Annotated in this window: 42 protein-coding genes and 2 pseudogenes (2 of these 44 cut by a window edge); 25 read left to right on the top strand and 19 right to left on the bottom strand. The window is 69.0% G+C overall.

What is annotated here, in order from left to right:
• Together ABZ904_RS21515 and ABZ904_RS21510 are read left to right on the top strand one after the other, a co-directional pair.
• Positions 1-734: the 3' portion of a carbohydrate ABC transporter permease gene (locus tag ABZ904_RS21515; RefSeq protein ID WP_359393642.1), read on the top strand. Its footprint begins 139 nt before the window's first position; the window shows 734 of its 873 coding nt (coding positions 140-873); the start codon falls outside the window, past its left edge; its stop codon occupies positions 732-734.
• The gene (locus ABZ904_RS21510) at positions 735-3,005 is read left to right on the top strand and encodes a glycosyl hydrolase family 65 protein (protein WP_361825072.1); all 2,271 of its coding nucleotides are present in this window, start codon (positions 735-737) and stop codon (positions 3,003-3,005) included.
• 27 nt (positions 3,006-3,032) lie between these two features.
• Here ABZ904_RS21510 and ABZ904_RS21505 read toward each other — a convergent pair whose 3' ends face one another.
• The 3 genes from ABZ904_RS21505 to ABZ904_RS21495 all read right to left on the bottom strand — a co-directional run bounded on the left by ABZ904_RS21505 (position 3,033) and on the right by ABZ904_RS21495 (position 5,640).
• Positions 3,033-4,193: a LacI family DNA-binding transcriptional regulator gene (locus ABZ904_RS21505; RefSeq protein WP_359393637.1), complete on the bottom strand. Its 1,161-nt coding sequence runs from the start codon at positions 4,191-4,193 to the stop codon at positions 3,033-3,035.
• A gap of 344 nt (positions 4,194-4,537) precedes the next feature.
• Positions 4,538-4,918, bottom strand: a complete 381-nt coding sequence (locus ABZ904_RS21500; RefSeq protein ID WP_361825070.1) for a hypothetical protein — start codon at positions 4,916-4,918, stop codon at positions 4,538-4,540.
• Positions 4,919-5,091: 173 nt separating this feature from the next.
• Positions 5,092-5,640 carry a carboxymuconolactone decarboxylase family protein gene (locus tag ABZ904_RS21495; protein ID WP_359393633.1) on the bottom strand — a complete coding sequence of 183 codons (549 nt, stop codon included), beginning with the start codon at positions 5,638-5,640 and terminating at the stop codon, positions 5,092-5,094.
• Between the two features lie 140 nt (positions 5,641-5,780).
• On the opposite strand from ABZ904_RS21495, the gene ABZ904_RS21490 reads away from it, so the two are divergent.
• Positions 5,781-6,410 (top strand): ABATE domain-containing protein, encoded by a 630-nt coding sequence (locus ABZ904_RS21490; protein ID WP_359393631.1) that lies wholly within the window; start codon positions 5,781-5,783, stop codon positions 6,408-6,410.
• A gap of 72 nt (positions 6,411-6,482) precedes the next feature.
• Here ABZ904_RS21490 and ABZ904_RS21485 read toward each other — a convergent pair whose 3' ends face one another.
• From ABZ904_RS21485 to ABZ904_RS21475, 3 genes and pseudogenes are all read right to left on the bottom strand, one after another.
• Positions 6,483-7,127, bottom strand: a complete 645-nt coding sequence (locus ABZ904_RS21485; protein WP_359393680.1) for a nitronate monooxygenase — start codon at positions 7,125-7,127, stop codon at positions 6,483-6,485.
• A 124-nt stretch (positions 7,128-7,251) separates the two neighbouring features.
• Positions 7,252-7,485, bottom strand: a pseudogene (locus ABZ904_RS21480) (nitronate monooxygenase); the annotation flags it as partial.
• Positions 7,486-7,808: 323 nt separating this feature from the next.
• Complete coding sequence (locus tag ABZ904_RS21475) at positions 7,809-8,798, bottom strand: DMT family transporter (protein ID WP_361825068.1); 990 nt, start codon at positions 8,796-8,798, stop codon at positions 7,809-7,811.
• A gap of 294 nt (positions 8,799-9,092) precedes the next feature.
• Between ABZ904_RS21475 and ABZ904_RS21470 the strand changes: the two genes are divergently transcribed.
• Positions 9,093-9,326, top strand: coding sequence for a hypothetical protein (locus ABZ904_RS21470; RefSeq protein WP_361825066.1), 234 nt, complete (start codon positions 9,093-9,095; stop codon positions 9,324-9,326).
• 172 nt (positions 9,327-9,498) lie between these two features.
• Here ABZ904_RS21470 and ABZ904_RS21465 read toward each other — a convergent pair whose 3' ends face one another.
• The 5 genes from ABZ904_RS21465 to ABZ904_RS21445 all read right to left on the bottom strand — a co-directional run bounded on the left by ABZ904_RS21465 (position 9,499) and on the right by ABZ904_RS21445 (position 14,886).
• Positions 9,499-10,467 carry a glycosyltransferase family A protein gene (locus tag ABZ904_RS21465; protein WP_359393623.1) on the bottom strand — a complete coding sequence of 323 codons (969 nt, stop codon included), beginning with the start codon at positions 10,465-10,467 and terminating at the stop codon, positions 9,499-9,501.
• Between the two features lie 160 nt (positions 10,468-10,627).
• Complete coding sequence (locus tag ABZ904_RS21460; RefSeq protein ID WP_359393620.1) at positions 10,628-10,951, bottom strand: hypothetical protein; 324 nt, start codon at positions 10,949-10,951, stop codon at positions 10,628-10,630.
• 504 nt (positions 10,952-11,455) lie between these two features.
• Positions 11,456-13,855 (bottom strand): glycosyltransferase, encoded by a 2,400-nt coding sequence (locus tag ABZ904_RS21455; RefSeq protein WP_361825064.1) that lies wholly within the window; start codon positions 13,853-13,855, stop codon positions 11,456-11,458.
• Positions 13,856-14,060: 205 nt separating this feature from the next.
• Positions 14,061-14,471, bottom strand: coding sequence for an HAD family hydrolase (locus tag ABZ904_RS21450; RefSeq protein WP_359393614.1), 411 nt, complete (start codon positions 14,469-14,471; stop codon positions 14,061-14,063).
• A 199-nt stretch (positions 14,472-14,670) separates the two neighbouring features.
• Complete coding sequence (locus ABZ904_RS21445; RefSeq protein WP_359393611.1) at positions 14,671-14,886, bottom strand: DUF4177 domain-containing protein; 216 nt, start codon at positions 14,884-14,886, stop codon at positions 14,671-14,673.
• 811 nt (positions 14,887-15,697) lie between these two features.
• Here ABZ904_RS21445 and ABZ904_RS21440 point away from each other — a divergent pair.
• A complete protein-coding gene (locus tag ABZ904_RS21440; RefSeq protein ID WP_359393608.1) occupies positions 15,698-16,717 on the top strand; it encodes a GlxA family transcriptional regulator in 1,020 nt (339 codons plus the stop codon).
• A gap of 233 nt (positions 16,718-16,950) precedes the next feature.
• Here ABZ904_RS21440 and ABZ904_RS21435 read toward each other — a convergent pair whose 3' ends face one another.
• Positions 16,951-19,656, bottom strand: a complete 2,706-nt coding sequence (locus ABZ904_RS21435) for a multifunctional oxoglutarate decarboxylase/oxoglutarate dehydrogenase thiamine pyrophosphate-binding subunit/dihydrolipoyllysine-residue succinyltransferase subunit (RefSeq protein ID WP_361825086.1) — start codon at positions 19,654-19,656, stop codon at positions 16,951-16,953.
• A 405-nt stretch (positions 19,657-20,061) separates the two neighbouring features.
• On the opposite strand from ABZ904_RS21435, the gene ABZ904_RS21430 reads away from it, so the two are divergent.
• The 4 genes from ABZ904_RS21430 (at position 20,062) to ABZ904_RS21415 (ending at position 24,750) form a co-directional block, all read left to right on the top strand.
• Positions 20,062-20,343 carry a hypothetical protein gene (locus ABZ904_RS21430; protein ID WP_359393605.1) on the top strand — a complete coding sequence of 94 codons (282 nt, stop codon included), beginning with the start codon at positions 20,062-20,064 and terminating at the stop codon, positions 20,341-20,343.
• 331 nt (positions 20,344-20,674) lie between these two features.
• Positions 20,675-21,478 carry a patatin-like phospholipase family protein gene (locus tag ABZ904_RS21425; protein WP_360998447.1) on the top strand — a complete coding sequence of 268 codons (804 nt, stop codon included), beginning with the start codon at positions 20,675-20,677 and terminating at the stop codon, positions 21,476-21,478.
• Positions 21,479-22,271: 793 nt separating this feature from the next.
• On the top strand, positions 22,272-23,627 hold the full coding sequence (locus ABZ904_RS21420; protein WP_361825060.1) for an ABC transporter permease: 1,356 nt from the start codon (positions 22,272-22,274) through the stop codon (positions 23,625-23,627).
• Positions 23,628-24,051: 424 nt separating this feature from the next.
• Positions 24,052-24,750: a sigma-70 family RNA polymerase sigma factor gene (locus ABZ904_RS21415; RefSeq protein ID WP_361825058.1), complete on the top strand. Its 699-nt coding sequence runs from the start codon at positions 24,052-24,054 to the stop codon at positions 24,748-24,750.
• 526 nt (positions 24,751-25,276) lie between these two features.
• Here the strand turns inward: ABZ904_RS21415 and ABZ904_RS21410 are convergent.
• On the bottom strand, positions 25,277-25,885 hold the full coding sequence (locus ABZ904_RS21410; RefSeq protein WP_360998450.1) for a TetR/AcrR family transcriptional regulator: 609 nt from the start codon (positions 25,883-25,885) through the stop codon (positions 25,277-25,279).
• A gap of 490 nt (positions 25,886-26,375) precedes the next feature.
• Between ABZ904_RS21410 and ABZ904_RS21405 the strand changes: the two genes are divergently transcribed.
• The gene (locus ABZ904_RS21405) at positions 26,376-27,074 is read left to right on the top strand and encodes a nitroreductase (protein ID WP_359393594.1); all 699 of its coding nucleotides are present in this window, start codon (positions 26,376-26,378) and stop codon (positions 27,072-27,074) included.
• Positions 27,075-27,435: 361 nt separating this feature from the next.
• Here ABZ904_RS21405 and ABZ904_RS21400 read toward each other — a convergent pair whose 3' ends face one another.
• Positions 27,436-28,830 carry a carboxypeptidase regulatory-like domain-containing protein gene (locus tag ABZ904_RS21400; protein WP_360998451.1) on the bottom strand — a complete coding sequence of 465 codons (1,395 nt, stop codon included), beginning with the start codon at positions 28,828-28,830 and terminating at the stop codon, positions 27,436-27,438.
• Between the two features lie 332 nt (positions 28,831-29,162).
• On the opposite strand from ABZ904_RS21400, the gene ABZ904_RS21395 reads away from it, so the two are divergent.
• From ABZ904_RS21395 to ABZ904_RS21375, 5 genes and pseudogenes are all read left to right on the top strand, one after another.
• A complete protein-coding gene (locus ABZ904_RS21395) occupies positions 29,163-29,972 on the top strand; it encodes a DUF427 domain-containing protein (protein ID WP_360998452.1) in 810 nt (269 codons plus the stop codon).
• Positions 29,973-30,008: 36 nt separating this feature from the next.
• Positions 30,009-30,518 (top strand): molybdenum cofactor biosysynthesis protein, encoded by a 510-nt coding sequence (locus ABZ904_RS21390; RefSeq protein ID WP_359393588.1) that lies wholly within the window; start codon positions 30,009-30,011, stop codon positions 30,516-30,518.
• Between the two features lie 584 nt (positions 30,519-31,102).
• On the top strand, positions 31,103-31,447 hold the full coding sequence (locus tag ABZ904_RS21385) for a PadR family transcriptional regulator (RefSeq protein ID WP_361825055.1): 345 nt from the start codon (positions 31,103-31,105) through the stop codon (positions 31,445-31,447).
• A 30-nt stretch (positions 31,448-31,477) separates the two neighbouring features.
• Positions 31,478-32,044 carry a hypothetical protein gene (locus ABZ904_RS21380; protein ID WP_360998453.1) on the top strand — a complete coding sequence of 189 codons (567 nt, stop codon included), beginning with the start codon at positions 31,478-31,480 and terminating at the stop codon, positions 32,042-32,044.
• A gap of 153 nt (positions 32,045-32,197) precedes the next feature.
• Positions 32,198-33,102: pseudogene (locus ABZ904_RS21375) on the top strand (amidase).
• 116 nt (positions 33,103-33,218) lie between these two features.
• Here the strand turns inward: ABZ904_RS21375 and ABZ904_RS21370 are convergent.
• Both ABZ904_RS21370 and ABZ904_RS21365 read right to left on the bottom strand, forming a co-directional pair.
• A complete protein-coding gene (locus ABZ904_RS21370; protein ID WP_359393582.1) occupies positions 33,219-34,016 on the bottom strand; it encodes a hypothetical protein in 798 nt (265 codons plus the stop codon).
• A 202-nt stretch (positions 34,017-34,218) separates the two neighbouring features.
• The gene (locus ABZ904_RS21365; RefSeq protein ID WP_361825052.1) at positions 34,219-37,959 is read right to left on the bottom strand and encodes a S8 family serine peptidase; all 3,741 of its coding nucleotides are present in this window, start codon (positions 37,957-37,959) and stop codon (positions 34,219-34,221) included.
• A gap of 411 nt (positions 37,960-38,370) precedes the next feature.
• Between ABZ904_RS21365 and ABZ904_RS21360 the strand changes: the two genes are divergently transcribed.
• Positions 38,371-39,372 carry a LuxR family transcriptional regulator gene (locus ABZ904_RS21360; RefSeq protein WP_359393578.1) on the top strand — a complete coding sequence of 334 codons (1,002 nt, stop codon included), beginning with the start codon at positions 38,371-38,373 and terminating at the stop codon, positions 39,370-39,372.
• 195 nt (positions 39,373-39,567) lie between these two features.
• Here the strand turns inward: ABZ904_RS21360 and ABZ904_RS21355 are convergent, their stop codons facing one another.
• Both ABZ904_RS21355 and ABZ904_RS21350 read right to left on the bottom strand, forming a co-directional pair.
• Positions 39,568-40,275, bottom strand: coding sequence for a DUF4232 domain-containing protein (locus ABZ904_RS21355; RefSeq protein ID WP_361825050.1), 708 nt, complete (start codon positions 40,273-40,275; stop codon positions 39,568-39,570).
• Between the two features lie 456 nt (positions 40,276-40,731).
• Positions 40,732-41,187, bottom strand: coding sequence for a DUF1003 domain-containing protein (locus tag ABZ904_RS21350; protein WP_359393572.1), 456 nt, complete (start codon positions 41,185-41,187; stop codon positions 40,732-40,734).
• Positions 41,188-41,841: 654 nt separating this feature from the next.
• Between ABZ904_RS21350 and ABZ904_RS21345 the strand changes: the two genes are divergently transcribed.
• The gene (locus ABZ904_RS21345; protein WP_361825048.1) at positions 41,842-42,456 is read left to right on the top strand and encodes a hypothetical protein; all 615 of its coding nucleotides are present in this window, start codon (positions 41,842-41,844) and stop codon (positions 42,454-42,456) included.
• A 109-nt stretch (positions 42,457-42,565) separates the two neighbouring features.
• Here ABZ904_RS21345 and ABZ904_RS21340 read toward each other — a convergent pair whose 3' ends face one another.
• Positions 42,566-46,414, bottom strand: a complete 3,849-nt coding sequence (locus tag ABZ904_RS21340; protein WP_361825046.1) for a S8 family peptidase — start codon at positions 46,412-46,414, stop codon at positions 42,566-42,568.
• A gap of 1,174 nt (positions 46,415-47,588) precedes the next feature.
• Between ABZ904_RS21340 and ABZ904_RS21335 the strand changes: the two genes are divergently transcribed.
• From ABZ904_RS21335 to dgoD, 8 genes are all read left to right on the top strand, one after another.
• On the top strand, positions 47,589-49,700 hold the full coding sequence (locus ABZ904_RS21335; protein ID WP_361825044.1) for a glycoside hydrolase family 27 protein: 2,112 nt from the start codon (positions 47,589-47,591) through the stop codon (positions 49,698-49,700).
• A 260-nt stretch (positions 49,701-49,960) separates the two neighbouring features.
• Entirely contained in the window at positions 49,961-51,253 is a 1,293-nt protein-coding gene (locus tag ABZ904_RS21330; RefSeq protein WP_359393562.1) for an extracellular solute-binding protein, read from the top strand.
• A 2-nt stretch (positions 51,254-51,255) separates the two neighbouring features.
• Entirely contained in the window at positions 51,256-52,152 is an 897-nt protein-coding gene (locus ABZ904_RS21325) for a sugar ABC transporter permease (RefSeq protein WP_359393678.1), read from the top strand.
• Positions 52,152-53,066, top strand: coding sequence for a carbohydrate ABC transporter permease (locus tag ABZ904_RS21320; protein ID WP_360998462.1), 915 nt, complete (start codon positions 52,152-52,154; stop codon positions 53,064-53,066). Before ABZ904_RS21325 ends, ABZ904_RS21320 begins: the two co-directional genes overlap by 1 nt.
• Positions 53,063-55,174 carry an alpha-galactosidase gene (locus ABZ904_RS21315; protein WP_361825042.1) on the top strand — a complete coding sequence of 704 codons (2,112 nt, stop codon included), beginning with the start codon at positions 53,063-53,065 and terminating at the stop codon, positions 55,172-55,174. The genes ABZ904_RS21320 and ABZ904_RS21315 overlap by 4 nt, the downstream gene beginning before the upstream one ends.
• 56 nt (positions 55,175-55,230) lie before the next feature.
• Positions 55,231-55,989 (top strand): SDR family oxidoreductase, encoded by a 759-nt coding sequence (locus ABZ904_RS21310; protein ID WP_361825040.1) that lies wholly within the window; start codon positions 55,231-55,233, stop codon positions 55,987-55,989.
• 49 nt (positions 55,990-56,038) lie between these two features.
• A complete protein-coding gene (locus tag ABZ904_RS21305; protein WP_361825038.1) occupies positions 56,039-56,800 on the top strand; it encodes a FadR/GntR family transcriptional regulator in 762 nt (253 codons plus the stop codon).
• Between the two features lie 316 nt (positions 56,801-57,116).
• Positions 57,117-57,671 carry the start of a galactonate dehydratase gene (gene dgoD / locus ABZ904_RS21300; RefSeq protein ID WP_361825036.1) on the top strand. It continues 591 nt past the right edge of the window, so only the first 555 of its 1,146 coding nucleotides appear in the window; it begins with the start codon at positions 57,117-57,119; its stop codon lies beyond the right edge, outside the window.

Genomic DNA, 57,671 nt, shown 5'->3' with positions numbered 1-57,671 from the left:
GCCTGCGCAGGCCGGCCGACCAGTTCTCGAACGCGCCCCTGCCCGCCCCGGCCTCCTTCGACAACTACACGGCGGCTTTCGATCCGCACAACGGGTTCGGCCGAGCCCTCGTCAACAGCCTCGTCGTCGCCGGAATCACCACCGCCGTCACTCTGGTCGTCGGCATCTTCGCCGGATACGCCCTGGCCCGACTGCAATTCCGCGGCAAGACCCTGATCCTGACACTGATCATCGCGGCGTCGATGTTCCCGCCGATCATCCTGGTGGTCCCGTTGCTCCGGCTCTTCACGGACGTCGGCTGGATCAACACCTACCAGGCGATGATCGTCCCGAGTATGAGCTTCGCCCTGCCGCTGGCCGTGTGGAACCTCACCGCGTTCTTCCGTCAGATGCCGGCCGAGCTGGAGAAGGCCGCGCAGGTCGACGGATGCACACCGGCGCAGGCATTTCGCAAGGTCGTGCTTCCGCTCGCCGCGCCGGGCGTGTTCACCACGGCCATCCTCGTCTTCATCAGCGCCTGGAACGAATTCCTCATCGCCGTCAGCGTGGTGAACGACCGTCACATGATGACGGCCAACGTGATCCTTTCCCTCTTCACCGGGCAGTACAAGTACGACCAGCCGTTCGGCACGCAGATGGCCGCCGGGGTCGTGGTGACCTTGCCGCTCGTCGTGGCCGTGCTGTTCTTCCAGCGGCGGATCGTCGACGGCCTCACCGCGGGAGGGCTGAAGTAATTGACCGCCCCGACCCGCGACCGTCCCGCCCCGGCTGCCGACGCATGGGTGCTGGCCACGGACGATGCTCACCGGGGCTCCGGCCCCGGGGACCCTCACGTGGCCGCGCTCGTCGACTATCACCCCACCTTCACCGGCAACGGCCGTTTCGCCGCACGCGTCCCGGCGGCCGGCAACGGCTTCGCAGAGGCTCCCGTCCGCACCCAGTTCCACGTCGCAGGCTTCTACACCGGCCGGGACGGCACATGGTCCCGAAAGGCGTCCCTGCCCGCGTGGTCCACGCTCGATGTGAGCGACGGCAGCGGTTCGTTCAACTCCGCATTCACCTGCCCACCCGGCGCGCGCGAGAGCGTACCCGCCGAGGGCGAGTGGCCGGCCGGCGACGACTGGGCCCCGGTGAGCAGCCCGCGCGCCGGGGCGGCGCGCGGCATCGAGCGGTATCGGCAGTGCCTCGACCTGCGTACCGGGGCCATCACCACGGACGCCCGCTGGACCTCACCGGCGGGCCGGATCACCGACGTGCGCTACGAGGTGTTCACCGATCGGTCCCGGCCGTACGTGGCCGTCGTGAGCGTGACGGTCACGCCGCACTGGGAGGGCGAGCTCGTCGTCACCGACGCGCTGGACGAGCGTGCCGCGCTGCGCGCCCGGACCGCGGGGCGGGGCGGGGGCCACGGGCAGATCTGGACGCTTGTGGAGGCCGAGGGCAGCGGCGTCACGGCCGCGCTCGTCTCCGTCCTGCACGGACCCGGCCACGTCGAGCCCGTTCCGGAGCCGGACGGCACCGCGGCGCAGACGATCCGCGTCCGCACCTCCCCGGGACGCCCTCTGACGTTCACCAAGTACGTGTCCGTGGTCACCTCCCACTCCACGGACGAGCCGCTGGGCACAGCCCGGGTCCACGCCGAGCAGGCCGCCCGCGAGGGACACACACGACTTGCGGACGACAACCGGCGCGTCTGGCAACGCGAATGGGAGAGCGACATCGTTATCCGCGGCGATGCCCTGCTGCAACGCCGCGTACGGGCCGCGAAGTTCTATCTCCTCACGAGCGTGCACGAGGACTCGCCGTGGTCACCGTCGCCCTCCGGGCTGTCCAGTGACGGCTACAACGGCCACGTGTTCTGGGACACCGAGACCTGGATCTGGCCCGGCTTGCTCGCCCAGCATCCGCAGATCGCGCGAAGCGTTCTCGACTACCGTGTGGCCCGGCTCGACGCGGCCCGTGCCGGCGCGGCCGCCGGAGGACACCGGGGCGCTCGCTTCCCCTGGGAGAGCGGACTCACCGGTGACGAGGACACCCCTGCGTGGGCGCCCTTCGGCCGCCTCGAACAGCACATCAGCGCCGATGTGGCCCTGGCCTTCTGGCAGTACTGGCTCGCGACCGGCGACAAGCAGTGGCTGCGCTCCGCGGGACTGCCCGTGCTGAGCGCCGTCGCGGACTTCTGGGCGAGCCGCGTCACCACCGACGCCGAGGGGCGTTGCCACATCAACGGCGTGATCCCGCCGGACGAGTACGCCATGGGACCGCACGACGACTCCGTCTACACCAACGTCGCCGCCCGGGAATCCCTGCGTTTCGCTGCCGGCGCGGCTGAGGCCCTCGGCGAGAGCCCCGACCCGCGATGGGCCGAGGTCGCGGAACGCATCGTCGTCCCGTTCGACGAAGTACGGCAAATCCACCCGGAGTTCGCCGGGTACCAGGGCCAAGTGATCAAGCAGGCCGACGTGGTGATGCTCACCTACCCGTGGGAGAACCCGCAGCCCCCCGAGGTCACGCGTGCCGACCTGGAGTACTACGCATCCCGTACCCACGAAGACGGGCCGTCGATGACGGACTCGGTCCACTCCATCGTCCATGCCGAACTAGGCGACGCCAAGGCGGCATTCGAGTACACCCGGCGCAGTGTCGAACCGTTCGTAAGACCGCCCTTCGAGCAGTTTGCCGAGGCCCGCACCGGGGGCGCCTTCACGTTCCTGACCGGGCACGGCGGCTTCCTGCAGGAGTTCCTGTACGGCTACTCGGGGCTGCGCTGGCGCGCCGACCGGGTCGTCGTCGCCCCGATTCTGCCCGGCTCGCTGGAAGGTGTCACCCTGCAGCGGCTCCGCTGGCGGGGCCGTGTCTTCGACGTGGACATCCGACAGGACGGTACGACCGTGCGGCTCCACACGGGTGAGCCGCTCCCGGTGGAGACGGCGGGCACTGTGCGGCACGTACCGGCCGGGGGAGAGGTCACCGTCGCCACGCGGACGCCTGCGCCGCTCGGTTGAGGGCGTGCCGCCGCACACATCGGGCCGCTACAGACGAAGCGGCTGGGCCGAATCGATGGGTGCCGGCGGGGCCTGTACCGGCGCCGAACTCGCGCGGACGACCAACTCGGGTGCCAGGAGCCGGTGCAGCGGCTTCGCGGGCGGTTCGACGTCCGGACCGGGACTCCGGCCGGTCAGCCGCAGCACCTCCGCCATGACCAGCCGGCCCACCTCCTCGATCGGCTGACGAACGCTCGACAGCTCGAGCGCCGTAGCCGCAGGAGAATCGTCGAAGCCCACCACAGCGATGTCCCGACCGGGATACAGGCCGTGGTCGCGCACCGCGTGGAGCGCCCCCACCGCGAGCGTGTCGGTCGCCGCGACGACGGCGGTCGGTGGGCCAGGCTTGTCCAGGAGTTTCGTCATCAGCCTGGTACCACTCGAGGTCGTGTCGTCGCCCCGTACGTCGAGTCGGTGGCTCCCGGCCAGCAGACCGTGCCGGTCCATGGCCATCAACCAGCCGTGTGCGCGCGCATCGCCGACGCTGGACCCCTCGGGCCACCCCAGGAAGCCGATGCGTCGGTGACCGGCGGCGACCAGGTGGTCGACGGCCGAGGCCGTCCCCGCCGCGTTGTCGACGTCGGCCCAGCTGTAGTGCTCCGTGTCGGCCGCCGTACGCCCGAAGGCCGTGAACGGCACGCCGGCAGCCCTGAGCCGTCCCGGCCGGGGATCGTCCGGCGTCATGTCGTAGAGCACCACACCGCTCACGGCGCCTGCGCGCCAAAGGGCTGTGCACCGCTCTGTCTCCGCGGCGGCGTCCGCAGCCGTGAAGAGCAGCACATGGTGGTCGCACTCCTGCCCCGACTCGGCGAGCGCGTGCAGGAAGCGGTCCTGGATGGCGGCCACCGTCTCCGCGTGCACCGGCAGGATGCGGCAACCGATCATGCGGGGTGAACTCGCTCGCAGGGAGCGCGCCATATGGTTGGGGTGGTAGCCGAGGTCGGCGATGGCCTGGGTGACCCGCTCCCGTGTCTCGGCGCGGACGCGGTCCGGTGCGTTGAGCACGTTGGAGACCGTCTGCCGAGAGACGCCTGCCGCCTCCGCGACGTCCGAAATGGTCACGGACTGCGCAAGCGACCGTACATCGCGGAAACCGGCTGTCACGTTCTCTCCCTCGCCCACGCTGGAGTCCTCATTTTTATCGTTCATATGGGGACTGTCGAGGCCGTACGGGAAGCCTGTGGCTCTGCGCCTGAGCGGCGCCCAGCGGAGGTGTGCGCTTGATCACTTGTGGCTGCCCGCGCCGGACGAGTCGGAGGCTATGGCGTCGCCACCTTGACTGGCTGTGAGGGCGCGCTCGGTGTCGCTGACTTTCTCGACATTGCTATGCACCGCGGAGGCTCCCGGCCCTCACCTGGCCGCCATCCAGCCACTCTGGGCCGAGCGTTGCCAAAGGACCATCGGGCGTCGTCGAGCGACCGCTGTCCCATGGGCGTAGGAGCGACTTGATGGTTCTCCACCGGTTGGGAGCGTCTCCACCCGGTAGGTCAGACCTACGTGCCGCCCGCGGCCGGGGCTGGTTGCGGGGACGGTTTCTCCGGAGGGGGCATGGGCTGGTACCGGTCCTGAGTGGCTACGGCGTTGGCGCTGCCCGAAGGCGTGATGATCAGGTCGCGCTGGTCTGGTGCCGAGTTCGAGGGCTTCGGTGGGGTGAGTACCTCGCGGAGGAGTCCGATGGCCTGGCTGACCTGTGCGCCCGCGGCGTTGGCGGTGAACATGGTGAGCGTCTGCTTGTGGCCGAAGGGGGCGGTGCGCCGCTCGGTGAGCCACAGTGTGTAGTTCTTGCCGGGTTTGAGGCCGGTGGCCGCGACTTGCAGGAGGTCCAAGGCACCGAGCGCGTTGACCGAGACCGTGGCGTGGAGAAGGGTTGTCACTTTCAGGCCTGCAGGGGGGTGACGGCGCTGCGTGGCTGTCGCCTTCTCGATCTGAGGCTTGGGCGAGCGCGGCCTGGGCCACCGATTTCCGGGGACTGCGGAGCCAGGGCCGCGAGGTGGGGCGTGCGGGGCGTCCATGGGCAGGACAGGGGCCGCCCCGCACGGCTGGGGCGTCAGGCGTGCTGGTGCGGCGTGACGAGGGGGTATTCGTTGTCGGTGCCGGCAATGATGTTGAAGTAGTTCGTCAGGATGTTCAGGGCGAGGTTGCCGACGACCTCGGCGATCTCGGCGTCCGTGACACCGGCGGCGCGGGCGGTCTTGAGCGTGGCCTCATCAATGGTGCCGCGGCCTCGGGCGATGGCGTCGGAGAGGGCGAGCACGGCGGCAGCGTGCGGGTCGGTGGACTCTGCGTGGCGGGCACGTTCGATTTCGTCACCTTCGAGCTTGGTGAGGTTCTTGGCCCGGAGGGTGTGGGCGGACAGGCAGTAGGTGCAGCGGTTGTACTCGGCGGTCGCCAGTGCGATGCGTTCGCGGACGGCGGGGTCCAGCACTCCGCCGGCGAGCGCGCCGGACAGTCCCATCCACCCCTTGAGCAGGGCAGGGCTGTTTGCCATCGCCTTGGCCATGTTCGGGACGGAGCCGATGCTCTTCTTGAGATCGGAGAGCAGGGTGGCGGCCTCGCCGGTGGCCTCCGCGGGGTTGATCTGGGGCAGCGTCGACATTACGGGCTCCTTCTGGTGGCATGGACCCAACCTCTAATGGTTGAGTCATCTGTTTGACATTAGGAGCGTGACGCGCAATTCCCTGACTGTCAAATGCATGGCCTGCTGTCCATCCATTAGCCAGTGGTATCGTGGGTGGCATGATGACCGAGCAAGTGCCCACAAGCGCGCCGCTCCTGGGGGAACCGCTGCCGGTCGAGCTGATGAACACCGTCATGGTCGACCGTGGCCGCACTCACGACACCCTCGACAGCGAGGCCGGCGCCGCGGCCTGGCTGCGCGCGGTGGCCGGCCGGCTGGGGGCCGAGGCCGAGATCAGTGCGGACGAGCTCGATGAGAACGTGGTGCGCCCGATGGCCGGAACGCTGCGCACGCTGCGTGACGCGCTGCGACGGCTGGCAGCGGAGGCGACCGAGGATCCGCGCCCTCCGGCTACGGCGCCGGAACTGACGCGGCCGGAGGCGATCACCACGCTCAACACTCTCACTCGAGCGTGGCCCGAGCTCGTCTGGCCGGCTGACGGACAACCGTCACGTGCCTACAGGGGCTCCGGGACGCCCGCGGATCTCGCCGTTCAGCTCATCGCGCACCAGGCCGTCGAACTCTTCACCGGACCGGACCGGAATCGCCTGCGCCCCTGCCTGGCACCGAACTGCGTGCTCTTCTTCATCAAGAACCACGCGCGGCGGGAATGGTGCTCCCCAGCGTGCGGCAACCGCGTGCGCGTCGCCCGCCACTACCGGCGCCACCACCCAGCCGCAGAGAGCTGAGAGATACGCCCTGCGGCAGTGACCGGGCGCGATCTCGGCTGCCGGGATCTCGCAGGGCTCTCGGGTGTGTTGTCAGTGGGGATTCCGGCCGGCGGACGCCTCGCGCAGGTGTGTGGTCGCGTCGGTGGTGAGCCGGCGCATGACCTCTGCGGCGGGTTCGATCCTGGTGATGGCGCCGGCTGCCTGCCCTGCGTAGTGCGGCATTGCGTCCACGTGCCCGGTGGTCGTCCGCGTCGGGCAGACAGGACTGGATGCGGGGACGGGTACGAGGGCGCCGGCCAGCACCGCCTCGCCCGCGATGTCGGTGTCGAGGGCGCGCGCCCGCTCGACCGAGCCCGACAGAACCCGGTGCGGTGCGTCAGGCCACATGACCGAGAACTGGGTGGTCAGTACGGTGTCGGCGGAGGTGGCCCGAATCAGGGCTTGCTGATACTCCGGGTGCGCGTCGGCTTCGGTCGTGGCGACGAACCGTGTCCCGATACGGGCGCCGTCGGCGCCGGCGGCGGGAACGGTGGCGACGGATCTGCCGGTGGCGATGCCACCGGCCGCGACGACAGGGATGTCGACGTGCTCAGTCACTTCGCTGCCCAGTGGCAGCAGGGCCTGGGATCCGCGGACGTGCCCGCCCGCCTCCGCTCCCTGGACGACGACGAAGTCGCACCCCGCGTATGCCGCCTCCCGTGCCTCCTCGACCGAGCCGACCTGCCACGCGGTCAGCGCCCCGCCCGCCTGGACCGACCCGGGCGACCAGACGGGGGGACGGGGGCGCCCAGAAGAATTCGACGACGGACATCCGCTGCGCGGCGATGTCGATGCACGCGTCGTCCTGGAGCAGCGGAAGGATGAAATTGATCCCCACCGGGCGGGTGGTCCGTTGCCGCACCTCCTCCAGCAGCCCGGTGAGGACCTCGGGTGTCGCCGTGGGGAAGGCGACCATGCCGAGTCCGCCGGCCTCGGAGACCGCGGCGGCGAGGTCGACGCCACTGACCCGGCCCATGCCGGCCAGTTGGACGGGCACCGTGCAGCCGACGAGTTCAGTGAAGCGGGTGCGCAGGGCCGGTGGTGCGGTTTCCATGTCTCGATGGAACAGGCCCGGCGCCGGTTGGGGGCGGCTGCGACGCGGTTGTTAGGCCCTACGCCAGGCGCAAGGCGTAGCAGGCCGCAACGGCGCGAGCAGGGACCACGATTCATCTGATCCCGACCGCCCGCGTCGGCAGCGAGCTGTCTGCTCGCCCTGACAGCGCCCGGGCCCTCCTCGACCGGCCCCTGCGGGACACCGACGGAGTTCGGTGATCTACGGAGATGCAGCTTGCTTCGTGTGGATTCCCCGTGTTGTGACGTGACGCTGCCTGGCGAACTCCCTGGACCTGTCTGGCTAGGGCAGGCTCGACACCGTGTTCACCGCGCCCGCCTCGGCTTCCGCCTGCCACCCTGTCCGTCGGCCGACGTGACGCCCCGGGCCGTGGTGACGTACGCGCTGACCAGGATCAGCACGCAGCCCACCAGTTGCAGGGGACTGGGGCGCTCGCCCAGTACGACCGCGCCCAGAGTTACCGCACCGACCGGGGTGAGCAGCAGCAGAACCGCACCGACATGGCTGGCCAGCTTGGGTGAAGCGGCCGCGACCAGCAGCCACCCCACGACCTGGCTGCACGCGGCCACCGCCAGCAGCCAGCCGAGGACCCGCCACCCCGGGGCCGGGTCGAACCCGTACCACAGCAGACCCGCGGCCAGCGAAACCACAGCCGCCGAGGCGACGACCGCTGTGTACACCTGCCGTACCGACCCTTCATGGCCCCCGCGGCGCAGCAGATACAGGAACCCCGAATAGCACACCGCCGCCAGCACCGCGTGGACGGTACCCCGGAGCGGATCGGAACCGACCGTCCCACCCTGCTCGAGCAATCCGCCGGTGAGCCCCACTCCCACCAGCAGCACCGGCAGCCACCAGAGGAAGCGGCGGGGCACCGGTTCCCGGTCGACCGCCCAGGCCAGCAACGGCACCAACACAACCTGCACATTCACCAGCACCGTGGACAGACCCGCCCCGACCTCGCCGATGGCCTGCGTCCACAGCAGCATGTCACCGGCGAACAGCGCCCCCGCGAACAGCGCAAGTCCGTACCGGTGCCGGGGGACAGCGCCTGTACGACGGCGTTCCGCGGCCGCGAGCACGAGCAGCGCCGGCAGGGCCAGGGCACACCGGTAGGATGACGCCGTGCCCGGCGAAGTGTGTGCCAGATCGAGCAGGACGGCCGAGCCCGACACGGACAGCGCCCCGATCGCCATGCTCCACGCCGGATGCCGCGTCACCCGCGGCCCTCGGGCGCGTTCGTCCTTCCGTGCCGCAGTGGCGGGCACCTGCCGACCGCCGGCCGGACGGGACACGATGGATCACTCCTCGGACGCCCGTGGCGTCCCGCGGACTCCTGTGCTGGACGGCACGAGTACCCAGCGAGAGCGGTGGGGAACACCACGGAGTGGCTCCGGACGGTACCGTCCGGCCATACCAGGGGTTCGTGGGTGCCGAGGCCTCGGCCAGGCTCAAGCTGACCAAAGAGGAGGCCACGTTGCAGACACTTTCTCTCAAAGCGGATGGGTCGACCACCGACTCGAGATCGGGACGACCGCGCCGCACCGCCGCCCGGGGGTCAATTGGGCTAGCGGACGGACGCACACCTGTTGGCCTTGTTGTGGGCTGATGGTGGCGATTGCCCCGGCCGCCGTGTCGCGTACTGCCTGGCTGCGATTGCGCTGGTCGTTTCGATCGTCAAGCGCGGCGACGACCAGAAGGGGTACGTGGTGCTGCCCAGGAGGTGGATCATCGAGCGTCTCTTTGCCCACCTGATGCATGCTCGCCGCCTGGTCCGTGGCTTCGAGCTGCGTGGTATCCGCCGCACGTCGCCGTCCTCGTAAGGCCGGCCAGGAGCGTCGGCCTGTCCTCCAGCGTGCGCTGCGAGGCATCCGACAGTCCCGGCGTCCGGCTGGTCTGCGATCGGTGGATGGGTCCCCAGGGCGCGGCGTGCCAGGACGCCTCCGGTACAGGGACGGCGACGTTGACGACGATTCAGGGGAGAGGGGTACCGCGTCACACGGCGGAAGCCGTCGGCGCGGGTTCGGCCTCCTGGGTGGGCGGTTCGGCGGTTCCGTTCTGGTCGGCCAGCGCCTTTTCCAGCCGCCGGATGTGGTAGTACTGCACCCGCGTGGTTCGCTGCAGGGCCATGACCGCGGCAAGGAACTGGTCCATCTCGGTGGCCCGGGTGAGGATGTCGTCGGGCACGTGTTCGTCCCGCAGGCAGGCTTCCGCGTCCTGGCCGAGTACGGCGTGTGCCCAGCCACGAGTGATCGGCTTGAACAGGCCCGGGTGGTTGGCCACGATCCGCGCCCGGATGGCCAGGTCGTTCTCGGCGGCTTCCAGGTGCAGTCCGGTGTCCTTGTTGCGCGCCCCGAAGAGCGGCTCATGGATGTGGTAGGCGTCGAAGCCGTGCTCGGCGCAGCCGATCCAGAAGTCCCAGTCTTCTCCAGCCCGCATGCTCTCGTCGTACCCGCCCACGGTCTGCCACGCTTCACGGCGGTACAGCGAGCAGTAGAACATGATCAGTCGCTGGAGCAGCAACTCTCTGCTGTAGGCGGGCAGGGGCATCACCTGCGGGGGCAGATCGTCGTCGGTGAAGGTGAACACATCGGTCGATGCGATGGTGATGCCGGGATCGCCGTCCAGTACCGCGACGGTCCTCCCCAGCATCGTGGCCGCGATCACGTCGTCGGCGTCCAGGGGAAGGATGTAGCGGCCGGCACTGGCCTCGATTCCGGCATTGCGCGCGGCGGAGACCCCGGCGTTGGCCTGTTGGAGCAGTCTGATGCTCCGGTCGGGGTGGCGGGCGATCAGGCCCTGGGTCACCTCGGCGGTGTCGTCGGTACTGCCGTCGTCGACGATGACGAGTTCCCAGTCGCGGAACGTCTGGGCGAGGACGCTGGACACTGCCTGGGGCAGATAGCGGGCGTAGTTGTGGCACGGGATGACCACCGAAACCACGGGGTCGGATCTGTGAGGCATGCGCCGTCTTTCGTTTCGGAAGGGAACGGGACGGGAGGAGGATCCAGCGGGCACGGGTCGCAGGATGGTGCGTTGTCATGCGTCTGCGACCCCCGGGGAACCCCTGTTCGGGGGCCATGTCCCGGGAGACCCGCCGGATCACCTACCGGGTGGGGCGCTGTCAGTCCCAGTCGTCGTAGTCGTAGTCGTGGTGGTGTGAATGATGATGGCCGTAGTGGCAGAAGGTCACATTGCTCATGTGCGAGCAGCAATGGTGGCCGTAGTGCGAGATGGTGACGTTGCCCATGGGGGTGCAGGGGTGCGCGGAGCTTGAGATGAGGGCGACGTCGCCGCTTGTCGGCTGCTGTTGGTACCCGGACGGTGCGGACGCCGCGAGAGGGTCCGCATTGAGGGCGGCGGCATAGGCCGCCTCCGCGGTGTTGAGGAGTCCGGCGGTTGCCAGTGCAGCAGGGAGGGCCAGGGAGGATATGACACGAGCTTTCACGGTGGGCCTTCTTTCGAGGTAGGGGGCTGCCCTCATGCCGCGGTGAACTGCTCCGCAGGGGCAGTGGCGTCACCGTAAAATTGGCTACCCAGCGTGTCAAAGCGGTTACTCCTGTTAGCGGTCACGCCGTGATTCCCCACGATTCGCCTGATCGGCATCACCCAATTCCCGATCTGGGCCGAGGTCGTGACGGGCCGCCCGATGCCCGGGTGTCCGGCTCTTGCGGTCGGTCACGAGCTCCCTCGGCGGGCTCCGGGCGGACCTGACGGCTGCTCTGGGCCGGGCTGACGAGCTCGAGGACAGTCCGGCCACCGGCGGCCCAGGAACGCTCGGTGCCGTGGGGACGTCGACGTACGGTCACCGTTTTGCTCTCCACGGTGGTCTCGGCGCCGCTGTCCTCTGGCCCATGGCGTGACGTTCGGGATGGCTCACTTGAGGGAGTGTCGACAAGCCCCGTGTTGTGGGGCGACGGACCGGCGCTTGGGTATCGATCCCCCCGGAGGATCAGGACGGTGACACGGCCTCGATGTCCGCTGGATCGGGGACATGGTGCGGATGCAGCACTTCCAGGTCGGGCAGCGCCCAGCAGGCGGTCCCCATGTCCCGGGCCATCGCGGCGAGACCCTCGGTCTCGATGAGGCGCCGGTACGGGAAGGAGGGGAAGTTCAGGCCGTCACGGTGGAGGTCCGCGCGTACCAGCAATGCGGTGCCGCCGACCGAGTCCACGCGGAGGAGCCCTTGCCCGCGCAACTCGTCGAGGTACGTTCGGCCGAATCCTCTGGGGGGCTGCAGAATGCCGTCGCGCAGCCACTGGGACCAGTTGAGCGTGCCGGCTCTGGGGTGAAGGACGAAGGTGTTGAGGTCGTACGTGGGTCCACCGGTCGTGGTGACACAGTGCGGGGCGACGATGTCCTTGCGCGCCCCGAGCAGGTGCTGGAGGAGGTCCGCCGGGTAGCCGGTGACATCGGCATCGAGCCACAGCACCCACTCCTCGTCGGCGAGGGCCCGGGAGAGCAGATGGTTGCGCACCCTGGCCAGCACCGACCGACGCCGGAGCTGGACGCAGGGCTCCCAACGGGGGCCCGCCAACTGGAGGCCGAAGTCACGCTGTACGAGGGTGACCCTCCGGTACTCCGCCTGGAGGCTCGGCACCACCTGTTGGAGCAGTTCGGGCGTCGTGTCCTTGCTGTCGCCCTCCAGCAGGCCCAGTGAGATCGCCTCGCGCGGGTAGTCAAGGGCGCGGAGGTTGTCCAGGTAGCCGGGCAGGAACGCGGTCGCGTCCTTGAGGGGGGTGAGGACCAGCACCAGGGGCCGCTCACTCGCCGGGCCAGGGGCGGACTCGGCCGTCGTCTGCGCTCTGCGCGCGGAGGCTCGGGCGGCGCGATCGGTCTCAGCCTGGGCGATCTCCTGGGGCTCGATCGGCAGGCGGGTCGCCATGGCCAGCAACCGCTCGATGTAAGCGCCGCGTTCGACCCAGATCTCGGTCGCCACTTCGAAGTGCTCTTCGAAATGTGACTCGTTGAACGTATTACCACCGTGACACACATACGTGTACAGCTCGGGTGCGTCGACCGATACGACCCGACAGGTGCTCACCACCTCTTCGGCTACTGGGGTGTCCTCGCCCCTGCGTTGCGCCGGGTAGCGCGGGAGCCGTTCCTTGGCGCACACCATCGACCCTTCCCAGACGCGCGCGCAGGAGATGGCCAGCTTGTGGCGAGCGGGCCACCACAGCCGCTCACGGGCGAGGAAGCAGGCCTCGGCGCCGAGTGCGAGAATCGCCGCCATCTGTGTCTCGACCCGCTCCGGGTCGTACAGGTCGTCGTCGTCCCACTGGCAAACGTAGGCTCCGGTGGCCCGGTCCACCGCCTCATTGCGCAGCTCGCCCAACGGACGCCCTTCCGGGGGAAGCCGGTGATGGCGGATCCGCGAGTCGCTCAGCTCGCGGATGTGCTGCTCAAGGGTGTCGTCCGTGCCGTCCTCCACGACGACCAGTTCCAGGTTCGAATAGGTCTGCGCACGGAAGCAGCTGATCGCGCGGCGGGCCGTCGACGAGCGGTCCTTGGTCACCATCAGGCATGACACGGTCGGTGCGGGCGCGCCCGAGGCCCAGCGGCGGCGCTGTGCGTCAAGGCTGAGCAGACCGTCGGCGAGCGGTTGCAGCTCCTGGCTCGCCCAGAACGGGACCCTTTTGCCGGTTGAAGTCCGCGGCGCTGCGGGGACGTCGCGCACCCAGCTGCCAGACCAGTGGTGCACGGCGTACGCACGCTCGTAGTCGGCCTTCTGAGGGCCGAACAGTTCTGTTGTGTACGGGCTCACCTTGGGGTACAGGACCTCCGGGCCGAGGACCGTGATCGAGTCAGCCTCCGGGGTGCTGTCGATCGCGCGGGTGAGGAAGAAGGGGCCTGTGACGTCGAGAGGGTCGGGCAGCTTGTGGGCACCGACCAACTGCCGGTGGACATGGGCCCAGAAAGGGTGGCCCGGCCGTGATGCGATGAACGCGTTGCCGACGATGCGGCCGAATCCGCGCCGGCGCGCCAGCAAGAGCCGTGTGTGTACCTCCGGCTCGCAGCCGAGGACGAGCTCCTGCCCGTCAAGGATTCCGTCGACCGGGCTCAGGCACTCGAAGTCCAGATCCACGTAGAGCCCGCCGAAGTGGTCGAGCAGGAAATAGCGGATTGCGTCGGCCCGCATGATTGCTTCTGGATAGCCGTCGTAGACCGGCAGGAACCATGGGTAGTGCTCCTGGAGGAACGCCCGATTGTCGGCGTCGGTCCACAGGCGGTATCCCCAGTCAGGGTGGTGCAGACGCCAAGAGTCAGCCCACTTCCTCCATTTCGGGGGTACATCGGTGTCTTTCCAGGTTTGATGGATCAAGGTGGGAATCTGCTTCTGCAACCGCATTCACACAGTCTGCCGAGCTGCTTGGCCGAGACGATTTCCGGTCGGGCCAGTCGGCAGGACATTCACCCGGGCGGCCCTTCCTGGGGCAGACATGCGCCAACGGGAGACGTTCTACGGCCTGGGCATGGTTCGAAACGGCTCAGGCGGCGCTGGGAGCTGTGGCGCCGAGGACGTGGTCTGACGTACTGACTCGGCGGCGCGTGTCCTATGGTCGGAACCGCTTGATCAGCTGGTCGGCGATGGCATCGAGGTCCTGCCCGACGTAGTCCGGCTGGGGGCCGACGTCGAGTGGCGCGTTGCCCTCGCGCAGGATGAGCGCGGCCTGCCAGCCGACGGCGACAGCGCCGATGGTGTCCCAGACATGGCAGGCGATCAGACAGATGTCGCCGGGGTCGACGTCGAGCGCGGCGGCCATCGATCGGTAACCCTCAGGCGCTGGTCTGTCGCGTCGCACGGTTTCGCCGACGCTGAAGCGGCGCTCGAACAGGTCGATGATGCCTGCCCTCTCCAACTGCCGCCCTGAGATCCCCAGCGTGTTGTCGGTGAATGTGAACAGCCGGAAGCCCTGATCGCGGAGCCGACGCAGTGCCGCGGGGACTTCGGGGTGGGGCGGCATAGTGGCGAACCGGTCGGTCAGCGTGCCCCAGTCCGCCGACGATTGGTCGTGCGGATCACGTGCCGTCGCCGACCCGTGCAGTCAGGCCTGCCCCGTCCGACCGGTGCCCGTCACAGGCCGCGACACCAGGCGCATCCGTGCGATCAAGCCTGCGCCGGCGTGGCAGCCGTGCTCCAGGACGGACGGGGCCTCGCAACCGCTACTGGCGCGGCCGTTCGAAGGTGAGGAGCAGGCCCTCGACCGCGCCCGGCCCGATGCGGCCCTTGACGTCGGCGGAGGTTATCGCCTTCAGCCCCCAGCCGTCCTCGGCGTGCTTGTTGAGAACTTTCTCCAGCTTGTCGCTGTCCAGGGCGTCGCCGATGAGCGACTCGCGGAAGGTGACGACCTTGTACTCGTATGTGTAGGCGACGCTCATGGCTGCGGGTTCTCCCGGGGGTTGGCGCTGCGTTTTCCGGAGCCAGTCAATCATCGTTCGACGCTGAACGGGCCGGGAGGTGCCGACCGGCCAGAGGCGCGAGCTGCGTTGTTCCCCCGGTTCCTGGACGGATGTCAGGTCTGACACATCACCAGGTACTCCCGGCCTGCGCCGGCACTGGCCCGCTCGCTCAGGTCGGCAGGCTTCTCTCGTCGAGCGACCGTCTACTGATAGCCGACCGTCGTTTGCACAGGGAGGCGATAGCGCCGCTGGCGCTCGCGGCGCAGCCGATAACACGCTTCTTCGGGGTGCCATGTACGGAGGAGCAGCTGCATGCCACTCCTGAAGAGCGGACTGGAAGGTTTTGCCTACCAGCAGGGAGTGCGCCGGTCGTGGCACGGGTCCTGGTGACAGGCACATGATAGGCACCGGGAACTCCGGTGAACGGGCTCCGGGCGTCAGCTGTGATCGGCTGTCTGACCCGCGCTGGGGCTCTCGCACCCCGGCCCCTCAAGGAGCTGGACACGGCCCTTGGGCGCGGATCGTGCAGCCCGCGGCATATGTGGTGGGGCGGCACGTCTGCCGGGGCAGGCGCCCGGTAGGGGAGGCCGGCTCGACGGGTCGGCACCTTGTGGGGGGCCCACCCCACATCCGTCGTTGCGTAGGAGCTTGCTATGAACGGGGCGCTCTTCATCACCGGCGCCGGCAGACCGGGCCGCGACCCAAGCGCCGGCCCTCTCGAGGCACTGATCGGCGGCGGCACGCTGAGGAACCTGCCGTGTCCACACCCCGCACGGCCCGGAGGTCTCCGATGAACCGCAACCGACCCGGAACGGGCACACTCACCGTGACCGTGTTCGTCTTCCCGGGGGTGCGGCTGCTCGATGTGACCGGCCCCATCGAGGTGTTCGACTCGGCGAACGAGTTCGGCGGGCGCTATCGGGTGCAGATCGCGTCCGAGGACGGGGCGGAAGTGGTCACCTCTGCCGGGACCCGCATCAGCGCCGACCTTGCTGCCGATGAGGTACGTGAGCCGTGCGACGTTTTGCTGATCCCGGGCGGTCCCGAATGGGAAACGCTGATCAAGGACGACGCGCTCCTGGACGTGGTCCGGCGACTGCATGAGAAGGCCCACTGCACGGCATCGGTATGCACGGGAGCGTTTCTGCTGGCGGCGGCCGGACTTCTCGATGGGCGTCGCGCCGCGACGCACTGGCGGCACACACGCCAACTGGGCCTTCGCTTTCCGTCCGTGCGGGTCCAACCGGACGCCCTCTTCGTGCGGGACGGGCAGATGATGACCTCGGCAGGTGTCAGCGCCGGTATCGACCTGTCCTTGGCACTCGTCGAAGATCATTACGGTGCGCAGGTCGCTCGAGCGGTCGCCAAGGACATGGTCGTCTTCATGCAGCGACCGGGGGGCCAGTCCCAGTTCAGCGTCCGCTCCCGGGCGCCGCACCCCCGCCAGGAGGTGCTGCGTCGAGTCCTGGACGCGGTCGCGGAGGACCCCGGTGGCAACCACACACTGTCGGCGATGGCACGCAGGGCGGGCGTGAGCGTCCGTCACGTGACCCGCCTCTTCTACGAAGAGGTAGGGACGACTCCGGCCCGGTATGTGGAGCAGGTCAGGCTGGAAGCCGCCCAGGTGCTGCTGGAGACGGGTGATGACTCCATGCGGGTGGTAGCGCGGCGCACGGGGTTCGGCTCGCCTGAGTCGCTGCGCAGAGCGTTCGTACGGCACCTGGGGGTGACGCCTGGCGCGTTCCGGGCCAGTTTCCGGACGACTGGCGTGGGCACGAAGGATTCGGTGTCCGACCCGGTCTGCCCGTAGCCGAGGCGCCACGGGCCATTGATGGTGAGGGCGCTGGTGTTTTCCCATGGTGCGGCTCCCCTCAGCCGGCAGCGCCCCCGTCCCGGCGCCATGCCGGCACGGGGAAGCTGACAGTCCAGGCCCCGGGCCCCATGCGAGCGGACACCCTGGGATCCGGTCCGAGGAGGGGTGTCCCCAGCAGCAGGGTGCGCGCCATACAAGAGGCGTCGTCCGGGCCGTGGCGGGCGGCAGGGTCAGCGGAAGGCGGATGCCACGAGATCCTTCTGCTCGCCGGCATGCCGCCGGGCGGAGCCCACGGCGGGGGCCGGTGCCTGCGGTCGGCTGATGCATCCGATCGGACGGTTCGCCGGCCGGTGCAGGTGCGGCCTCACGAAGGACCAGGCTCCTTGGTTCTCCGGCTCCTCCTGCACCCAGCGCACCTCGGCGTCGGAGGGGAAGCGGGAGAGCTCCGCGCTGAACTCGTGCTCGGGGAACGGGTAGAGGCGCTCCAGGCGGACGATCGCGGTGTCCGACAGGTCGCAGCTTCGCCGGTAGGCGTCCAGGTCGTAGAAGACCTTGCCCGAGCACACCAGCACGCGCCGGATCCGGGCGGCATCGGTCGTCTCATCCGGTATGACGGGGCGGAACGTGCCCGTGGTGAGCTCCGGCAGCGCGGAGGTGGCCGCCTTCAACCGCAGCATCGACTTCGGAGTGAAGACGACCAGTGGCCTGCTGCGTTCGCTGAGCGCTTGCTGCCGGAGCAGATGGAAGTAGTTGCCCGGAACGGTGGGCATGGCGACGGTCATGTTCCCCTGCGCGCACAGTTGGAGGAGTCGCTCGATCCTGCCGGAGGAGTGGTCAGGTCCCTGCCCCTCCAAGCCGTGCGGGAGCAGCAGTGTGACCCCGGAGCGCTGCCCCCATTTCTGTTCGGATGACGCGATGTACTCGTCGATGACCATCTGGGCGCCGTTGGCGAAGTCACCGAACTGGGCCTCCCACAGCACCAGAGCATCGGGCCGTGCCAGGGAGTAGCCGTATTCGAAGGCGAGCGCTGCCAGTTCGGACAACATCGAGTCGTAGGGCGCGAAGTCGGCGGCGTGCGAGCCGAGGGTGTTCAGCGGCGTGTGCTCCACGCCGGTGCGACGGTCGGTGAGCACCGCGTGCCGTTGGCCGAACGTGCCGCGACGGGAGTCCTGCCCGGCCAGCCGCACCGCCACCCCGTCCAGCAGCAGCGAGCCGATGGCGAGCGTTTCTGCGGTGGCCCAGTCGATCGTTCCCGCATCCAGCATCGTGGTACGCCGGTGCAGCTGGGGTAGCACGCGCGGGTGCACTGTGAAGCCTGGTGGCAGATGGGTCTGGGACGCGATGACGTGCCGGGCGGTCGCCTCCGTGATCGCGGTGGTCACCTGAGGGGTGGGCCCGTCCTCGTGAAGGACGGGCTTGGGGGAGTGGGGCACCGGCAACGCCCGGGTCTCGACGAAGGCCCGCTCAAGGCGTTCCCGGTAGTCCCGGAGTGCGCCTTCCACTTGCCGCTCGCCGATGTGCCCCCGGGTGACCAGCGCCTGGGCGTACAGCTTGCGCACCGAAGGCCTCACGTCGATCCGGTCGTACATCGCCGGCTGCGTGATGGAGGGGTCGTCGACTTCGCTGTGCCCGTGACGCCGGTAACAGATCAGATCGACGACGACGTCCTTGTGGAACGCCTGACGGTAGTCGAATGCCAACCGCGCGATGCGGACGACAGCCTCGGGGTCGTCCCCGTTGACATGGAAGACCGGGGCCTCGATCGTCCGTGCCACATCGGTGGCGTAGGTGCTCGAACGGCCACTGGTGGGCGAGGTCGTGAAGCCGAGCTGGTTGTTGACGACGATGTGGACCGTCCCGCCAGTGCGGTAGCCGGGCAGCTGCGACATGTTCAGCGTCTCGCAGACCACGCCCTGGCCGGCGAACGCGGCATCGCCGTGGACGACGATCGGCAGGACGGGGAAGACGTCGCCCTTGAGTGCGGCCTCGTCCTGCTTGCCCCGCACGACTCCCTGGGCCACCGGTCCGACGATCTCCAGATGCGAGGGGTTCGCCACGACGGAGACGGCGATCGTCCCGCCGTCCAGAGCGCGGTATGTGCCTTCCGCACCGAGGTGGTACTTCACATCGCCGGATCCTTGGACCGACCGAATGTCCGTCGCGTCCTCGAACTCACGGAAGATCTCCGCATAGGACTTGCCGACGATGTTGGCCAGAACATTGAGCCGGCCCCGGTGCGCCATACCGACGACCGCTTCCCCCACCCCGTGCCTGATGGCGCACAGCAGGAGGGCGTCGAGCAGCACGATCGTGGACTCGCCGCCTTCGAGCGAATACCGCTTCTGGCCCACGTATTTGGTGTGCAGGAACGTCTCGAAGGCTTCCGCCGCGCCCAACCGGTAGAGGATCTGCAATTGTTCGGCGCGATCCGGCCGGGGGAGAGGCGATTCGATCCGCTGCTGGATCCACCGACGTTCTTGGGAGCTTTGGATGTGCATGTACTGAGTGCCCACGGTCCGGCAGTAGGACTCCTGCAGCACCTTCAGAACCTCGCGCAACGTCATGGTGACCTGTCCGGCGAAGTCGTCGACGACGTATGTTCTTTCCAGGTCCTCGTCCCGGAGCCCGAATGCCGGGAGGTCGAGCTCCGGGTGTGCTGCCCCGTGTTGGGCCTTGAGCGGGTCGGTGTCGGCCGCCAGGTGTCCGCGCACTCGATAGGCGTGGATGAGCGCGGCAACGCGGACCGCCTTGACCGTCGCCTCGTCCGTGTCGTGCGCAGCCGTCGTGCCGTTGCGCGCCGGCCGACCGGCCTCGGGAGGCGGAGTGGCGAAGAGGTCCCTCCAGGTCTGGTCGACCGAGCCCGGGTCCTGTAGATATCGCTCGTACTGTTCGTCCACGAGCCATTCGTTGAGGCCGAATTCCCGCCCATAAAGCACCGGCTCACCGGCGTGTGATCGCGACGCCACGGTGTGGATCGCCTTCTTTCCTTTTTCAGAACGACCGACGGCGGACACGGTCGGCCTGGTGGGCCATCCCCGCCCAAGGGGCGCCGATTCCGATCGCGTCCGCTTTGGAGAAGAAACCCTCCGACCGTGTCGCACGAGCGAGGCTATGCCGGCGTGGGGCGTCAGAAAGACACGTCAATGTGCCATAACGGCGGCACATGTGGACATCGCCTCAAGGCAGACGGCCGCCGCGTGGAATGCTGCCGGCGTACAGCCGAAGCCGGGATTTCGGTAACCGCGCGTCCCGATCCGAGGGCGTGGCATCCACGCGGGCCGAGACCGCGGCGGCTGCCGGACGCCGAAGGTGATCACCCGCGGCTGGCCATCGTGGAGCAGGTGATCTCCGAGTTGCAGAACGGCCCGTTCGCGCACGCCCCCTCGGGTAACTTCCCGGCTCACGCCGCCCGGCTCACGCCGCCCGCGCTCGCCTTCAATCTCACCCGCGCCCGCGGGACCCTTGCTCTTCCGTTTCACGAAGGCCGGCCGGGGATGGCCCTCTCAGTCCGGCTGGCGCTGCTCGGACCGACAGCGGTGGCGCTGCTGTCGCCGACTGCCAGGTGCTCCGGAGCAGGCCGGTCCAGCGATGCGGCACACGAAGCCGAGCACCCGCAGCGCTAGTAGCAGTGATCGCTCCTGAGCGTCGCATTCGCTGAGTCTGCCGAAACAGCGATCATGCGCCGCTCTTCCCGAATATCCGCAGGCCACTGACCCTGTGGAAGCCCCGATCCGGAGTCCGGGCCTGCACTAAGAAAACGAATGTTCGTCTTGACCTGTCGCTCACCTATGGCGCAGGATGGGCAGCGCTAAAGGAATGGCTGTTCCCGGAACGGGAGGAGGCGGCATGGCTACCGTGCAAACCGGCGGGTCAGGAATGACCCCGTGTCAGGTTCCGAAGGCTGACGGGATGCCGACAGCGCCTACGAGGGCCGAGCGGACGCCGTCCGGCACGGTGGCGTTCGTGCTGCAAGGTGGAGGCAGCCTGTGCGCAGCGCAAGTCGGTGCGCTTCGAGCGCTCACGCAGGCGGGTATCACTCCCGATCTCGTAGTGGGATCCTCGGCCGGCGCTCTCAATGGCGTTGCCTTCGCCGCCGACCCGAACATCGAGGGCATCGACAGGCTGGAAGCGTTGTGGCTGAGCCTCAAGCGCCGGCATGTCGCTCCGATATCGCCGAGGACTCTGATCAGGGCCGCCATGGGGTGGGGGGAGGCGGCGGTCTCGAGCCAGGCGCTGCAGCAATTGCTGCAGCACGGCGTCGGCGTATGCCGCCTTGAGGACGTCGCCGTGCCCGTGCACGTCGTGACGACCGACTTCGAGACCGGCGCCGCCGTCGTGCTGTCCCGAGGTGACGCTGTTTCAGCGCTCCTTGCCTCGTCGGCCTTCCCGGGGTTGTATCCACCGGTGCGCGTTGGGGAGCGCCGCCTCATCGACGGTGGCGTGTCGGCGGATACGCCTGTGCTCCAGGCGGAAGCGCTCGGCGCGACCACGATTTACGTGCTGCCCTCCGCCATCACGAAACAGGCGGGGCGTCAGGCACACGCACCCCTGCTCGCCGCCTACCGGGCAGTGAGCCAGATCCTGGATGAGCGTGAGAGACGAGACCTGGCAGCCGTCCGCGGGTCGGTTCTTCGGCTGCCCCCAGCCACCACCCCCGTAGCCAGCCTCATCGACTTCCGCGACACACCGCACCTGGTCCGGGCCGGCTACTCGCTCACCCAGGACTGGCTCATCCAGCAGCCCGCGGCCATGGCGTGAGGATGCCTCATGGCGCACCTGGCCCCCTTCATGCGACGTCTGGGGTCCTCCTCAACGTGCCGTTCAGTGCGCTTGGCGGCCTCATCCACGCCATCGGCAGACACGCCACGGAACCGGGAGACTCAGCCCGGCTCGGCCGCGAGGGCGGCCTCTGAAGATCAGGCGGTCGTCTTTCGCCGGCCCCACCCCACCTCCCTACACGCCCCCAGGTAACCCACCATGATCTATCCCTCCCCACCTCCGTCTCCGGACGACGGGGACCGCTCGGCCGTCAGGTCCAAGCCGCCGAACAGCGAAGACGGCAACCGCGGGGCCGGAAGCTGGCTGCGCAGTCGGCGTTGCGGCCGGGCGTCCGCGCACCTGCCACCGCACCTGGACGAGGCGACGCGGCACTGGTTCTCACCCTGCACCACGGTGGGGTACCGACCAGCTCCGCCACCGCGGTCGATCTTCTGTACCGGCTGATCAACCCCGGGCTGGTCAGCGTCGCCGGATGGATCCTGCTGGTTCACCACCGCCGACGGTCACCCCGAGGGCGGCGGGCACTCGACTCCGACACCGGCGCCGCACCGCGGCAGCCGCCGACACGGCCGGAGCAACAACCACGGTTGGAAGAGGTCAACAGGCAGGCCCCGGGTCAGCTCATCGGTGATCCCCACGGCACTGCCGCTGTGACGCAGGCCCCGCTGGTCGATGCCTTCGGTCACCTTCGGAGAGGCGGAGCGCGCCCGAACCTGCACACGCACTGACCTGCACGTCAGCGTCCGCTGATGTTCGCCCCCTCACATCGACTGTGACCGCGGCACAGGTCCATCTGGAAAGAAAACGAATGTTCATCTTGACGATTCTCGGCCAGCGCACCAGACTGATGCTTAACAAAATGATCATTCGTCTTATGGGAGGCGCGGCCGTGAAGAACCCACTGGTGAGGGTCCTGCCCTGGCGCCGGACTGTCCTCATGATCGTGGGGTTGCCACTGGTGATCTCGCTGGCCGCGATGGCATTCGCGTGGCCCGCATCGCGCATTGCGCCGCGAGACCTGCCCGTGGGGATCGTGGGTACGAGCACGGCCAGCCAGAATGCGGTCGAAAGCCTGGATCGTGGTGAACCGGGCGGATTCGACTTCCACCTCTACCCCGACCAGGCGTCGGCGCGCTCCGCCATCAAGAATCGGGATGTTTACGGTGCATTCGTCATAAATCCTGGCGAGGTCACCGTATTGGAGGCTACTGCCGCGAGTACGTCCGTGGCCCAGTTGCTCGGGATGTCTGGGCAACAACTTGCCGCCCACGCCGCGAAGTTGCCCGCAAGGACACCCGCCCCTCCGGCCCGTGCCACGTCCCACGGGTCTCGCGCTCGGAAGAGCGTCGCCAAGACGGTGGCCAAGGTCACTGTGAACACCGTGGATATCGTCCCGACCTCTGCAGACGACCCCCGGGGAGTGGTCTTCAGCGCGGCACTTCTCCCGCTCACCATCTGCAGCATTCTCATCGCAGCGCTCGTCACTCTGTCGGGTCTCCATCTGCCGGGGTGGCGTCGGTTCATCGACCTGATCGTCGTGTGCGCCATTTCTGGTCTCGCCGCTTACCTGGTGACCCAGGGCATCCTGGGCGCACTGCCCCACCAACACGTGGCCACCTGGGCGGCCCTGTCCCTCACCATGCTCGCCGTCAGCGCGACCAGCGCCGGCCTGATCAGGATCATCGGTCATCCAGGGCTCGGGGTCAGTGCCGCACTCATGGTCTTCGTGGGAAACCCGTTCTCCGGCAGCACGTCCGCACCGGAACTGCTCCCCAAGGCAGTCGACGACATCGGCCAATGGCTGCCCCCGGGCGCCGGCGCAAATCTTCTGCGCAGCACGGCCTACTTCGACGGCAATGGATCCGGGGGCCATATCGCCGTTCTCACCCTGTGGAGTTTGTTCGGGTTGATGTCCGTCGTATTCGGTCGTCGGACCCTCACCGTCCCGGGCGACACGCTCGAACAAGACGCCCACGAGCCCAGCGATACGAGTGCTGAAGGCCCAGCCGCGGCCCAACCCGTCGGTGCCTTCTTGTCGTCAATGTCCGAAGCGCCCGTCCCGTCTCCTTCGCGGGCACTGGACGTGGGCCGCCCGCACTCGCACGCCCGGCACGCAGCCCACGATTGATGCGGACCACGATGAGTGCCCGTCGCCTCCGTGCGATACGGACCGGCCTCCCGTCGATCTGGCCGGTCCCCCGCGGACTCGTGGCGTCACAAGCGAAAGCCGCCCAGGAACATCGAACCGGAGAACACAACCCGCTTGGTCTCCGGGCGCTGGGGACGAGCGCGGGCCTCGCGACCAGCAAGGGCGTAACTACCGGGCGAGGGTGCTCCAAGAGGAGTTGGTCAAGGCGGTGCGGTCCCGTACTGCCCCTCATGGCGCCCGTTTTGACGGATCGACGTTGACCCCCTCGAAGAGATCGGCCGGACGCCCGTGCGGCATAGCGCGACATGTTCGTCGACACCGACGGCATGTTCGCCGCCGCTGCTGGCCCTCACGGGCGCCAAAGCGCCAAAGCACCAAAGCACCAAAGCAAGGAAAAGGAACGATGTCCACGACGGACAAGCCTGCGCATGACGCCGGGGACCCCCCTGAACCGGAAGCCGTCTTCCACCACAACCGTGGCGTGATGTTCGGTATCGCCTACCGGATGCTCAGCAGCGTCAGCGAAGCCGAGGACGTCCTCCAAGAGGCCTGGATCCGCTGGCAGACATGCGACCGATCCCAGGTGCAGAACCCGAAAGCCTTCCTCACCACGTTGGTGACGAGGCTCGCCATCAACGTGCTGCAATCGGCGAGAGTTCGCCGTGAGAGGTACGTCGGCGTGTCGCTGCCGGAACCCATCGACACCATGAGCGACCCCGAGGCGGGCGCCATGAACAGGGAAACGCTCGAAGTCGCGGTGCTCATACTTCTGGAACGGCTGACCTCTGTGGAGCGAGCCGCTTACGTGCTCCGGGAGGCCTTCGACTACCCGTACAGAGAGATCGCCGAGATCATCGGCCATTCCCAGGTCAACGCTCGTCAACTGGTCAGCCGAGCCCGCAAGCGCCTGGACACAACGAAACGAGCCAGCGTGGCTGCCGAAGACCACCAGCGGTTCCTGACGGCATTCGTGGCGGCCTCCCAGACGGGGGATGTGGCCGTGCTGGAGCAACTGTTCGCCGAGGACTCCGTATCACACTCCGACGACAGCGCCGTCTGTGCCTCGGAGTGCCCCACCCTGGACCGTCACGGCGTGGCGTAGTGGCACCACCGTTCGTCGACCGCTATAGCACTGGCTCGAGCGCAGGACGGGTAACAGCGATAGGCGGGCGAACAGGTGTTCCGCGACGGCACCCGGTCAGTCGTCATGGTCAGCATGTGAATGCGTCGAGCCCGCGGCCACGCACCTCAGGGATGGGTCGGTCGGTTCCGCGTCGCGCCGGTTTCTCCGGACATGGCAGAGCCACTCTTGCGGGGAAAAGCGCATCTGTACCGCCCGCGGTCACAAATACGGAACAGATACAGCAAAGCGGGGGCCAGTACCGACGGTAGTGGCCATGATGCGAGTCGTCTTCGCTGGACAACCTGTAATGCACCACGCTCGCCGGAGGTGACGAGGGAATTCCCCACTCTGTCCAGCGATGGGTACCGTGGGCACAGTGGCTTGCCGTGCTCTGAACATCCGACCGACAACATTTCAGTGTCTGTCGGGGGAGATGGCAAACACTCGGGCCTGGGGCCGGAGCATCAGGCTCTGCGATTCTACCGGCGCACCGGCAGTACCATATTCAATTTGAAGGCACGGCCGGATTTGGCCAGAGTGCCCGCAACGCGCCGGGAACTTCGTCCATAATCTTGGTGTCGCCCATGGCCAACTGGAGAATATAGCCGGGCAGGATACATACAAGTGCGGCGGCGATCGCCTCGGGAGACACCTCGCGCGTGAGGTTGCCGCTCTGCTGGTGCTCTCGCACGACATCCGTGAGGGCGGCTCGCATCTGAGTCATGAGGTCGTCGAACTGCCCGGCCAACGAGGGGTTCCGCAGAGATTCTGACCACGCCAGCACGGACAGGCCGGCGATATTCTGCTCGACGGTCTTAGTTTTCACAATATCGAGGACCTCGGCCATGAGAGCCCCAACGGAACTGCTGGGACGGTTCCTGGCGGCGCTGTGAACCATGTCGAGGACGTCACGCATGTTCTCCTCGACGATCGCCGTGATCATCTCGTTCTTGCTGGCGAAGTGGCGATAAACCGCGCCCGCCGACAGTCCCGATTCCGCGAACAGGTCTTGCATGGACGTCGAGTGGAATCCGTCGCGCAGGAAGCAGCGACGCGCCGCATCCAAGATCTGCTTACGACGGGCCTCCATGTACTCCTGCGTGACCTTAGGCATGGATCCATCCTACGCGAAAAAAACGAATCTTCGTGTTAACTTACACGCTGACCTCCCGCCACGCCCTCAGTCGACAGATTGCCCTGACCGTCCTCCGGCGCACGTGCGATTGCGCGGGTCGCGTACCGGTCTTGAGGATCGGCAAGTCGTGGCAGCGGGCGGTGCCGATCTCGCGGCCTTTGTCGGCACCTTTCACGCCCGTGCGCCCTGCGCGACCATCCGTGACCGTCTGATCTACGTGCCCGCCCGCCTGGACTGGCGACGCACCCACCACCCGCCCGACCGCCGGCCCCGGGCAGGACGCCTTTGAGCCCTGTTCAACACGGTGCACGCCTGCCCTCGGCTGGTTGACCCGCACTCAGCCCGTGGATCTCCGGGCTGACGCGTCCTGCCGAAGATGAATCTTCTGAGAGATGTCGGACTCTTGTCACATTTCACAGGCTTTACCGGTCAATCAGGTAGAACGCCATCAAATGGGAGGTAGGTGACTGTGAACGTCTATGAAGCGATCACGAGCCGACACGCGGTACGCGAATTCAGCGACCGTTGTATCCCGAGGGAGGTGCTGGAGCGCGTACTGTCCGCTGCGGCTTGGGCACCGTCAGCATCGAACTTGCAGCCATGGCACATCTATGTCCTTACGGGCTGCCCGCTGGCCGAGCTCAGGAAGCGCGCCGGCGAGCGCGTGGCCTCAGGTGATGCCTGGGACGAGCCGGAGTACGAGCAGTACCCGACCGCGCTGAAGTCTCCGTACCGCGAGCGCCGATCCGCTTTCGGTGAGCAGCGCTACGGCGCACTCGGTATCGCCCGCGAGGACCTGGAAGCTCGCCAGCGGGCCGCTGCTGCGAACTGGGACTTCTTCGGCGCGCCCGCCGCCCTGTTCTGCTACATCGATCGGGCAATGGGGCCACCCCAGTGGGCCGATGTCGGCATGTATCTGCAGACCGTCATGCTGCTCCTCCGCGCGGAGGGGCTGCACAGTTGCGCGCAGATGGCGTGGGCGAAGTATCGCAAGACCGTCGCGGAGGTCTTGTCACCGCCGAAGGGCCTCATCCTCTTCTGTGGCATGTCGATCGGCTACGAGGACGTCACAGCGGGCAACGCCCGTACGGGCCGGGCGCCACTCAACGAGACGGTCACTTTCATCGATGATCAGCCGGGTGGCGTACCCCCTGCGACCTCAACATGAAGTTCCACCGTTGAACTGAACCAGCACTCACCGACGGAATGCGCACGCGCGGCCCCCATTCACCCTGTTCGGCGGGCGGGTTGCGGTCGTGATGCGTACCAGAATTCTGGAACCCGCGCGCTTGCCCGTATGGCAGCCGCAAGTTGGGCCTGCCCGCACGGGTGGCAGACATGTACAACGAACGGGACGTACGCCTGACCTGACGCACCGTGCGGCTGCCGGAAGGCCGCTCGCCCCTCGACAGCCGTACGGCCTCTCGCTCACGGGCCGGCCGCGGACATGGCCGGGGTCACCGCCGGCGCCATCAGCGCATGCACGGTGGGCGGAACGCGGAGCGGACCCGTCAGCGAAAGGTAGCTGTTCAGCCCTCTTCGTGCGCCAACGTCAGATCGAAATCCTGGCCGCTGCCGTCGAAGGCAAGAGGTGTGGCTCGGGCCGGATACCCCGCAGCTACGACCGTGTAGCGGTCGCCTTCGAGATCAGCGAACGCGTAGGAGCCGTCCTTGGCAGTGAGGGTCATACCGACGACATCGCCCGCCGGATCGAGCAGGGTGACACGAGCCTCGGAGACGGGGCGGCCGTCAGCGCCGGCGCGGACGGTGCCCCTGAGCACGGTGGCCGCGCGCCGTAGCTCCGCCCGGACGGGCCGCCGACGCGCGTGCCCGGCGACGGGCCGCCGGCGGATGTACCCGGCGGCGTGGCACAGGGAGCGGCCGGCCACCGCCACCCAGGCGATGACGAGCAGTGCATAGAGCACCACGGCTATCCAGACGAACGGCTTTGAACCCGTCCGTGCCGTGAGGGCGCTGGTGGCCGTCACGCAGGCGCCGACCGGGAAGATGAAGGACCACCACGTGGGTGCGAAGGGCAGCCCGGCCCGGATCGTCCGTACGGTCAGCCCGGCGGCGAGCACCAGCCAGAGCATGGCGAAACCCCACACCACGATTCCGCCCAGCAGTGCGAAGACCGCGGTGCCCCGCGCGTAGGGTGCGGGCAGCGTGCTGGGCGCCACCGCGGCCAGGGCGCCGAGGGCCGTCACCGACTGGCCCAACGCCCCCACCCCGATCCACACCGTGGGCACCACGGTCCCGGTGGGTGCTTCGTGGTGCACCAGACGGCCGTAGATCATGGCCAGCACCAGCAGTGCCGCCACGAGGCCGAGCCCCAGCATCGCGTAGCAGCCCAGGAGCAGGGCGAGCCGCGGCTGCCCGGCGGGTGTATGGGGGACAAGCAGCGCACCCGTCGCGGCCGAGACCATCGGCGGTACCACCGGCATCAGCCAGCCCCCGAACGCCGCGTCCGGAGCGAAGCGGTGCCGGGTGACCATCAGATAAGGCACCGTGCACGCTGTGACAAGACCGAGCACGGTGCCAAGCGACCACAGCACCCAGTCGACGTCCAGCGCCGCCTCGAGCCCGATCAGTCGGCGGCCGAGCAACAGCGTCCCGGCGCCCACCGTGAGCAGCGCCATCGGTGGCGCGCCGAAGAACTGGGCCATCACCGGGTCACCGGCGTGCAACCGAAACGCCCGCTGCCGGAGGTAGCCGACAGCCAGCAGGATCAGCAGGAGCACCGCGCCCAGCCAGACCACCATGGCGGCGGTCCGGAGTCCGGAGAAACTCCAGGGCAGGGTGACCGCCGCATTGGCGACGATGCCGGTTCCCATCACGGCTGCGAACCAACTGGGGCCAAGGAGCGGACGCGTCGTCCTGTTTGCCGTAGGCGCCGAAGGGGCGGCGCACGGGGAGGAATTCATTCCCCAAACCCTATGGTCGGGTTGGAGCAACACTGTCGATGATGTCCTGATGCGAGCGGTTCATGGCACATATCGACGCCATGGCGTGGCTACCGCAAAGGGCCTCGAGGGAAGTGACAGCAAGGTAGGCCAGGCGCGGCAGTGCGGCCGATCATGATGTCGTCCGCCCTTGTCCGGGTGAAGACAGCAGGACAGCTGTCCGTTGCATCTGGATCGCCGATCAGGCATGTGACCGGAGCGGATGATGTGTCGGCGCCTGCGGTGGCCGGTTCGCGCGTCCGCCGGACAAACTGGGTGTACGGAAGCGGCAGGGCGGACTGAGGTGATCGCCGATGGCGGACGAGAGTGTGAACTACCCGGGTCTCATCGTCCCGGTCGGGCATGTCGAGCCGGTGCCGCGACGTATCCGTGCGCAGGTCGACGGCCAGTGGGTGTTCGACACCCGGCACGCGCTGTACGTGTGGGAATGGCCCGGCTATCCGCAGTACAGCATTCCGCTGCGGGATCTGGCCGACGGCGTCCTGAGCGACGACGGCCGCACCGGTCGGCTGGGCCCCGGCCCCGCGCGGCGGCACTCGCTGCGGGTGGGCTCCGAGGTCCGTGAGGGCGCGGCGTGGGTGTGGGACGAGGGAGCCCCGAAGGCACTCATCGGCACCGCCCGATTCCGGTGGGACGCGATCGACGCGTGGTACGAGGAGGATGAGCAGGTCTTCGTGCACCCCAGGAGCCCGTACACCCGGGTGGACGCGCTGCGCTCGTCCAGCAGCGTGCGCGTCGAGGTGGACGGCACTGTCCTGGCGGACGCGCCGACCTCGGTGAAGCTCTTCGAAACCGGCCTGCCGACCCGCTACTACGTGGAGCGCGCCTTTGTCGACTGGACGCAGCTGCGTTCCTCGGCCACGGTGACGGAGTGCCCGTACAAGGGGCGGACAAGCGGGTACTGGTCGTTCGTGAGCGGGGCCGTCGCCCATGACGATCTCGCTTGGGCGTACGACTTCCCGACGGTGTCGTGCACCGCCATCGCGGGGCTGGTCGCCTTCTACAACGAGCACGTCGACCTGTACGTGGACGGCGTCCTGCTCCCGCGGCCCACCGCGCTCTCACGGGCAGAGTGGAACAAGCGGCAGCGGACGCATTCATGAGCCGCCTGCCGGCGCCCACGGATTAGGGTTGACGGTATGTCCCTGGTGGAAGTCGTGCAGCTGCTGGTGTCGCCGGTGCACCGGTACATGGGACGGCCGTCCCAGGGGCCCTCGGATGCGCCCGGGCAGGAGCTGGTGGGGAGCGTCGAGGTGCGGCGGAACCTGGGCATCGTGGGCGACCGCTACTACGCGCGCCCGGCACATCGCGACGCCGCTGTCACGGTCATGTCGGCTGAGAACCTGCCGCTGGACATCAATCCGCAGGCCGATCTCGGACTCACACGCCGGAACATCCTGCTGCGCGGCGTCGATATCGACGCGTACGTGGGCTCGACGGTGTCGCTGGACACAGGCGCGGGCCGTGTCCTGCTGGCCGTACGCCGCCCGGCGCGCCCCTGCGCATGGATGGACGCCGTCATTGGTCCAGGCGCGCAACGCGCCCTGCGAGGCAAGGGCGGCGTGCGGTGCACGCCGCTGACGGACGGCGTACTCACCGTGGGGGAGGCGGAGTTCGCGGTCGTCGAGGGGGAGCGGGGCCCGTCCTAAGAGCCCAGCCGGCGACCGGGCCTCCTCTGCCCGATGGTGGCACTCCGACCGGATCCGCCACTGCGACGCCCGTCGTGGCAGCCAAGAGGATCACGACGGCTGGCGCAGCGCGCACCACCCTCGCTGACTGCCATGCCGCAGCCCGCCCCACGGTGTCCCGTAGACCCATCACGACCTCATACCACCCTGATGACTTCAGGTTGGACGATGGATGCGGCCCGTGATCAGCATGTCGTGGAGTTCTACCTCCACCTGGCCACCCCGCTCGTCACGCTCGGCATGCTGATCCGAAACGCCACCACCCACTACCGGCGGGACAGGCGCCAGCACACGCCGCCTCAAGTGATCCATTTGCGTCGGTCCAGTTCGGTTGATGCGGCTGCAGACAGGAGGGGTGTGCTGGAGTGCCTGTCGGGAGCGCAGCACATCGCAGCCGTCCCGGCCGGCAGATCACCGGCTCGACCGGGCACGGTCCTCCGCGCCCCGAACGCTCCAGGACTGTTCCTGGGCCGCGAAGTCAGGCCAGATCCTGCTTGGAGAAGGCACTACTTGACTTTGCATAGTACTGGGTGGCGCATAACTGTGTGACGTCAACCCATGACCCACAGCAACTGAAGGGCGTCCTGTGGCTGCTCCTGCTGCGGCTGCTCGCTGAGCAGGAGTCCTACGGCTACGAGGTGGTCCAGCGCCTGCAGGCGTCCGGCTTCACGGACGTCCTGGAAGGGACCGTGTATCCCGCGCTGGCGCGCCTGGAGCGGGAGGGTCGGCTGGTCACCCGGCTGGTGGCCTCGCCCAGCGGGCCGGCCCGCAAGTACTACCGGCTGACACCCGCCGGGCGCGAAGCGCTGTCGGCGGGCACCGAAGCCTGGACCCGGCACGTGCTCGCCGTCAACGCCGTCCTTGGCTCAGACGCGCCCGGAACACCGTGACCGGAACTCACTGACATCGAAGGGGGAACCATGCAGCACAGCCTCAGCCGGCTCGACCGCCTGCGCGTGGAGCGCCTGGTCTGGTCCCTGGACCAGCAGCTCTACGACCTTCCCCGGCACAGCCGCATCACCACCCGGCGCGAGGTCCGTGCCAACCTCCTGGCCGCGGCCCAGGACGTCGGCACGGGCCAGGCACTGCGCCGAGTGGGCAGCAGCCGCCAACTCGCCCAGGACTACCTGACCGCCGAACTGGGGCCCGGCCCGCGCCACTCCTGGATCGCCGCCACCTACTTCGCGGTGACCGTGCCGCTCGTCCTCAACTTCTTTCTGGGCGAGTCCGCCTCCGCCTACCAACAGGCCGTCACCTCCACCGACCCGCAGGCCACCGGCACCCACGTCTGGCAGGGCGTCACCTGGCTGCAGAACGCCGTCACCTTCACCTTCGACCACGGCCACGCCACCCGGACCGGCGGGTCGTGGACCGTCCTCGTCTACGTGCTCTGGCTGGCCGGCACCATCGCGTGCGGGCGACTGTGGCGACTCATCCACGTGCGCCAGGGCCAAGCGCCCACGGCTCCCAGCCCCGGAGGGCCGTGAGGCGGAGGCGAGCGGTCGTGGACTCGCAGTCGGTGAAGGCGGACGCCACCGTTTCCTTCGCTTCACGTCAGGTCCGGCGACATCGGCCCGCACGAACTCCTGGACGCGGTCGCCACCCGCATCGAGCAACGGAACCCCCTCGTCAACGCCATCGTGGCGACCCGCATCGAGCAGGCTCGCGCCGAGGTGGACGCGGGCCTGCCGGACGGTCCACTGCGCGGCGTCCCGTTCGCGGTCAAGGACCTCGGCTGCGACATCGCCGGCATGGTGACCACGTCCGGTTCGCGGCTGTTCGCGGAGGCGGTAGCCGCACGCGACGGGCACCTGGCGCGCCGGTACCGGCGCGCGGGCCTGGTGCTCATCGGCAAGACCAACACCCCCGAGTTCGGCAAGAACGCCGGCACCGAGCGCTGCTGCACGGCCCGACCCGCAACCCGTGGCGGCCCACACACTCGGCGGGCGGCTCGTCCGGTGGGTCGGCGGCCGCCGTCGCCGGCGGGCTGCTGCCCGTCGCGCACGCCAACGACGGCGGCGGATCCATCCGCATCCCCGCCGCGTGCTGCGGGCTCTTCGGGCTCAAGCCGTCCCGGGGCCGCCTGCCCGACGACGAGGGCCTGGGCGCCCCGGCCTATCCGCTGGCCGCGCACCACGCGGTGACCCGGACCGTCCGCGACAGCGCCGCGCTCCTCGACGTCGTCGCGGGCCCGCTGCCCGGCGGCGCCTACGGGCCGCTCGGCGGGCCTGAGCCGGGATCATTCCTCGCCGCGCTGGACTGTCCGCCCGCGCCGCTGCGCATAGGCGTCGCCACCGCCACCCCCGCAGGCGTCACCGCACACGACACCGCCGTCCGCGCCGTGCGGCGCACCGCCGACCTGCTCGCCGACCTCGGCCACGACGTCCGGGAGTCAGCCCCCGACCCTGGCCGTCCCTGTCCCGCCGCTCAGCCTGCTGGACACCACCGACACGGACGCGATGGTCGAACACGCCGCCAAACTGCCCTGGTTGACCTCGGTGTTCAACATCAGCGGTCTGCCCGCCGCGAGCTGGCAACTCCCTGACGTGGGCCGGAGGGTGATCGGCGCCGCTGTTCCCGGTGAGTTCCCGGTGCGTTCCGACGGATCGGGCACGCAACGGGCATCTCAAGCCCCTCTGCGGATGCCGTTGGCGGCGGGGTTCAGCCACGTTCCTGGTAGTTCATGAACCAGTGGGTGTCGAAATAGCGGGCCATCGTGAACCGGTGGTGCGGGTCGATGAGGATGCGGCAGACGAACTCCGCGGCCTGGCACGCGAAGGGGACTTTCTCGCCGTCGAAGGACCGGACGACGACGGGCCAACGGTCGGGGTCGTCGCCGTCGGTCTTCCAGCAGTACAGGTCCTCGTGCTCCGTGCCCGCCCAGATGAGCAGCCCGTCCTCTCTGAGAGCCGTCCACGGCTCCTGGTTCAGGTCCAGATATCCGTCGAAGGCACCCTCGCCGAACGTCTCGACCATGCGCTTGTAGTCGCTCGGCAGTGTGGTGCCCAGGCGCGACTCCACCTCCGCCCAGTCCACGTCCGGCCGCTGGGCGGGCTGAGTCCAGCCGGTGATCTGCCTGAGCCGCTGCATCCAGTCGACGTTCTGGTCCGGAGCGACCGCCAAGGGTTCTGGCACCGCCCTGCGAGCGACCACCAGTACCGGCCGCTCGATCTCCTCGGCGTCCCGCGCCGTGCCCGTGCCGATCCACTGATCCCCGTATGCCCACGCCCGTATCGTGACGACCCGGTCCTCGAAGGGGACGAGGAGAGCCGCGCCCCTGGACTCGTCGACCGTCGGATCGGTGAAGCCGTCGAGGACGAGGGTGCGCGGGGCGCCGTACCTGCCGTCGAGCAGGTCGGTCAGGTCCCGCGGGTCGAGGTCGCTGGGCAGGTACATGTAGCCGTCCCCCGGGCCGATTTGGGCCAGCAGGTCGTTGACGGACGTTTGCGTGAGCTCCATGGCGGACAGTGAAGCGCACCGCACTGTCAATGGACGTGCTCACAGATGTGTCTGACGTCAATTCGGAAGGGTTCGGACCCTGGTGCCTCATCAGGCATGGTTGGCCCCGATGATGGGCAGCCGTATGCCGCCGCGTGGACGAGGGCCCCTGCCCGCGGCGGATGCCGCGAACAGGGGCCCTTTCGTCAGCCGCCCGCCGTCGCTACTTCAGGCCGAAGGCGCGGATCAGGGTCTGGCTCACGCTGTTCCCCTCCGTGTCCTGCGCCGTGGTGCGCAGGCTCGCGAAGCGGGCCCGCGCCGACGCGTCGAGCTGCGCCTTCCAATTGCCGCCCGACTGCCGCAGCGTCGCCTTGTGCCACGTGGCGCCGTCGTCGTACGACACTTCGAGCGTCACCGTACGGATCGCCCCCGCGCCCGCCGCGCCCGTCAGGTGCGACGGGGTGACCGTCAGCCCGGTCCGCCGGTGCGCCTTGCCGGACAGGTCGGTGGGCACCGCGTAGTCGAGCTGCACCAGGGGCAGAGGTGTGAGGACCGTGTAGTCCGTGGTGGCGGAGGTGAACGCCCACTCGGTGCGCGTCCGTGTCGAGTAAGGCCGGTCCGGCACGTTCCGCTTGCCCTCCACCACGATCCGGTAGGGCAGCGGGTCCGGTGACACCCCCTCGGCAGAGATGATGCCCTCGTTGAAGCCCTCGCCGAGCAACTGGTCGCCCTGGTAGAGCGAGATCTTCGTCGTGTCGGCGTCGACCCAGGCGACGCCCCCGTGACCGTCGGAGTCGCCCCACGCAGGCAGCCGCGACGTGTTGATGATGTCGCCCGTCCGGTACGGGGCCCGCCAGCTGATGTTGTCGTTCAGCAGCCGCGGGTGCTGGATGGGTGAGAACCAGGTCTCACTGGTGGTGCTGCCCGGCTGGTACGAGTGCGCCACGCCTCCCTGGTAGAGGTCACGCATGCTGGCCGAGGAGACCCAGCGGGCGTCCGTGCCCGCCGAAACCCACGACGTCAGCGTGCCCTGGGCCGCAACCGCCGTCGGCTGAATGAGCATGGGGCTGTCGAAGACGGCGGACACATCCTCGCGGTACTGGACGGCCTCGCCCTGCTTGGTGTTGCGGAACTCATCGTCGATCCGGGCGAGTTCGCCGGGGCCGGGCCGATAGGACGGATCCCGGGGGACAGCCCCGTCGTAGTGGCGGACCAGGTCGTACACGTAGCGCGGATACGGGTGCGAGACCACCTTCAGCGTGGCCGTGCCGGTCTTGCTGATCCGGCTCAGCAGCCGTGCGCTGTCGTCGGTGCCGAGCGAGGCCACCGGCAGCGGGGCGGCGTCCGGCAGGTCCGCCCACGGGTCCAGCTTTCCGTAGCCGTCGTTCAGGATCAGCAGCTGCCTGGCGCCGGCCTTCGACGCGGCCGCGGCCTGGTCCGGGGCGGGCACGGTGTCGCTGCGGCGGACGACCGCCACCTGGCCGCGCACCTTCACCTTGCGGAAGTCCGCGGCCGAGCCGTCGCCCGCCCAGACGGCCCGGTAGCTGCCCGTGCCCGCCGGCAGCTTGGGGGACAGGCTCTGGATGACGACGTCATCGTAGGTCTGTGAGCCGGCGGAGTACGTCAGCGGCGGCTGGACCTGCCGCCAGCGGGTCGCGAAGACGTACGAGCCCTTCGTCACCTTCGGTGTCGGGGTCACCCAGAGGCTGTCGTACCGCCAGTACTCGGGCATGTAGCTGTCCAAGAACGGGAACAGGCCGCTGTTGGTGCGGTACTGGTCCACCCGCATGAACTGATTGGCGGTCCGCTGCGGGGTGTAGGCGGCCGCCTTGCGCAGGTCCGCGGCGTCGAAGCTGACGGTGCGGTCGGTGTCGAGGTCGATCTGCGGCGCGGAGAACATCGCGAAGCCCAGCGTGTGTGTGCCGTCGATGCCGGGCACGGCGGTGTTCATCCACGCCGAGTACGTGCCCGGTGACAGGCGCAGGCTCATGTGGCCCGAAGCGTCGATCTCGTACATCTTGGGCGTGGTGTTGCGCTCGACGTCCTTCAGGACGAGGGTGCCGGGCAGGGCGGCCCCGTGGCGGTCCTTGGCCGTGACCGACAGGGTGACGCGGCGGCCCTCCTTGTTCACGCCGACCGGCGTGCGGGAGAGAACCGTGCCGTCGGCGCCGGTGGCGGTGAGCAGGCCGGAGTAGGCGGCGTTGTCCTGTGCAGCGTCGAGGTGGGTGATCACGCCGACGGTGGCGGCGCCGTGCGCGGGCACGGTCAACCGGCTGTCGGTGAGGGTGAACAGGCCCTCGGGCAGCTGGTCCCGGCTCAGGGACAGGTCCACGGTGACCGGCTCGGTCCCGGTGTTGGTGTAGGTGACGTCCTTGCGGACGCTCTGACCCGGCGTGTACGGGTAGTGGGCCTGTGCGAACGCGTTCCCGGAGGCGACCAACGTGGCCTTCACCGCGGCGGCGACGTTCAGCCGCCCGCTGCCGGCCTGATAGGGGCTGAACCGCTGGGTGCTCGAGGTGGTGCTGACCAGCGCGTCCTTGAGCTGCTGCCCCGTCCAGTCCGGGTGTTCGGCGGCCAGCAGGGCCGCGGCGCCCGCGACGTGGGGCGTCGCCATGGAGGTGCCGCTCATCGTCTGGTAGGCGCCCTCGCCCTCCGGCGCGTACTGCGAGCGTGCCGCCAGCACGTCCACACCCGGGGCGGTCAGATCGGGCTTGATGGCGTTGTCGCCCACGCGGGGGCCGCGGCTGGAGAAGCTCGCCAGCTGGTCCACGCCCTTGCCCGGGCCGTGCACCGCGCCGACGGTCAGCGCGGCGTCCGCCGCCCCGGGGGTGCTCACGCTGTACGGCGCCGGGCCGGAGTTGCCGGCCGCGATGACGAACAGCGCGCCGGTCTCCTCGCTGAGCCGGTTCACCGCCTGGCTGAGGGGGTCGGTGCCGTCGGTGGGTTCGCCGCCGAGGCTCATGCTGACGATTTTGGCGTGCTGGTCGCGGGCGGCCCACTCCATGCCGGCCAGGATCCAGGAGTCCTGGCCGTTGCCGAGGTTGTCCAGGACCTTGCCGATGTGCAGCGAGGCACCGGGCGCGACACCCTTCTCCGTACCGCCGGACGCGGCGCCGGTGCCGGCGACAGTGGAGGCGACGTGGGTGCCGTGGCCGTGCCGGTCGGTGACGTCCTCATCGGGCACGAAGCTCTGCGTCGCCGCGATACGGCCGGCGAAGTCGGGGTGCGCGGCGTCGATGCCGGTGTCCAGGACGGCGACGTCCACGCCCTGCCCGGTGTCCCCGCCCGCCCAGACCTCCGGGGCGCCGATCTGCGCGGTGGTGTCGGACAGCGTGGCCTTGGCCTTGCCGTCCAGCCACACCTTGGCGATCCCGTCGGTCAGCCGTCCGGACGGCGACGCCGCCCCGGCCGTACGCGCCCCGGCTGAGCCCGTCGGAGTGCCGGTGAGGGAGGACCAGAAGTTCGCCGCCTGTGCGTGGTCGGCGGATATCGCGGCACCCTGGATGCTGCTGAGTATCCGGGTCCTGCTCGCCCCCTCCGGGGTCTTTGCGCTGCGGGAGCGGGCGGCGGCGTCGGTGTAGGTGACGATCAGTGGCAGGTGGTCGCTGCGCGCGTCGTCGTAGCCGTCCGCGAGCAGCTCGGTGACGTTGAACAGGTGCTCGTCCAGCGCCCCGGACGCGATGTAGGGCAGAGCCGCCTCGGGATACACATAGATGTCGCCGCCGACCGTCATGACGTGCGCGCCACCGGTCCTGCCCTGGGGATCGGTCACCGACGTGACCGAGCGCCTGCTGCCATGAGCGGTCACCGTGGCCTTGTCGCCGGTGATCAGCGTGACGGTACGCGTGACGGCCTGACCCGGGGTGACGGTTGCTCTGGGGGACGGGGACGTCGGAGCGGCGTCGGCCGAGGTGGCAGGACCGGCGGTCGTCAGCACCACAAGTGCTGCGACGGCGGCTGTCAACCCGCGTCTGCGGGACGGAGGCATGGGCAAGGGAACCTCACGGACTAGATGTGCAGGAGACCTCCGCAGTCAGCCATCCGTTCGCATCACTGTAAAGACAGCTCTTTGGCACTTCTGTGCCATGTCACCAAGTGGCATTCTTTCAATTCGGCACAATGGACCTCTGAGTGGGACATCCTGCACGGTGTGAGAAGGTGACAGGTCCCCAAGAAAGCCCACGTGTGAGCAGGGCCGTTACCTTGCGCAGTGTGGCCCGGATATGTCGCATCGGCATGTTCCGCCCGCGGCAGCACCCGCGGGCGATGACAACGTGTGATTCGATTGCGCGTGGTGACGAATGGTCACACGGGCAGGTCCGGTGCCGCCCCGGCAGTCGTGCCGGCTCAACGCGGCCAGAAGCGGAGAGCAGCGATGGAAAACGATGCCCCCTTGGCCTTGGTCGGCCTCGATGCGGAGGCGGAGGCTGTCTATCGCCACCTACTGACACGCGGTGGCGGGACTGTCGACAACGTTGTGGCGGCATGCGGACTGGCGTGGGAGCAGGCGTTGGCGTTGCTCGAACGTCTGCACCACTCCGGATTGGTCAGCCGTCGATCCTCAGGGGAGTTCCTCACCGTGGATCCCCGTCACGCGCTGGAAGCACTGGTGGAGTCCCGCGAGCGTCAACTGGCTGCCGTACGGGACGCGGCGGGATCGCTCGGCGCGATCTTCGACGACGCCAGACGGGCCAGTACGACCGAACCTGCCACCAGGACGATCAGCGGCCCGGAGGTGGTCGGTGACTACTACTACCGACTCAAGCAGGCTGCCCGATCCGAGCTCTGCGCTCTGGACCGCCCTCCCTTCCTGCTGGCTCCGAACGGACCGCTCGACGAGGCGGCTGTCCGGCGCGGGGTGCGGGTGCGTGTCGTCTACGCAGCCGCCAGTTTCGATCCTGAAGGTGGCTGGCAGGGGTTGGGCAGTCTCGTGTCGCGTGGGGAAGAAGCCAGGGTCGTACCGACGCTGCCGATCAAATTGGCGATGGCGGACCGATCGGCGGCGATGGTCTCGTTGAGCCTGGACGCTGACAGCACCGAGTGCCTCTACACCGAAGCGCCTCCCTTGCTGGAGGCATTGACCGAGCTGTTCGAGCGTTACTGGGACACTGCGCCCTCACTGAGTGGTGGCCCCGACTCCGAATCGTTGCCGTCACCAGGGCCGTCCGGCCAAGGCGACGAGGAGCGGGAGCCCACTGACGAGGAGCGGAGCCTGCTCGCGCTCTTCGCGGCTGGGGTCAAAGACGAGGCCATCGCCCGCCAGTTCGGGGTTTCGACGCGGACGCTGCGGCGGCGGATCCAAGACCTCTACACAGAGTTGGGGACCATCAACCGGTTCGGCGCTGGTGTCGCGGCAGCTCGACGCAACTGGGTTTGAGCGTCCTCCTCCCGCCTTGCCCTGCCCGGCTCAGACCATTCGCACGGTGTGGCTGTCTCGTTCGGTCCCCTGTTCGGGCCGGCTCCCTCATGCTGTCCGCCCACGGTTTGTCAGACGTCCTGTTGCATGACAAACCCCACTGCCGCAGAGCGGTCGGCGGTTGCTCTGCGGCAGCGGGGTGTGGAGCGGGGTGGGTCAGTCGCCGGTGCCCGCCTGGAAGGACGTCAGCTTTGCGGCGGACGATACGGGCACTGGGCCGCCTGTCCAGTCCACCTTCAGGGAGTCCTTCTCGTCCGGCGGGGTGATCAGGATCCCCGTGGGCGTGCCCGTGCTGGCGCCACTGACCTCGGGGTTGCCGAAGCTCAGCCCCGCCCAGGCGCTCTTGCCCGGCGCCAGCGTGATCTTCGTGAGACTTCCGGAGCCGCGCTTGGGGTCCGGTCCCAGCTGCTTACCGGAGGCGTCCACGAAGGCGGCGCCCGGGTAGCCGTCGATGGTGCAGGTGCGTGCGGAGAAGTTGGTCACGATGAGGGGGAAGTTCTCCTGCCCTGCGCCCGGGTTGTTCTCGCCGACGTGCCCGCGCAGTTCGGACGTGTTGCAGCGAGTGCTCGCGGCGCCGCCTCCAGAGGCGGGTGTGCTGCCGGAGCCCTGCGGCGAACCGGTGTCGGCGGAGGTGCCGCCCGTGTTCGTTGTACTGTCGGCGGCGCTAGAGTTGTCGCCGGAGGCCGGCTGGGCCGTCCCGGACGCCGTCTGCGGAGCGCCGGCGGTGCCTTGGCCGTCGTTGCAGGCTGTGAGCAGGCTCAGGGCAGCTACCGCACCGAACGCTGACACCACGCGTCGTGCCGTCAGGAAGGTGGCTGTGCTGTCGGGGTCCGGGCTCGCCGTGCCGCGCCGGAAGGTCGCCATGTCTGTTTGCTCCTTGGAACTTGCCGCTCGAGACGAGCGTGTGTGAACGGCGCCGTGCGCCCGGTCCTCCCTGTCCGATGCACGCCGACGCGGAAAAGTTTGCGCGTATCTCAGCGTGCTGTGAGGGCATTCTCACAGTGCCGTGGCAGCTGGTGACCCGCACTCAACCCAGGTCGCTGTCGGTCGAGTTGCTGCCGCCGTCCTGGCGCAGCTCTAGGTATGCCCGGGGCTGGTCCTGGCATCGGCCGGACTGGGGGAGGCCTCCGCGGCGGGTCCGTTGTCGCCCGCGCGGTCGTTACAGATGCGTATCCGCCCCCGCCAGTCCGTGCCCCGGTGGTCGTGGCCGATGGCCTTTCCCTGAGTGGTGTGAGCGATCAAGTCAGTGAGTGCGTCGGCTCCGGGCCCGCATGAAGCCGTCCCGGCGCGTCGTCGGCGCAGCCGGTCTCCAGGCAACGTTCACAGGGCCTCTGGGTCCACCGGCTGTACCCCGGACCCCGGGTCCATCGCACTCTTGCTCTGCTGGATGATCTCCTGGACGTGACGCTCGATCTCATCCGGATTCAGGCCGAGTGCCTTGCCCGTGTGCACCGCCCAGACTTCGGCTCGAAGATTGGTCTCGAAATCCAGATCGGCCCGCACCTTCTCTCTTGCGGCTTGCCGATTCTGGCTCACCATCACGAACGTGGACAGGAAGATGGCCTCCAGGCTCACGATCGTGGTGAGCAGCCCGAACGGATAGGGGTCGAAGACCGCTGACGAGCCGAACAGCCCGAGGTTGAGAGCGATCCACACCGCAAACCAGACGGCATGGACGTAGACGAACCCCATCGTGCCCGCGAGGGCGGTGATCGCGTCGGCGAACCGGTCCTGCGACGTGCGCATCCTGGCGAGCACCAGCTGCTCGTGACGCAAGCTGGGGTCGAGGCGATGAGCAGCGCCGGGAGCGGAGCTCGATCGGAAGGCGCGGTCTCCGGAGTGTGCGGTCATTGCGTCAGCCGTTGTCAGCCTTCCCGTATCGAAATGGCGGGGCAGCCTGCGGGGCGCGCGGGTGGGCCCGCTCCACCAGTTCGTGGTAGCCGAAACACGGCCCCGAGCGGCGGTGCGGAGGGATTCCGGGGTGACCGGGAAGACGTTCGACGAGGACCGTCATCCGCGCAGCACCCCCGGGGATGAAGGGCGGGTTGGTGTTCTGCACCATCCTGGGTCCGAACGTCGCCGGACTCTCCTGCTCGGCAGTCCTGTCCACTGAGTCGCTCTCCGACACTGTGCTGCACCTCCGTAGGGCTGCCCCGGAACGAACGATCTCGCATCGCCCACCGCCTTTGGGCCGGCGTACCGACCTCTCGTTCGGCGGTGACCGCGTTCGTCGATTCCGGGTTCACACGACTTGCGTCGTAGTGAAGACAGGGCAGGGCCCGTATCTGTGACGCGCCCTGCGCCGTCTGCCTCGCGCGGCACGGAAGAAGAGACAGGGCTGGACAACCTGGAGCCGCTCTGCCAGTGGCACGACAACGGCGAGAAGACATTCCCTGTCGCCCTGCGGCTTTCACGGGGCCCGGTCAGTCGGTGCTCGCCCGCACCGAAGGGCAGGCGTGGCTGCGCGTGCCCGAAGCAAGATCGTTCTGGAAGGATACCGACGTGGGGAACACACGTGCGTGGCCCGTGTTGCGGACTGCGGACTTGGCTGAGGCGTTGAGCCTCGCGCAGCGGTTGCTGTCGGTCGCGTCCTGGTACGAGCCGAGCGGCTGCTACCTGGATGCCTGGGCGCGCAACGATGATGACCTGCGGCGTTTGACTGACGCCTTCCCGGGAGTGAACGTCACGTCGTACGGAACGGACGGTGCCGACTTGCCGGCGAGCGTGTACCTGGGCGCCGGGACCTTCGCGCAAGTGCGCGAGGCTCTGGGGACCTGGGCGGACATCACCCGGTGTTATGTCCTCTGGCACAACCTGAGGTGGCCTTCGGTGCCTGACCTCGGGCTGGCAGAGGAGTACAAATACGCCGAGTTGCAGGTCGCGTGCAACAGCCACGACATCCACTGTGAAGAGTGGGCAGCCGAGCACACTGTCTTCGTCCATACACGCCCAGGGGACGATGAGCGGGTCGCTTGGTTGGCGGCACAGGTCGACGCCCGAGTTCGGGTGGTAGCCCGACGAACGGACCGACTCTCCGCCTGGTGAGGCCAAGCCCTTCGGCCGGGCCGCATGGCACGGCGGGTGCCAAGGCCTCAAGGGCCCTGGCACCCGCCGTGGCTAAGCCGTGTCAGTCCGCGTCAGCGATCCCGGCGGCTCATGCGGTCCCGTGGTGCAGGTAGGCGCGGTTCACGGTCTGCTGGACGCTGTTGCCGGCGGCGTCCGTGGCGGTGACCCGCAGCGTCACGTAGGCGTCGCCGTGCACGCTCGACGGGCGCGTCACAGTGGCGGTGAACTGCCCGTCACCCCCGTGCCGCGCGGTGCGCGCGGTGGTCCAGCTCTTCCCGTCGTCGTACGACGCCTCGACCTTGAGCGTCACCCCGCGGGGCGTTGTCATGCCGTCCTGCATGCGGACGGTCAGGCCGAGGGCGTGCGTGCGCGCCGGGCCGACCGCGTTCTGTGCGTCGACCGGTACGTTGTAGTCGACCTGGAGCAGCGGCAGCAGGGTCGCTTCGGCCTCGGTGTCCGAGCGGAACGTCCAGGACGTGTCGGTGTGGGTGCCGAAGTGCCAGTCGTCCGAGACGCGGGCGGTGGTCAGGTCGAGCCGGTATTCGGCGTCGCCCGCGGGGACCTCGAAGTTGCCCCACGCACCGTTGTCGGACGTGGCGATCTGCTTCCCGTTCCGGTACAGCACTGCCTTGGCCGTGTCGTCCACGAAGGCTGTGCGGACGCCGCCGCCGATTCCGCCGAAGGGGTCGCTCTCCGCGAACGACCAGTGGCCGGCGCCGGAGTCGTTGAATTCCGGAACGTACACCGACAGGGTGTCACCGTTGCGCACCGATGGCAGGCCCTTACCGCTCGGGATCGACGGGCGGACCACTGCTCCGAACCACCGCTCCGTGGCGCTCTGGCCGGGCTGGTAGGTGTGCGGGGCGTCGTGCATGCCGGCCCCCAGCGGGAGGTCGGGGTCGAAGACGACGTTGTGGTGCACGATGTGCTGCCACAGCGTGTCTCCGGCGCTCACGTACTCGACGCGTTCCTGTCCCACCGGAACGTAGCGGCTGTTCTGGTCCCATGCGGTGTCCTGGTACGGCCGCCACGCGAAACGCTGCTCGCTCGCCCAGTCCGTGGCACCGGTGCGGGTGTACGTACTGCGGACCTCCGCGCTGTTGCGATCCGAGACGGTGTAGATCACCTGCTTGGGAATGGAGCCCTTCGAAACCTGCATCACGTCGTACAGGTACGGACTGCGGACCGTGCCGGAGAACTCCACCTTCGTGGCGCCCTTCGCCATGCGCTCCACCAGAGCCGTCCCGTTCTTCCAGGACGTCTGCATGGTGGGCAGGGCCATCCGGTCACCGTTCGGCTGCCACCGGGTCCAGTCGGAGAAACCCTCGGGATTCGCGATCAGCAGCGCCTTGGCGCCCGCTGCCGCCGCGGCCTTCGCAAGCCCGTCGTAGTCCCAGGGCGTGGAGTTGTCGTTCCGTACGACGGCCAGCTTGCCGCGCGCCCCGCTGAAGTCGGGAGCCGCCGCCATGCCGGCGTCGAAGGCGGTCAGCCGCGCACCCTCGTCCCCGAAGACCGGGGAGCGACTCTCGTAGTACGGGGTGAACTCCTGTGAACCGCCGGAGACGTTCGCCCGCAGTTGCGGGGCCGTCATCTGCCACCGTGAGGAGAACTCGAAGGAACCGTCGGTGACCGGAGCCGTGGGGCTGACATAGAGCCGCTTGACGGTGTCGAAGAACATGGCGCCCTGGAGCAGGCCATGACCGTCGATCTGGCGGTAGAAGTTGGTGTTGAGAACGCCGTGCTGCTCGGCGGGGCGCGGCGTGCGGATCTTCACCTCGGTGGCCTTTGAGGCGTCCAGGGTCACCGTCATGTCCTTGGTGACCTTCACCTCGGGGTCGACGATCTGGCCGACCTCTTCGCCGTCATCGGTCCGGTCGTAGAAACCGGCGTTGACGTTGTACGTGCCCTCTTCCACGACGGCGACTCCCGCGTCGCGGTCCGTGTAGTCCACGAACCCGTCGGGGCCCCAGATGGTCGGCAGCGAGCCAGGCACGACCTTGCCGTTGCGGTCGCGGTAGACCACGGTCAGCCGGTGCTGGGGGGCGTGCACCACGAGGGAGACGGTGGTGTGGGCGAGCACGGTGCCGTCGGCGGACTTCGCGGTGATGTATCCGTAGAACTTGCCGCGGACCGCGTGGGTCGCGTCGGTGTGCAGCGGCACGTCGGCGGTGGCACCGGGGGCCAGTTGCACGGTGCTGGAGTCGAGGCCGACCACACCGTCGGGGATCGACTTCCCGGTGTCGGTGGCCATGTTGACGGCCAGGGAGAGGGTGAGCGGGTGATCGCCGGTGTTGGTGTAGTGAAGGGTGGTCGCCTGCGGCTGCCCCTGCGTGCCACCGGTGGTCAGCGGGGCGAGGGTGACCGAGCCGGTGGCCGTGATCGGGCCCATGGCCGCGGCCACGTCGATGCGACCGCCGCCCTGCTCGGTCACCTTGGTGCCCGGCACCGTGTGCGCGGTGCTGATCAGGGTGTCCTTGAGCTGCTGGGCGCTCCAGTCCGGGTGCTGCTGGGCCAGCAGCGCGGCGGCGCCGGCGACGTGCGGGGTGGCCATGGAGGTCCCGGACAGCGCCACGTAGTTGGCGTCGATCGGGTCGCCCAGGGTGGTGCCGGCCGCGCGGGCGGCGACGATGCCCACGCCGGGGGCGGTCACGTCGGGCTTGACCGCGCCGTCGCCGAAGCGCGGGCCACGGCTGGAGAAGGAGGCCAGGGAGTCGTCGCGGTCGACGGCGCCCACGGTCAGCGCGGCATCGGCTGCGCCTGGTGTGCCGACGGTGTACTGGCCCGGGCCCGAGTTGCCCGCCGCGACGACGAAGAGCGTGCCGGTGGAGGCGGTCAGGTTGTCGACGGCCTGGCTGAGCGGGTCGGTGCCGTCGGTCTGCTCGTCCGCCCCGAGGCTCATGTTGACGACTTTGGCGTGCTCGGCGGTCGCCCACTCCATGCCGGCGATGATGCCCGACTCGTCGCCGTAGCCGTTGTCGTCCAGCACCTTGCCGATCAGCAGGTCGGCCTTGGGCGCGACACCGCGTCGGGTGCCGTTGGACGCGGCACCGGTTCCGCCGACGATCGAGGCGACATGCGTGCCGTGGCCGAAGTGGTCGTCGGTGTTCCCACTGCCGGAGAAGTCCTTGGCCTCCGCGATGCGGCCGGCGAGGTCGGGGTGATGGGCATCGACACCGGTGTCCAGCACGGCCACCTTGACGCCCTGGCCTTCGTAGCCGGCCTTCCAGGCGGTGGGGGCGTTGATCTGTGCGGTGCTCCGGTCCAGCAGGGCCTTGACCTTGCCGTCCAGCGAGATGCGCGGGGTGACCGTGGTGCGGGCGGTGTCCGACGCTCCACTGGGGTTGAGCGTCTTCCAGAACTTCCCCAGGTCGTGGCCGGAGACCCGCACCGACCGCGCGTGGATGCTGTCCAGTCGGCGGGAGGGCGTCGCCGCCGTGTTGAGCGCCACCAGCCGGTCGGCAGTGGCCGAGGCTGTCTTCGCTGCCTGTGCGGTGACCCTGGCCCCCTCCCGTGACGGTTCCGGCTGAGAGGAGACGATCAACGGCAGGGCGGCGGTGTGCGCCTCGTCGTAGCCCTCGGCGATCAGCGCCGTCACATTGAACAGCCGCCGGTCCAGGGTGCCGGCCGACACCAGCGCCTGGGCGTCGAACGGCATCACGATCAGCTGCTTGTCGTTCCCCTCCAGCGTCTGGAAGGGGATGTGCTCGCGCCCGGGTCCGGGCTGCACCGACGCGGTGTGCCGTCCCCCGGGCAGTGTGGTCACGGTCACCCGGTCACCGGTCACCAGTCGCACGGTCGCGGAGGTGGCCCCCGGCACGGCAGCGGGATGAGCGGGGGTCCCGGCGGCTGCCGACTGCCCCGCGAATACGGCTGGCACAGCTCCGGCGACCAGCAACAATCCCGTCGATATAGCCGCCGTTGGGCGGATTCTAGACATCAGTGAGACACCTCTCGTACAGCTGGAGGGGCAAAAGCTGTGCGAAAGCATCCGTTGATGATGCTCAACCTGTCACTGACCTCGGGTGTCGCAACTGCGACATGTTCCAACTGCGACACCGGTCGCCTGCGTGCTGCCGCATGCAGTCAGCACGACCGGGTTGTCATGAATCAGGTGCTTTTCTTCCCAGAGAGAGCCACGTGATGAGGATGAGTGCGACGGTGGATGACCCCACCAAGTGTGGTGACGGTCTGTCACTTGCCGAGAGTGCTTGAGGGGCGGGGGTGCGGCCCGGGTCGGCCAGGAACGCCTTCCCCAGCTCAGGTGCGGCCTCGGACCTGCACATCGCCCGGGTGACGGTCATCGCGAGCGGCAGGCCCTCGTCGTCGGCCGAGCGTGGCGGCTGTGCCGCCGCGGCGCCCGCCCATGGCGTATGAGGTGCTCATTCTCACAGGCCACCCCCTTCGCCGTCACAGAGGGCGAGGTCGTCCGGTCCTGGTAGATGCAGGTCGATTCCGAGCCGCCATGCCGGGTGATCGTCGACATCCCGCGCCCAGAGGGGGTCGGTCACCCCACTGCCAGGAGGAGAACCTTCATGAGTCCCCCCTTCATCGCGATCGCCTGTCACTCCGGCTATGACCATGCCGAGAGCGGCGACAACCTCCATACGCTTCAGTACTTCGCCGCTCCGGCGGCCGGGCGCAATCGCGGTGGGCTCGTGCAGCTCCACCGGCTCCGAGAGCGATCTCGACCGCTCCGGCATCTACCTGAGTGTGGGCAGACCGGCGGTCCCTCTCCATTGGCGACGCCGACGCCGGGCTCCGCCTCCGGCAGCGCGCCGGTGACCCGCCGGCGCAAGGGGTACGGCCGCCGGACAGCATCCCGTTGCGGTGCGGCCGCGGGCGCCGTACGCCGGAGAACCGTTGCCGCACGCGGCGGTTCGAGGCCGTCCGGTCCCAGGGCTGGGACATCGCCGTACCCATCGAGACCGTCCAGGGAGCAGTGGCTGCATCACTGCGCGATCCCGTTTTTAAGTTAATTAGCAATTAATATTGACAGGCTTCAGGGGCCTGGGCACAGTTTCGGCCGTGGCACCGGCGCCCGGTAGGACCGGAGTGCGGTGCCCCGTACCCCCAACTATCGGGAGACTTCAGTGGCTTCGCATCGTGCAGAGATGGCGCGTGTGCGGCGGACCGCGGCGGTGCTCGGCGCCGCGGTGCTGGTCGGGTCGGCGGTTCCGGCGGCACATGCCGCGGACGACCAAGGCGCGCCGCAGTACTACGACAGCGGCCTCGCACCCACGCCGTACATGGGATGGAACACCTACTACGGGCTCGGCGCCCCGACCGAGGACCAGGTCAAGAAGGTCGCCGACTACCTCGTCAGCAGCGGGCTGCGCGACAGCGGCTACAACATCGTCTGGCTGGACGGCGGTTGGCAGGCGGACCAGCCGCGTGACCCGGAGACGGGCCGGCTCGTGGCCAACCCCACGCGCTTCCCCTCCGGCATCCCCGCCCTGGTGACGTACCTTCACAACCGCGGCCTCAAGGCGGGCATCTACACCGACGCGGGTGAGTACGACGGCGGCAAGTGGTGCGGCCTCGGCAGCCGCGGCCACTACGAGCAGGACGCCCGCCAGTTCGCCGGCTGGAAGGTCGACGCCATCAAGGTCGACTTCCTCTGCGGCATCGGTGCGGGGATCGACCCGGGGCCGGCCTTCAAGGAGTTCAGCGCCGCCGTCGCCAAGTCCGGCCGGAAGATGCTGCTCAACCTGTGCAACCCGCTGACCGACGACTGGGGCATGCCGCACACCCCCGAGCAGGACGCGCACAACACCTTCGTCTACGGCCCGACGATCGCCGACTCCTGGCGCACCGGCACCGACCTCGCCTGGGGCAACCCGACCGCGGGGGAGTGGCCGAACATCCTGCGCAGCATGGACGCCAACGCCTGGCACCCCGAGGCGCAGGGCCCCGGGCACTGGAACGACCCGGACTACCTCATCCCGATGCGCAAGCTCGCCGAAGGCGGCTACGAGCTCAACGAGGAGGAGTCCACCACGCAGTTCGTGATGTGGGCCGAGATGGCCTCGCCGCTGGTCATCGGCAGTGATCCGCGCACACTGCCGCAGTCGATGCTCGACACGCTGCGCAACCCCGAGATCCTCGCCGTCGACCAGGACCCGCTGGGCATCCAGGGCGCCCGCGTGGCCACCGACTCCGTCGGCGACGTCTACAGCAAGGTGCTCCAGGGCGCGGGCAAGCGGGCGGTCGTCCTGCTCAACCGCTCCGACCAGGCGCAGGACCGCACGGTGAACTTCGCCGACGCCGGTCTTGCGGGCAAGGTCGCCGTCCGTGACCTGCGGGCCCGTACGTCGCGCGGTACCTTCACCGGCTCGTACACGGTGCGCGTCCCCGCGCACGGCACCGCGTTCCTCAAGCTGACCGGCACCGACGACGCCCCGGGTACGCAGCTGCCCGGTCGTTCCTCGGCGAGCCCGGCGCTGGTGCGCGACGGCGACGACCTGACCGTCTTCACCCGTGGCACGGACGGGTCCCTGCGCGCACAGACCGCGCGCGGCGGTGACTGGTCCAAGGCCCAGACCACCGACCTGGGCGGCCCGACGCACGGCCGTACCCTCGGGCAGCCCGCCGCGTACGCCTCGGCCGGCGGACGGATCGACGTCTTTGTGCGCGGCACCGACGACACCGCCTACCGGCGGGTGTACGCGAACGGGCACTGGGGTCGCTGGGAGAACCTGGGCGGCACGCTGACGGACGCGCCGACCGTCGCCTTCGCGGGCCCGGACGACTGGACGGTCTTCGCCCGCGGCGCGGACGGCAAGCTGTGGTCGCGCGGCCCGGCCTCCGGCTGGACCTCGCAGGGCGCCCCGCAGGACAAGGCGTTCTACGGCCGTCCGTCGAGCGTCGTGGACGACGCGGGCAGGCTGCACGTGGCCGTTCGCACCCCGGACGACTCGGTCTGGACGCGGACCCGCGACGCCTCCGGCGCCTGGTCCGACTGGACGGCTCTCGGCGGCACGATCAGTGGCAGCCCGACGCTGGTGGCCTCCGGCGACACGGTGCACCTGTATGCCCGTGCCGGTGACTACACGCTGTGGATGCGCAGCTGGACCGCGTCCGGCGACTGGGCCGGCTGGAGCAAGGACAACGACTTCGTCAGCGGTGCCTTCGACGGCGCGCTCGGGGCCGTGGCCGGGCCGGACGGCGGCGTGCTGGCCGCCTTCCGCGGAGTGGACGGCCGCGTCCACCAGACCGAACTCTGAACTTCGCGCGCCGACCCCCGCTCCACCTGGTTCGACCTGCGTCGATCCGCACCACCGCACCACCGCGTCACCCGGCATCACCCAGCAGCAACAGGTGAGCCTCAGGGTCTTCCCGGCCCTGAGGCTCACCTCCGGAAAATAAATTACTAATTAATCTTGACGGCGCCCTGACCCCTGCGACAGGCTGTGCCTGCCGCGCCCGGAGCCGGGCCGTCAGGGGGCCTCAAGCTCCGTCCCGTGGGCACCTAGGGAGTAGACAGATGACCGACTTCACCGCCACCCGCCGCAGATTCCTCATAGGAACGGGCGCAGTCGGCGCCGGCGCGCTGCTCAGCAGCTGCGTCACCAACAGCTCGTCCTCCTCCGGAGGAAAGTCCGGCGGACCCGTGACCCTGCAGTCCAACCTCTCCTCCCCGCAGGCCAAGACCGCCATGCAGCAGATCGTCGCCGCCTTCGACAAGCGCGGCGACACCAAGGCGCAGCTCAACACCGTCGCGTCGGAGACCTTCCGCACACAGCTGCCGACCTACCTCACGTCGGCCAACCCGCCGGACGTCTACACCTGGTACCCCGGTTCCGTCGCCGAGTCGTACGCCAAGAAGGACCTGCTCCTCAACCTCGACGACATCTGGACGAAGCCCGAGCTCTCCGGCTACTCCGACGCGTTGAAGAAGCTGTGCACCTCGGCCTCCAGCGGCAAGAAGGTCTTCGTGCCCACCAGCTACTACTGGTGGGGCATGTTCTACCGGAAGTCCAACTTCGCCAAGTGGGGCGTCCAGGAGCCCAAGACCTGGGACGAGTTCCTCGGCCTGTGCGACAAGCTCAAGAGCAAGGGCGTCGCCCCGATCGGCCTCGGCGCCGGCGGCGACACCCCGTGGGTCGCCTCGGCATGGTTCGATTACCTCAACATCCGCGTCAACGGTGCCACGTTCCACCGCGAACTCCTCGCGGGGAAGCACCGTTTCGACGGCCCCGAGGTCCGCAAGGTTTTCGACAAGTGGGACGAGGCCCGCCCGTACTTCGACCCCAACGGCACGGCGATCCCCTTCCAGGACGCCACCACCGCCCTCCTCCAAGGCCGCACCGGCATGATGCTCATCGGCACCTTCTTCGCCGACGCCGCGCCCAAGGACGCCCTGGGCGACCTGGACTTCTTCCAGTTCCCCATCATCGACCCGAAGGTGCCGGTCGCCGAAGAGGCGCCCACCGACGGCTACTTCGCCAGCGCTCGCAGCAAGCGCGCCGACGGCGTCAAGGAGTTGCTGCGCTACCTGGCCACCGCTGAGTCGCAGGAGCTGTACATCAAGAGCTCCTCGGGCACCGTGCTGCCCACCCACCCCGACGCCAAGGACGCCGGCACCCCGCTGGTCGCCAAGGGCCGCAAGCTCGTCGAGAGCGCCGCGGAGATCACCCAGTTCTTCAACCGCGACTCCAGCGACGCCCTCCAGCCGACCGCCGACACGGCGCTGGTGCACTACCTGGCGAAGCCCAAGGAGATCGGCTCCATCCTCACCACGTGGCAGCGCAGCGCACAGAAGATCTGGAGCCAGTGACAATGGCGCTGATCGGCTCCACACGACGGTCCAGGGCCACTCGGGTGCCCCCGGTGGTCCTGGCCTTCGTCCTCATCCCGCTGCTCGCCGAGGCGTTCTGGGTCTTCTGGCCGGCCCTCCAGGGCTTCTACCTCTCCCTGACGTCCTGGGACGGCCTGGGGTCCGCGAAGTTCGTCGGCCTCGGCAACTACAGCGAGATGGTGCACGACTCGGTCTTCCGCACCGCCGCGATCAACACGGTGCTGTGGCTGCTGCTCTTCGGCGGGCTCTCCGCCGCCCTCGGGCTCGGTGCCGCGATGCTGCTCCAGAAGGAGCGGCGCGGCATCGGGTTCTACCGGGCGGCGCTCTTCCTGCCAGTGGTCTTCTCGCTGGTGGCGACCGCGCTGGTGTGGCAGGCCATGTACCAGCCGGACGGCATGATCAACAACATGCTGGAGGCCATCGGTCTCGGCGGCTGGAAGCACGCCTGGCTCGCCGACCAGGACACCGCCTTCTACGCGGTGATCGTGCCCGCACTGTGGCGCCAGGTCGGCTATGTGATGGTGCTGTACCTGGCCGGCCTCAAGGGCATCGACCCCGTCCTCTACGAGGCGGCCAAGGTCGACGGCGCCACCCGCTGGCAGCAGTTCCGGTACGTCACACTGCCGCAGCTTCGCAGCGTCAACGCGGTGGTCCTGTCGGTCATCATCATCGACTCGCTGCGCTCGTTCGATGTGGTGTGGGCGCTCACCCGCGGCGGCCCCTACCACTCCTCCGAACTGCTGAGCACCTATATGTACTCCACCGCGTTCCAGTCCCTGCGCCTGGGATACGGCTCCGCGCTCGCCGTAGTCATCTTCGTGCTGGCCTTCGGCGTCATCGTGAGCTACCTCGTGCGCGCCTTCCGAGAGGCCGACTGATGACCGCCACCCACGCCACCAGGCACACCGAGGACATCGAGGGGCACGCCGGCCCCGCCGAACTCGCGTCGCCCCGCCGCCCCGTCCTGGACGGCCGCAAGCTGCGCACCGCCGGCTTCCACCTCACCGCGAGCCTGCTGTCCGCGCTGTGGCTGCTGCCGATCGCCCTCGTACTGGTCACCAGCACCCGGACCTTCGACGACATCGCCGCGCATGGCGTCGGGAGCTGGCCGCACTCGTTCACCTTCGACAGCTTCCGCCAGGCGTGGGTGGACGGAGGCCAGCAGCGCGCCCTCATCAACAGCCTGGTGGTCACCATCCCCACCGTGCTGCTCTCGCTCGGCCTCGCCTCCATGGCCGCCTTCGCGCTCAGCCGCTACGAGCTGCCCTTCCGGCGCGGCCTGCTGCTGCTCATGCTCGGCGGCAACCTGCTGCCCCCGCAGATCCTGCTGATCCCGGTCGCCAAGGTCAGCGAAGCGCTCGGCATCTACGACCATTTGTACGCCCTGATCGGCGTGCAGGTCGGCTTCGGCGTCGGCTTCTACGTCTTCGTCCTGCACGGCTTCATGCGGGCGATCCCCAACGAGATCCAGCAGGCCGCCGTCATCGACGGGGCGGGCCCGTGGCAGATCTACTGCCGGATCATCCTGCCGCTGGCCCGCCCGGCACTGGCCGCGCTGACCGCGCTGTCGTTCACCTGGATCTTCAACGACCTGCTGTGGGCCATCACGGTGCTGCGCACCGACAGCCAGATGCCCATCACCGCCTCGCTGATCGGACTGCAGGGCCAGTACGTTTCCATGTGGAACGTGATCGCGGCCGGCTCGGTGATCGCCGCCGCCCCGACGGTGGCCGTCTTCCTCCGCTTCCAGCGCCACTTCGTGGCCGGACTGAACCTCGGAGCCGTGAAGTGACCGCGCACGACCGGTGGCTGCTGCGTACCGACACCACCACCTATGCCGTCACCCTCGGCGGCGACGGACGCTGGGCCGAGCTCGCCGCCTGGGGGCCGCACGGCGCCGAGGACGGGCCGTCGCCCTTGGACTGGTCGCACCGCACCCACTTCATCACCCCCGCAGACGCCGCCCCCGCGGAGTACATCCCGTACGGGCTGCGGCCGTTCACCGGCGCCGACCTTGTCGCCTCCCGCCCTGGCGGCGACCGCGGCAGCTGGTCGCGGTTCACCGGCGCCACCCAGGACGGCGAGCACGCGCTGCGCCTGGAGTTTGCCGACGACCTCCTCGGGCTGAGCACCGCGCTCTGCTACGAGACGGTGCCCGGCACCGACGTCGTCCTGCGCTGGACGGAGCTGACCTGCACGGGCGAGGACGAGGTGCGCCTGGAGCGCTTCGACTCCGCGGGCGTCAACGTGCCCGTCCAGGGCGGCGCGCGGCTCACGTACCTGGCCGGCCAGTGGTCGCAGGAGTTCCAGCTCAAGGACGTGGAACTGGAGCGCGGGCGCTTCGAGATGGAGAGCACCCAGGGCTCGGTGGGCCACGCCTACCACCCCTGGCTCGCCGTCCAGGACGCCGCCGCCCCTGCCGAGGGAGCCACCCCCACCTACGGCATCGCCCTGGAGTGGTCCGGCAACTGGCGGATCACCGCCGACGCCGAGCCCGGAGGCGCCGTACGGGTCCGCGCCGGGCGGGTGCCCCACGAGGGCGCCGTCCGCCTCGCGCCCGGTACCACCCTCGTCACGCCTCGCCTGGCCTGCGCCTTCAGCCCGGACGGTCTCGACGGCCTGGCCCGCGTCTGGCACCGCTATGAGCGGCACCTGACCGGCGAGCGTATCGACCGGCCCCGCAAGGTCCTCTACAACTCCTGGGAGGCCACCGGCTTCGACGTCGACGCCGCAGGCCAGCTGGAGCTCGCCAAGGTCGCCGCCGAACTGGGCACGGAACTCTTCGTCGTCGACGACGGCTGGTTCACCGGGCGTCCCGACGACACCGGCGGCCTCGGCGACTGGGACCCGGACCCGGCCGAATTCCCCGGCGGATTCGACCGGTTCATCGAGGACGTGCACGCCCTCGGCATGGACTTCGGCCTGTGGGTCGAGCCCGAAGGCATCAGCCCGCGCTCGAAGCTCTACGCCGAACACCCCGAGTGGATCTACCGGATCGACGGCCGCCCCGCCACGCTCGTGCGCAACCAGCTTCTGCTCGACCTCGGCCGCGAGGACGTCCAGGAGTTCGTCATCGGCACCCTCGACCGGCTGCTCGGCTCCCACGCCATCGGCTACCTCAAGTGGGACATGAACCGCCCGCCCACCGAGCGCGGCCGCCCCGGCCACCCGGCGGGCAGCGACCCGGAGCGGCAGGACCTCGATGCCGCACACGTCGCCGGCTACCTCCGCGTCCTGGACCATCTGCGCACCGCCCACCCCCATGTCACGGTCGAGGGCTGCGCGGGCGGCGGCGCCCGCGTCGAGCACGCCACGATCGCCCGCACCGACGTGGTGTGGCCCAGCGACAACACCGCGCCCATGGACCGGCTGCGCATCCAGTACGGCTACCTCCACGCGCACGCTCCGCACACCATGAGCTCCTGGGTCACCGACGCCCCCGGCGTCTTCGACCCCCGGCCGCGCTCGCTCGCCTTCCGCTTCGTCAACGCCATGGCGGGCGTGCTCGGCATCGGCGCCGACATCCGTCACTGGACGCCGGAACAGCGGGCCGAGGCCGCGCAGTGGATCGCCCGGTACAAGGAGATCCGAGACGTCGTCCACCACGGCGAGGTCCATCTGCTGAGCAGCCCCGCCGAGCCGACGTGCGGTGTCCAGTACGAGGAACCGGGCGGTGGCCGCGTGGTGGTGACGGCCTGGAACACCGGGCCGCTGGACGGCGCGCCCCTGGTGCCCGGACGGCCCGCCCGGCTGCGGCTGCGCGACCTCGCCCCGGACGCCGTCTACACCGACAACGCCACCGGCACCCGGTACAGCGGCGCGCATCTGCTCCACTCGGGGCTGCCGTTCGCCTGGACCGCCGAACACGACGCGGAGTTGACCGTTCTGGCCCGTCAGTGACGACAGCGGAAGAATCTGCACCCCACCGGCCTTTCGAACAGGAGAAGATCCACCCCATGAACCCAGCCGCCCGCTTCACCAACCGCGTCGCGGTCGTCACGGGCGCCGCGTCGGGCATCGGCGCGGCCACCGCGGCACGCCTCGCAGGAGAGGGCGCGGCCGTCGTCCTCGTCGACATCGCCGCCGAACGCGGCGAGGAGGCGGCCGAGCGGCTGCGCAAGGACGGAGCCCGGGCCCTCTTCGTCGCCGCCGACGTCGCGAGCGAGGCCGACTGGCAGCGGGTGATCACCGCCGCCCATGGCTTCGGGCCCGTGGGCGTCCTGGTCAGCAACGCGTACACGGTGGCGGTCGCGCCGACCCACGAGACCACCCTCGCCTCCTGGGAGCGGCAGCTCTCGGTCAACCTCACCGGTGCCTTCCTCGGCGTCAAGGCCGCCCTGCCGGACCTGCGTGAGCACGGCGGGGCCGTGGTGCTCGTCTCCTCCGTCCACGCGTACCGGGGCATCCCGGGCCACCCGGCGTACGCGGCGAGCAAAGGCGCACTGCTGTCGCTGTGCGGACAGCTCGCCGTCGAGTACGGCCCGGACGTCCGCGTCAACGCGGTGCTGCCGGGGCCGATCCTGACCGCCGCCTGGGACCGGGTGGCGCAGGCCGACCGTGAGCTCAGCGTCGCGGAGACCGCGGCCCGCCGCTTCGGCACCCCCGAGGAAGTCGCCGCCGCCGTCGCCTTCCTCGCTGCCGACGAAGCCTCCTACATCACCGGATCGAGCCTGCTCGTGGACGGCGGCTGGAGCGTCGCCAAGGCCTCCGCCTGACGGAACCGACCGCTACGGCCACCGACCGAACAGCAAGAAAGGCATAGACATGACGCCATACGCGCGCCGCGGAGTGCACGGCCAGACCGTGGAGACCCTCGCCCGCCGGGTACTCAGCGGCGAGATCCCCGAGGGTGCGACGCTCGACATGGCGGCCCTGCAGAGCGAGCTGGACGTCAGTCTGACCGCCCTGCGCGAGTCCTTGAAGGTGCTCGCGGCCAAGGGCATGGTCGACGCCCGGCAGAAGCGCGGGACCTTCGTCCGGCCCCGCTCGGACTGGAATCTGCTCGACGCCGATGTGCTGCGCTGGCAGTTCGCCGAGAGCAGCGGCACCGGCGCCGATCCCACACTGCTGCGCAACCTCGGCGAGGTCCGCGGCATCATCGAGCCCGCCGCCGTACGCCTGGCCGCGGACCGGCGCACCGACTCCGACCTCGAGGCGCTGGAGGCGGCACTGACCGCCATGAGCCAGGAGGGCGGCGCGAGCGACGCCGTCGAGGCCGACCTCGCCTTCCACCGGGCGCTTCTCGCAGCCACCCACAACGAACTGCTGGAACGCATGGAGATGGTCATCGAGTCGGGCCTGGCCCAGCGAGACCAACTCGTGCACAGCGCCCCGCACAGCGAGGACCCGGTGCCCAGCCACCGTGCCGTCCTCGACGCCGTGCGCGACCGGGACCCGGACGCCGCGGAACACGCCATGCGCGCCCTGCTCGACCAGGCGACGCGCGATCTGGACAAGGTCAGCGGTCCCGCCGCGCCCGAGGGCGCGGACGGTTCCTCCGAGGAGAAGGACGGTCAGGGACATTGAACCCTCCCTCCGCTGAAGCAGGGGGATTCCTGGCTCAGGCTGCCTGCGGGCCCAGCGGACCTACGGGTCTTACACCCTCAACACCAGCCGGGTCGGAACCTGCCCGGTTCGGTACTACAAGCAAAGGAGTTGCTGTGCCAGCCTGGCTCTCGCTCAGCACGGTGTGCGCGCTTGGTCCTCGCAACGCACACCGAGCAGCCTACCCGCTTGCGTGGACGGTCTTTCGCCCTGGAGGCGAAACCCCGTTGCCTGCCCTGCTCGGCAGGAGTCCGATTCCTCCCCAGCCTGAAGGCCAGGGCATCCTCGGAGGAACCAGGTGAAGATCGCGCGCGTCGAGACCTTTCTCATCCCGCCCCGCTGGCTGTTCTGCCGGATCGAGACCGACGACGGGGTCGTCGGCTGGGGCGAGCCGGTGGTCGAGGGCAGGGCCGAGGTGGTCCGGTCGGCCGTCGAGGTGTTCTCGGAGTACCTGGTGGGCCAGGACCCGCTGCGTATCCAGGACCACTGGCAGGTGCTGACCAAGGGCGGCTTCTACCGGGGCGGCCCGGTCCTCTCCAGCGCCGTCGCCGGCATCGACCAGGCCCTGTGGGACATCGCGGGTCGCGCCCTCGGAGTGCCGGTGCACACCCTGCTCGGCGGTCCGGTCCGCGACATGGTGCGGGTGTACGCCTGGGTCGGGGGTGACGAACCCGAACGACTCAAGGAGGAGGTCACCGCCCAGGTGGAAGCCGGCTTCACCGCCGTCAAGATGAACGCCGCCGGGCGCACCTCGCGGATCGGCAGCCCCGCCGAGACGGCTGCCGTCGTCGAGCGCGTCGCGGTCGCCCGCGAGGCCCTGGGCCCGCACCGCGATGTCGCCGTCGACTTCCAC

Origin of the sequence: Streptomyces sp. NPDC046900 (assembly GCF_040644975.1) — a bacterium.
Taxonomy (GTDB): Bacteria; Actinomycetota; Actinomycetes; order Streptomycetales; family Streptomycetaceae; genus Streptomyces.
The sequence above is the reverse complement of the archived record's forward strand: the minus strand, read 5'-3'. Positions and strand labels throughout refer to the sequence as shown.

Excerpts from the sequence above, each read along its gene's own strand:
- ABZ904_RS21340 (WP_361825046.1), bottom strand. The coding sequence starts at position 46,414 with ATGTCTAGAATCCGCCCAACGGCGGCTATATCGACGGGATTGTTGCTG.
- ABZ904_RS21370 (WP_359393582.1), bottom strand. The coding sequence starts at position 34,016 with ATGGAGCTCACGCAAACGTCCGTCAACGACCTGCTGGCCCAAATCGGC.
- ABZ904_RS21440 (WP_359393608.1), top strand. The coding sequence starts at position 15,698 with ATGAACCGCAACCGACCCGGAACGGGCACACTCACCGTGACCGTGTTC.
- ABZ904_RS21325 (WP_359393678.1), top strand. The coding sequence starts at position 51,256 with ATGGCGCTGATCGGCTCCACACGACGGTCCAGGGCCACTCGGGTGCCC.
- ABZ904_RS21310 (WP_361825040.1), top strand. The coding sequence starts at position 55,231 with ATGAACCCAGCCGCCCGCTTCACCAACCGCGTCGCGGTCGTCACGGGC.
- ABZ904_RS21465 (WP_359393623.1), bottom strand. The coding sequence starts at position 10,467 with ATGCCTCACAGATCCGACCCCGTGGTTTCGGTGGTCATCCCGTGCCAC.
- ABZ904_RS21505 (WP_359393637.1), bottom strand. The coding sequence starts at position 4,193 with ATGAACGATAAAAATGAGGACTCCAGCGTGGGCGAGGGAGAGAACGTG.
- ABZ904_RS21410 (WP_360998450.1), bottom strand. The coding sequence starts at position 25,885 with ATGCCTAAGGTCACGCAGGAGTACATGGAGGCCCGTCGTAAGCAGATC.
- ABZ904_RS21360 (WP_359393578.1), top strand. The coding sequence starts at position 38,371 with ATGGAAAACGATGCCCCCTTGGCCTTGGTCGGCCTCGATGCGGAGGCG.
- ABZ904_RS21415 (WP_361825058.1), top strand. The coding sequence starts at position 24,052 with ATGTCCACGACGGACAAGCCTGCGCATGACGCCGGGGACCCCCCTGAA.
- ABZ904_RS21450 (WP_359393614.1), bottom strand. The coding sequence starts at position 14,471 with ATGCCGCCCCACCCCGAAGTCCCCGCGGCACTGCGTCGGCTCCGCGAT.
- ABZ904_RS21490 (WP_359393631.1), top strand. The coding sequence starts at position 5,781 with ATGATGACCGAGCAAGTGCCCACAAGCGCGCCGCTCCTGGGGGAACCG.
- ABZ904_RS21380 (WP_360998453.1), top strand. The coding sequence starts at position 31,478 with ATGCAGCACAGCCTCAGCCGGCTCGACCGCCTGCGCGTGGAGCGCCTG.
- ABZ904_RS21320 (WP_360998462.1), top strand. The coding sequence starts at position 52,152 with ATGACCGCCACCCACGCCACCAGGCACACCGAGGACATCGAGGGGCAC.
- ABZ904_RS21455 (WP_361825064.1), bottom strand. The coding sequence starts at position 13,855 with ATGCGGTTGCAGAAGCAGATTCCCACCTTGATCCATCAAACCTGGAAA.
- ABZ904_RS21305 (WP_361825038.1), top strand. The coding sequence starts at position 56,039 with ATGACGCCATACGCGCGCCGCGGAGTGCACGGCCAGACCGTGGAGACC.
- ABZ904_RS21395 (WP_360998452.1), top strand. The coding sequence starts at position 29,163 with ATGGCGGACGAGAGTGTGAACTACCCGGGTCTCATCGTCCCGGTCGGG.
- ABZ904_RS21390 (WP_359393588.1), top strand. The coding sequence starts at position 30,009 with ATGTCCCTGGTGGAAGTCGTGCAGCTGCTGGTGTCGCCGGTGCACCGG.
- ABZ904_RS21445 (WP_359393611.1), bottom strand. The coding sequence starts at position 14,886 with ATGAGCGTCGCCTACACATACGAGTACAAGGTCGTCACCTTCCGCGAG.
- ABZ904_RS21400 (WP_360998451.1), bottom strand. The coding sequence starts at position 28,830 with ATGAATTCCTCCCCGTGCGCCGCCCCTTCGGCGCCTACGGCAAACAGG.
- ABZ904_RS21355 (WP_361825050.1), bottom strand. The coding sequence starts at position 40,275 with ATGGCGACCTTCCGGCGCGGCACGGCGAGCCCGGACCCCGACAGCACA.
- ABZ904_RS21335 (WP_361825044.1), top strand. The coding sequence starts at position 47,589 with ATGGCGCGTGTGCGGCGGACCGCGGCGGTGCTCGGCGCCGCGGTGCTG.
- ABZ904_RS21330 (WP_359393562.1), top strand. The coding sequence starts at position 49,961 with ATGACCGACTTCACCGCCACCCGCCGCAGATTCCTCATAGGAACGGGC.
- ABZ904_RS21495 (WP_359393633.1), bottom strand. The coding sequence starts at position 5,640 with ATGTCGACGCTGCCCCAGATCAACCCCGCGGAGGCCACCGGCGAGGCC.